This is a genomic window from Pseudomonas capsici (genome assembly GCF_017165765.1).
Taxonomy (GTDB): domain Bacteria; phylum Pseudomonadota; class Gammaproteobacteria; order Pseudomonadales; family Pseudomonadaceae; genus Aquipseudomonas; species Aquipseudomonas capsici.
The window spans coordinates 114,341-172,011 of the sequence record NZ_JAFGZD010000005.1 but is presented as its reverse complement, the minus strand read 5'-3'; the positions used below and the strand labels follow the sequence as shown (position 1 = coordinate 172,011).

Genomic DNA, 57,671 nt, shown 5'->3' with positions numbered 1-57,671 from the left:
TGGAGGCATCCAGCACCGGCCAGCGCTCGTTCAGGGTCGAACCGGACTCACTCTTCACACTGGCGTCGAGCGATGCGCAGGCCTTGGCCAGCGGCACGGCATCGACAAGGCAGGCTGCGCCCTTCAAGCGATGCAAGGAGGCACTCAAGGTCTTCCAGTCATGAGCCCCGACCGCTGGCTGCATGACCTCACGCTCATGACGCAGGTTTTTCCATAACTCTCCCAGCAGACGCTGTATCTGCTCTTCATTGGCCTGGGTCATGCGCTGCAAGGTGCGGATATCGAATGTCTGCTCGCGGACCAGTTCCGCCAGTTCCATCGACAAACGCTCCAGAGACAGCGGCTTGACCAGCAGTCCATCCATGCCGATGCGCCTGCATCGCTCACTTTCATCCGTCATCGCATTGGCCGTACAGCCAATGACTGGACAGCGTGCACGCTTTTCCTGCCCCTCGATATTGCGGATGGCTTCGGCCAATGCATAACCGCTGATCCCCGGCATATTGCAGTCCGTGATGACTGCATCGAATTCACCTTCGCGCCACAGGCTCAGGGCCTGGGCACCGCCTTCGGCGGGCACGACCTGATGACCGAGAAACTCCAGTTGCTGGGTCAGCACCAGACGATTGGCAGACATATCGTCCACCACAAGCAAGCGCAGACTTCGCTTACCCGCGCTGCGGTCCTGCTGAGGGGGTTCGTTCTGCACGTTCGTCAGGCACTTCACTCTGGCAAGAGGCACATTGACGGTCACGCGGGTGCCCTGCCCCGGCTCGCTGTACAGGCTGATGTCGCCACTCATCAGTTCTACAAGTTGCCGGCAGATGCTCAGCCCCAGTCCCGTGCCGCCGTAGCGGGCCGCAATATCGTCGCTGGCCTGAATGAATGGCTGGAAGAGTTGTTGCTGACGATGAAAATCGATACCTGTCCCGCTGTCCTGGACACTGATGTGTATTCGCGACAACTCGTTGTGTTCTTCGAGCACCCCAACGGTAATCACCACCGAGCCCCGCTGCGTGAACTTCAAGGCATTGCCCAGTATGTTGTGCAACACCTGACGCAGGCGTAACGGATCGAGCCAGTAATCGCCATGGGCCTGCTCTGCAAAATCCAGCCTCAGCTCCAGACCTTTCCGAGCGGCCTGGGCCGAGAACAACTGGACAATGCCCTCAACAAACGGGTGAAACGCCGTCACGGACAGCGCAAGCTGCATCTTCCCCGCCTCGATCCTGGCCAGATCAAGACTGTCTCCAATCAGCGCGACAAGCTCCCTGGCCGACTGGCAAGCCACCTGCACCCCTTGAGACGGTGTCTCACCCCGGCGCATGACCTGTTCGCATTCCAGCTCCAGCAGACCGATGATGGCCCCCATGGGCGTGCGAATCTCATGACTCATGCTGGCCAGAAAAGCACTCTTGGCCTCGCTGGCCTGATCCGCATGGCGCAGAGCTTCCTCCAGCCGGACCTCCAGCCGTTTTCGTTCGGTGATATCGACCCAGCCGCCCAGCAGCCCCTGCAACTGGCCATCCGCACCAAAGAAAGGGACGGTCCATTGCCATACGTCGACCTGTTTGCCAGACAACTCCAGCGTCCTGTCGGCGAATATCGGCCGCCTGTTTTCCAGAAGTCTGAGATAGTCGGCATGCATCTGTTCGGATACCGAACGCGGAATCAGCTCGATATCGATCAGGCGGCGACCGTTCATCTGCTCGAAACTGATTCCGAGACTTTCTTCATAACTGCGATTGCAGGAGATCAGCCGCCCCTTGAGATCGCGTACATAAATGGGATTGGGAATTCCATCGAAAAGCGCATGCTTGAAGGCCAACTGATCGTTGAGCTGCCGTTCGGCCTTGAGCCTCTGACGAATCTGAACCTTGAGGCGGCTGTTCCAGGCCAGAGACACCAGACCGAGCAAGAGGGCAAGCATCCCCCACCAGAACACCCATGGTGGAATCCGGCTCCAGATCGACGGCTGGGGCAGAACCGAGCCCAGCCACTTCATGCGGATGGAGCGCATCTCGGCCACCGGGAACGCCTCCAGCGCCTTGTTCAGGATGCTGAGCAATTCGGGTTGCGACTTGATCACCGAGAACTGATCGGGAGACCACTTGCCATCGACACCGCGCGCCACTTTCAGGCCACCGGCCGGAAAGAGATAGGCACCCGCTTCATTCTGGATCGTGGCATCGGCCTGCCCGGTTTCCACCAACCTGCGTGCCTCGGCATAAGTGGGTACCTGTAGAAGCTGAATGCTCGGGAAATTACGCTGAATCTCCTCCTCCAGCGCATGCCTGGCCGGCAATGCCAGTACTCGCCCGGACAGACTGTTCAGGGACACTTGTGAGGAACTGTCGGAGCGCACCACGAAGACCCAGTTATTGCCACCGAACGAATAGGTGAAATTCAGAAACTGTCTGCGCTCGGCATTGTCGGCCAGCGTTGTATTCATGTGAGCTTGCTCGGCCTTGAGCATCTGAATGCTGTTGAGGGTGGAAGAAGCTTCCTTGTGCACGAACTGCAGACCGGTCATGCGCGAAATCCGCGCCAGCACATCGATATTGAGCCCGACCCAATTGCCGTTGTTGTCCTTGTAGATATAGGGCGGATGCTGGGTGGTCGCGATCGTCACGCTGGGGTGCTTGGCGACCCATAACCTTTCAGCGGCAGAAAGCGTGATACGTTGCCCGACCACATCGGCTCCCAGCCCCTGGGTCCAGCGCCCCAGCACCTCACGCCCCACTGCCGGATCGAGGCTGCCCAGCACCCGGTTTATCAGGCTCAACAAGCGCTTTTCGTCCTGGCGTACGGCAAACGCAAAGCCCATTGAAGGCAAGGCACTTTCAAACTTGATCTGCAGCCCCAGGTAAGGCCGCAATGCGTTATAGGAGCGCACGATCACTTCGTTGCCGATAAAGACGTCGACCTCTCCCTGACTCAAGGCCTCAAGAGCGCTGTAGAGGTTGGGCGCGATAATGATTTCGCTGTCGGGATAGGTTGCATGCAGAGTTTCGGAGTCGGCATACCCATCGAGCAATACAACCTTTTTGCCCTCCAGACTGCGCGACGGGCTTGGGTCGCTGCCTCGTGCGACCACCACAGAATGATCGGGCATGTAGACACTGGAAAATGCCAACCCCTTGACGCCACGCTCGAAACCGTTGGCGCTGGTGAGAATATCAATGGTGCCGCTGCGCAGTGCCGCAATGGCCTGATCACGCTCGACAAAACCGACCACCTGGATCGGCACGTTCAGCCTGTCGCCAATCAGGCTCAGGTAGTCGGCGCTGATCCCCTGATAACGATTACGGTCGCTGGTGATATCCACTGGTTCGTAGTCGGCAATGGCAATACCGACCCGCAATACCTTGCGCTGATCCAGCCACTGGCGATCTGCTGCCTCAAGATCCAGATCCTCCAACTGCACAAAGGGAGCGCTCAACGAGAAAGGCAGACTCTGTGCTGCAGCTGCCATCTGCCCAAAAAACAGCATCAGCAGGAATAAAATCGTGCGTCCTGTATGTTCAATGATCAGGTCACCGGTCACCCTGACCAGCACCTGCAAACTTGCCTGTTTCACAACAACTGACTCATCCGTAGAAACTCGAAAACCTCCAGAGTTTGGCACGGGAAAACGAGAAGGCCCGCCAAGTGGCGGGCCCTAAGTTGTTACACAACTATTCGGTTATAACGGCTTGCCACGGTTACCGTGCTGGCTGACAAAGGCCTGCATGGCTTTGAGGTCATTTGGCAGAACAGTGCAGCGCTCGTCGCGCTCGAACAAATCAGACAAATGTGCAGGTAGCTCAAGCGCTTTTCCTACACCCGCTTTCTCCACTGCCTCAGGGAATTTGACCGGATGGGCAGTGCCCAGAATCACCATCGGTGTGTCGAGGCTGCGACGGCACTCGCGAGCGGCCTTGACGCCGATTGCGGTATGCGGATCCAGCACTTCACCCGTCGCGGCAAACACCTCGGCGATGGTTTCGCAGGTCTGCTCGTCGCTGACCGCCAGCGAGTCGAACAGCTTGCGTGTTTCAGTCCAGCGATCTTCCTCGACGCTGAAACCGCCGCCCTGCTTGAAGGTGTCCATCAGACCGGCAATGGCTGCGCCACTGCGACCATGCATGTCGAACAGCAGACGCTCGAAGTTCGACGACACCATGATGTCCATCGAAGGCGACAGCGTGGCGTGCAGGGTTTCCTTGACATACTGGTTGCCGCTCATGAAGCGGTGCAGGATGTCGTTGCGGTTGGTGGCCACGATCAACTGGTTGACCGGCAGCCCCATGTTGCGTGCCAGGTAACCGGCGAAGATGTCACCGAAGTTGCCGGTAGGCACCGAGAACGATACCGAGCGCGCCGGGCCACCCAGTTGCAGGGCCGCGTGGAAGTAGTAGACGATCTGGGCCATGATCCGCGCCCAGTTGATCGAGTTGACCGCGACCAGGCGGGTGCCCTTGAGGAAGCTTTGATCGGCGAAGCTGGCCTTGACCATCTCCTGGCAATCGTCGAAGTTACCTTCGATGGCGATGTTATGGATGTTGTCGCCGAAGATGGTGGTCATCTGACGGCGCTGAACATCCGAAACACGGTTGTTGGGGTGCAGGATGAAGATATCGACGTTATCGCAGCGACGGCAGCCTTCAATCGCCGCAGAACCGGTATCACCGGAAGTGGCACCGATGATGACCACACGCTCGCCACGCTTGGCCAGCACGTAATCCAGCAGACGACCGAGCAATTGCAGGGCGAAGTCCTTGAACGCCAGGGTCGGGCCATGGAACAGCTCGAGTACCCACTCGTTGCCGTTCAACTGACGCAGCGGGGCAACCGAACTGTGGGCGAATACGCCGTAGGTTTCTTCGAGAATCTTCTTGAAATCGGCATCCGGGATGCTGCCATCCACAAAAGGACGCATGACCCGGAAAGCCAGCTCGTGATACGGCAGGCCAGCCCAGGAAGCGATTTCTTCCTGGGTGAAGCGTGGCAGGTTTTCCGGCACGTACAGACCACCATCGCTGGCGAGACCTGCAAGCAGCACATCTTCAAAATTCAACGCTGGCGCCTGGCCGCGGGTACTGATGTAGCGCATTTTTTCAAACCTTTGGTTTGAGCTGCGAGCTTCAAGCGACAAGCTACAAGCAAGAGCACACGGGCTTCTGACTTGCAGCTTGCAGCTTGTTGCTTGCCGCTATCAATTAATTCAGATGTTCGACACGAATCCGCACAACAGGACCGACTACATCCTGCAAGGCTTCAAGCGCCGTGATCGCATCGTTCATACGCTGTTCGAGTACGCGGTGCGTCAGCAGAATCATCGGGACCAGGCCGTCCTGTTCTTCGACTTCCTTCTGCATGATCGATTCAATGTTGATGCCACGTTCGGACAGAATGCTTGCAACCTGGGCCAGCACGCCAGGATGATCCTTGGCCTGGATGCGCAGGTAGTAGGCACTTTCGCACGCCTCGATCGGCAGGATCGGGTGAGCGGACAGCGAATCCGGCTGGAAGGCCAGGTGCGGTACGCGGTTCTCCGGGTCGGAAGTCATGGCACGCACGACGTCCACCAGATCCGCCACCACGGAAGAAGCGGTTGGCTCCATGCCGGCACCGGCACCGTAGAACAGGGTCGAACCCGAGGCATCACCATTGACCATGACCGCGTTCATCACGCCATTGACGTTGGCGATCAGGCGATCGGCCGGGATCAGCGTCGGGTGTACGCGCAACTCGATACCCTGCGCCGTGCTGCGAGCAACGCCCAGGTGCTTGATGCGATAGCCCAGAGCTTCGGCGTAGTTCACGTCGGCGGTGGTCAGCTTGGTAATACCTTCGGTGTAGGCCTTGTCGAACTGCAACGGAATACCGAATGCAATGGAAGCCAGAATCGTCAGCTTGTGGGCAGCGTCGATACCTTCCACATCGAAGGTCGGATCGGCTTCGGCGTAACCCAGGGCCTGGGCTTCAGCCAGGACGTCCGGGAAAGTACGGCCTTTCTCGCGCATTTCGGTCAGGATGAAGTTACCGGTGCCGTTGATGATCCCGGCAACCCAGTTGATACGGTTTGCCGACAGGCCTTCACGGATGGCCTTGATGACCGGGATACCGCCTGCAACAGCGGCCTCGAAAGCCACGATCACGCCCTTCTCGCGGGCCTTGGCAAAGATTTCATTGCCGTGTACCGCGATCAGCGCCTTGTTGGCGGTCACCACGTGCTTGCCGTTTTCGATGGCCTTGAGCACCAGATCACGGGCGACGGTGTAGCCGCCGATCAGTTCAACGACGATATCGATTTCAGGATTTTCAGCCACAGCGAAGACGTCGCTGGTGGTGGGTGTACCGGTAATCTGGCAGTTGGGGTTTGGTGTACGAACCGCAATTTGCGCAACTTCGATTCCACGCCCGGCACGGCGGGCAATCTCCTCGGCGTTACGCTGAAGTACGTTGAAGGTACCGCCACCGACAGTACCCAGCCCACAGATGCCTACTTTGACCGGTTTCACTGATGAACTCCCCGAAAAACGGCCGCCCCGAAGTCGGCCGTGGAAAACAGCCGCATGTCACCATGCGACTCCAATTTTTTAGCGGGATGACGGCAAGGCGTCACCCCATGCCCATAAGGCGCCCTGACGATGCAGGGTTATTTGGCACCCAGCGCCAGCTTGGCGACCTGAGCTGCTGGCTGATAGCCCGGAATCAATTGACCGTCTGCCAGAACAATGGCCGGCGTACCGTTCACGCCAATCGACTGGCCCATTGCAAACTGTTTGCTCACCGGGTTCTCGCACTTGGGTGCCTTGATGTCCTTGCCATCGACCATGCGGTCCATGGCGTCCTTGCGATCCTTGGAGCACCAGACCGCCTGCAGTTGCTGGTCGCCCGGCGAACCCAGCCCCTGACGCGGGAAAGCCAGGTAACGCACTTCGATACCCATCTTGTTCAACTGCCCCACTTCTTCATGCAGCTTGTGGCAATAAGGACAGGTGGTATCGGTGAAAACGGTGATGTGCGACTTGGTTTCCCCGATGGCCGGATAAACCACCATCTCGGCGGCTGGAACGCCATTGATGGTCTTCGAGATCGCCTGACGCTCGGTCTTCTCGGTCAGGTTGACCGGCTTGCCGTCCTGGATCTGGAACAGGTAACCCTGAACCACAAACTGGCCATCGGCGCTGGCATAAAGAACACGACCGCCCTTGAGCTTGACCTCGTAGAGACCATTGAGCGGGCTGGCTGAGATGCTTTCTACAGGCAGTTCCAGTTGAAGCGAATCCAGCGTCTTGCGAATGGCCTGATCGGGTACTGCATCGGCCACGGCAAAGGCACTGAAAGAGCCGGCCAGAGCAACAATGGCGGCAGCAAAAACATGAGGCAAGCGCATGAAAACTCCTATAACGGCGGACAGACCGGCGGCGCTGAAAACCACTGACGCCGACTTCAGTCTGTGAAACCGCCAAAGCCTATCACATAAGGCCTGTAACACCGACCCGGACAAACATAACTTAAATCAGGATCAGCCCCGTGGATGGTGCCGGGCATGCATCTCCTGCAAACGAGCCCGGGCAACATGGGTATAAATCTGTGTCGTGGACAGATCACTGTGGCCCAGCAGCATCTGAACGACCCTCAAGTCGGCACCATGATTGAGCAAATGAGTGGCAAAAGCATGACGCAAGGTATGCGGCGACAGTGACTTGCCGATACCGGCGACCGCTGCCTGATGCTTGATCCGATGCCAGAAGGTCTGCCGTGTCATTTGCTCGCCACGCAAGCTGGGAAACAGGACATCACTGGGACGTCCACCCAGCAGCTCGTCACGGGCACCGCGCATGTACCGCTCGACCCAGACAATAGCCTCTTCTCCCATGGGCACCAACCTTTCCTTACTGCCCTTGCCCATGATTCTCAGGACACCCTGACGCAGATTGACCTGATCCAGGGTCAGGCTGATGAGTTCGCTGACCCGCAGGCCACAGGCATAAAGCACCTCCAGCATCGCCCGGTCACGCTCACCGATCGGCTCGCTCAGATCGGGTGCTGCCAGCAAGGCTTCCACATCGGCTTCGGACAGGGATTTGGGCAGCGGCTTGCCCAGTTGCGGCATATCGATCAGCAAGGTCGGATCGACAGCGATCAGCCGCTCGCGCAGCAGATAGCGATAGAAGCCGCGGGCTCCGGACAGAAAACGGGCGGTCGAGCGAGGCTTGTACCCCTGATCCATTCGCCAGGACAAGTGATCGAGAATCACATCGCGCCCGGCACCGGTCAGCTCGACGTTGCGCTCCTGCAGCCAGCCATTGAACAGGGCCAGATCACTGCGATAAGAGTCACGGGTGTTATCGGACAAACCTTTTTCCAGCCAGAGCGCATCCAGAAAACGGTCGATCAATGGGTGGTCGATAGCAGGCATTTTCACTCGTAAACAGTGTGGCGACAGACAGGTTGCATGATTAAACGACAGACAACAAAAAAGCAGCCCGCAGGCTGCTTTTTTTATGCATCGAGAAACTGTATCAGGACAGTTTTTCCTTGATGCGAGCTGCTTTACCGGACAGGTCACGCAGGTAGTACAGTTTGGCCTTGCGAACGTCGCCGCGACGTTTCACAGCCAGACTGTCGATTTGCGGGCTGTAGGTCTGGAAAGTACGCTCAACGCCAACACCGTTGGAGATTTTACGAACAGTGAAAGCACTGTTCACGCCACGGTTACGCTTGGCAATTACAACGCCTTCAAACGCTTGCAGACGTGCGCGATCGCCTTCCTTTACTTTCACCTGAACGACGATGGTATCGCCTGGGGCAAAGGTAGGGATTTCTTTGGTCATCTGCTCTGCTTCGAGGGCAAGAATGATTTTGTTAGTCATGCTGGTGCTCCTAAGGTAATCCGTCTGGATCGACCATCGATACGTTAACTATCGTCCCGCTCGCGGATGTATTCCGCCAGCAGCTTCTTCTCTTCTCCAGAAAGCGAGCGGCTTTCCAGAAGATCGGCGCGTCGTTCCCAGGTCCGCCCAAGGGACTGCTGTAAACGCCAACGCCGGATATGCGCGTGATTGCCACTCAGCAACACGTCGGGAACACGCTGATCCGCATACACCTCAGGTCGGGTGTAATGCGGGCAATCCAGCAGACCGTCCGTGAAGGAATCTTCCTCCGCGGAGTCCACATGCCCTAAAGCTCCAGGCAGCAGTCGCGTAACCGCGTCGATCAGCACCATTGCCGGTAGCTCGCCACCGGACAGTACATAGTCACCAATCGACCACTCTTCATCGACATGAGCATCAATAAAACGCTCGTCAATGCCTTCATAACGACCGGCGATGAGGATAATCGCTTCCTCCTGCGCCAGTTCGCGCACCGCAGACTGATTCAGCTTGCGGCCTTGTGGCGACAGGTAAATCACCTTCGCCGCATCCCCTGCAGCCTGCCTGGCCTGAACCAGAGCATCTTCAAGAGGCTTGATCTTCATCACCATGCCCGGACCACCGCCAAATGGGCGATCATCCACAGTGTGATGACGATCAGTGGTGTAGTCCCGCGGATTCCAACAAGTGAGCTGCAAGAGCCCCTGTTTCACCGCACGGCTGGTAATGCCGTATTCGCTGATGGCGGAAAACATCTCCGGGAACAAACTGATGACTTCTATGCGCAGGCTAGCCATGACACTCAGAAGTCCGCATCCCAATCCACCTTCATCTCGCCGGCGTCGAGGTCGATTGCCAGCACGCATTGCTCCGTATAGGGCAACAGGCGCTCGCGATCATCCAGACTGCCCGCGCAGGGCTTGACCACCATTACATCGTTCGAGCCGGTTTCAAGCAGGTGATCGATCTTGCCAAGCAATTGCCCGAGCGTATCGATGACCTTGAGGCCTTCAAGCTGGTACCAGTAGTACTCGCCGTCGTCCAGATCAGGGAACAGGCTGCGCGGCACGCAGATTTCGCAACCGGACAGAAGACGTGCTTCGTCGCGATCATCGAGACCCTTGAGCTTTGCGACCAGGAACTTGCCTTGCAAGCGTCCGCTGACCAGCTCTACCTGTTTTTCCATCCGTCCTTCGCGCCGCAGCGTCCAGGTCGTGTAGTCCAGCAGGTTATCAATCGGATCCGTAAAGGAATAAACCTTCACTTCGCCGCGAACGCCATGAACCGAGAAAATCTTGCCTATGACGATCAGGTCGTCGGCAGATGCAGGCGTCGCGTTCATAGGTTTCAGGCCGCAGCCTTGGCCTTGTTGTGCTCTTTGATCAACTGAGCAACGCGCTCGGAAGTCTGAGCACCAACGCCCAGCCAGTAGTTCAGGCGTTCTTCGTTGACGGACAGACGAACTTCCTGACCACGAGCGATCGGGTTGAAGAAGCCGATTTGTTCCTTGTGGGAACCGTCACGAGCGTTACGGCTGTCGGTAACGGTCAGGTGGTAAAACGGGCGCTTTTTGGAGCCGCCAAGGGCAAGACGGATGGTTAGCATTGAACATCGTTCCTGTAGTCGGTGCTGCAAATCTAAGATGCACAGCGGGCATGGGTGCCCGAAAGGCCGCATATTCTAAGGAATATCCCGACTTTTGCAAATGACTTTTTCCGGCGCAGGCCGGTGTGTCATCCAGATCTGCAATGAAACTGTCGCAAGACAGCGGGTTGAGTCCCGCATGACGCGGGCTTGCTGGAGACCAGGCCTCCAGAATCGAATGCGCGCAAAGCCTCTTGCGCGCGACGCAATCACATTTTCGGCATGCCGCCGCCGGGGAACATTCCCCCCATGCCGCGCATCATTTTTGCCATACCGCCCTTGGCGGAGAATTTCTTCATCATCTTCTGCATCTGCTTGTGCTGCTTGATCAGACGCCCGATGTCCTGAACCTGGGTGCCCGAACCCATGGCGATACGGCGCTTGCGGGAACCGCTGATCAGATCCGGGTCGCGACGCTCGGCCGGGGTCATCGAGTTGATGATGGCTTCCATCTGCTTGAACTGCTTCTCGGCCACGCCCTGGGCATTGCCCATCTGCGAGAGGTTCATGCCACCGATGCTGGGCAGCTTGTCCATGAGGCCGCCGAGGCCGCCCATGTTCTTCATCTGTTGCAGCTGGTCGCGGAAGTCTTCGAGATCGAAGCCCTTGCCCTTCTTGAGCTTCTTGGCCAGCTTGTCGGCTTTCTCTTTATCCAGAGTCTGCTCGGCCTGCTCGATCAGGCTGAGCACGTCGCCCATGCCGAGAATTCGCGACGCGATACGATCAGGGTGGAACGGCTCCAGAGCCTCGCTCTTCTCGCCCATACCGATGAACTTGATCGGCTTGCCGGTAATCGCACGCACCGACAATGCAGCACCGCCGCGAGCATCGCCATCGACCTTGGTGAGCACCACGCCGGTCAGCGGCAGCGCATCGCCGAACGCCTTGGCGGTGTTGGCCGCATCCTGACCGGTCATGGCATCGACCACGAACAGGGTTTCAGCCGGTTTCACTTCGGCATGCAACGCCTGGATCTCGGTCATCATCTCGGCATCGACGTGCAGACGACCGGCGGTGTCGACGATCACGACATCGATGAACTTGAGCCTGGCTTCGCGGATGGCCGCCTGAGCGATGTCCACCGGCTTCTGGCTGATATCGGAAGCGAAAAATGTCACGCCGATATCGTTGGCCAGGGTTTCAAGCTGCTTGATGGCCGCTGGACGATAGACGTCCACCGACACGACCATCACGGTTTTCTTCTTGCGTTCCTTAAGGAAGCGAGCAAGTTTGCCAGCGGTGGTGGTTTTACCCGCACCCTGCAGACCGGCCATCAACACGACCGCCGGAGGCGTGACGTTGAGCACCAGGTCTTCGTTGGCAGCGCCCATCAGGCTTTCGAGTTCGGCCTGAACGATCTTCACGAACGCCTGACCCGGTGTCAGGCTGCGCGACACCTCGGTGCCGACGGCACGTTCCTTGACGCTATTGACGAAGTCCTTGACCACCGGCAGGGCGACATCGGCTTCGAGCAAAGCCATGCGCACTTCGCGCAAGGTATCTTTGATGTTGTCCTCGGTCAGCTTGGCCTTGCCAGTTACGTGGCGCAGCGTCTGCGAGAGGCGGTCGGTAAGGTTTTCAAACATGCGCGATCCTTTCAGGCTCTGGTCGAACCCCGGTTGATGCGGCCCGGCCCGCAATGAAATGGCGCTCGGCGAGCCTTCGGCTTGAGCAGGTCGCGGATTATAGCGAAGACTCTGCGGAACTGACACCACGCAGACTGCTTATGTAGTCTTTCGTGAAATGTCGGTTCTATGCCAAACTCAGCGTCTTTCGGGCTCGTCCTTCAGGATCTATGTTCCCTCTCACACCCAGTCTGCTTTCAAGCCTCGCCGCCGCCAGCCTTTATGCCGCTGCGACCGTCTATCAGGGCGTACGCCTGAATCAGACCGCCAAACCCGACAAGCGGCTGCTTGTACTGCTCGGCACCCTGGCCGTCATCGCCCATGCCATCGGCCTTTATTCTCAGCTGATGCGCCCGGCAGGCCTGGGTCTGGACTTTTTCAACTCCGCCAGCCTGATCGCCGTGTCGGTCATCGCCCTGACTCTGCTTGCCACCACGCGAATACCCGTGGAAAACCTGCTGGTGCTGCTGTTTCCACTGGGCATGATCACCGCCCTGCTGGCCCAGTTCGCCCCCAGCGGCACAGTGCAGCCGATCATCGAAGAGCCGGGCATCCTCAGCCACATCCTGCTTTCGATCCTGGCGTACGGCATGTTCACCATCGCGGTCTTCCAGGCGCTGCTGTTGTTGCTGCAGGATCACCAGCTCAAGAACAAGCACCCTTCCGGACTGATCAAGAACTTCCCGCCCCTGCAAACCATGGAAAGCCTGCTGTTCGGCTTCCTCTGGGCTGGCTGGACACTGCTGTCGCTGTCGCTGATTTCCGGCTGGGTATTCGTCGAGAATCTGTTTGCCCAGCATCTGGTACACAAGACCCTGCTCGCCTGTCTGGCCTGGGTGGTGTTCAGCGTTCTGCTGTGGGGCCGCAACCGTCTCGGCTGGCGCGGGCACAAAGCCATTCGCTGGACCCTGGGCGGCTTCTGCCTGCTGATGCTGGCCTACTTCGGCAGCAAGCTGGTACGTGAATTCATTCTGCATATCTGACGGGCGTCGATCATGGATAATCTGCCCCTCGGCCCGCTTCTGGGTGTGCTGACCCTGCTGATGCTCTGGTCGGGCCTGCTGACTGCAGTCGAAACCGCCCAGCATCTGCTCAAGACCTTACGCGCCGGCAAGCGCCCCAACGAAGCAGCGGCCTTTCCCGAACTGACCTTCGAGCTCAACAGCCTGATCCTGAGCAATACGCTGATCAAGACCCTGATCACCGTCATCGCCACGCTGGTCGCCATCAATAGCTGGCTATATAACGGTCCAACCGTTGCGTGGCTCATCACTGCTGCCGCCATGCTGGTATTTGCCGAATACATCCCGCGCCGCCTTGCAGCCCGCTACCCCGCCGCCACCGTCCTGCTCGGCAACGGGACACTGCGCATTCCGATGAAGGTCGTCTGGCCGCTGGCCTTTGTTTTCAGCGCGATCGCCAAACATTTGTTACGCATTTTCGGTGTCAACAAGGCACCGAGCCATGATCCTGACCTGGACGATACTCCCCAGAAACCCGGTCATGACGGCGTACAGGAACATCATCCACGGGCCAATGTGCTATCGGGCATCCATGCGCTGGACAGCATCACGGTCAATGACATTCTGATACCACGCAACGAAGTGGACGGCGTCAACCTCGACGACCCCATCGAGCAGATCATCGAACGCCTGATCATTTCCCGGCACACACGCCTGCCGGTCTATCACAACGATATCAATCAGGTGCAGGGCGTCCTCAATACCCGTCAGATCAGTCACCTGCTGCCCAAGGGCGAACTGACCAAGGAGCAATTGCTGGCCGTCTGCTACGAACCCTACTTTGTGCCCGAAAGCACGCCACTGCAGTTGCAACTGCTGAACTTCCACAAGCAGCAGCGTCGGCTGGGAGTGGTGGTGGACGAATATGGCGAAGTGCTCGGCATCGTCAGCCTGGAAGACATTCTCGAAGAGATCGTCGGTGAATTCGAGAACGAGCAGAGCCTCAACAACCCCCATGTGACCCGTCAGCCAGACGGACGCCTTGAAGTGGAAGGTACGGCCTCGATTCGCGACCTGAACAAGAGCCTGGGCTGGCACCTGCCTTCCGATGGCCCCAAGACCCTCAACGGTCTGGTGACAGAGGCCCTGGAAACCATTCCCGAAGGCCCGGTCTGCCTGAAAATCGGCCCCTACCGGCTGGAAATCCTGGAAACCGAGGATAATCGCGTGAAGCGGGTGCTGATGTGGCAAAACGCTCCGAGCCTGGTTTTCAAGTAGACATCCCGCCAGATGTTGCTACTTGTTTCGCAAGCAAAGCCCTTCCTATAATCCTCTGGCTTACCCAGCCAGCCGTAGCGCGTGCTACCCGCACCCAGCGCCAACGGCCAGTCATTCAGCCTGAACGACTCGCACCTTTTATGGCACGCTCCCATCCACGAGCGCTGTCACTGCCCTCCAGCCCAACCGGGCCAATCTGATCAGCGCTGCGCCCACAATCACAAGAATGAACATTTGCCGCCGCGTGCCCAACGTCGCAGGCAAGATGACTGTCAGGGATATCCGCATGACCAGCACTACAACTCTGAGCGAAAGCGACAACACCCAAACACCACCCAGCAACTCACCCACCCGCGTTGCAACCGCCAGCTTCATTGGCACCGCCATCGAGTTCTACGACTTTTATGTCTACGCCACGGCCGCAGCACTGGTGATCGGTCCGGTCTTCTTTCCGCAGACCTCCGGCACCGCACAGATGCTGTCGTCATTTCTGACCTTCGGTATCGCCTTCCTTGCTCGCCCGCTGGGATCGGCACTGTTCGGCCATTTCGGCGACCGTATCGGACGCAAATCGACGCTGGTCGCCTCATTGCTGCTGATGGGGGTCTGCACCACCTTGATCGGCGTGCTGCCCGGTTATGCGACCATCGGAGCCTGGGCACCGATCATTCTCTGCCTGTTGCGCTTCGGTCAAGGCCTGGGGCTCGGCGGCGAATGGGGTGGCGCCGCGCTGCTGGCGACCGAGAACGCCCCCAAGGACAAGCGAGCCTGGTTCGGCATGTTCCCGCAACTGGGGCCATCCATTGGGTTTCTGGCAGCCAACGGCCTGTTTCTGGCACTGGCACTGATCCTCAACGACGAGCAATTCCGCTCATGGGGCTGGAGGATTCCCTTCCTGCTCAGTGCCGCTCTGGTCATGGTCGGCCTGTATGTACGCCTGAAACTGGAAGAAACACCGGTCTTCGCCAAAGCCATCGAGCGCCATGAACGGGTCAGGATGCCGATCGTGGAAACCTTCAGCCAGCACTGGAAACCGATGTTGCTGGGTGCCGCCTCGATGGTGGTGTGCTACGCGCTGTTCTATATCTCGACGGTCTTTTCCCTGAGCTATGGGGTGTCGACACTGGGCTATAGCCGGGAAACCTTTCTGGGCCTGCTGTGCTTCGCGGTGCTGTTCATGGCGGCGGCCACGCCCCTGGCGGCCTGGGCAAGCGATCGCTTCGGACGCAAGCCGGTATTGGTTGTCGGCGGTGTGCTGGCGATTCTCTCTGGCTTTCTCATGGAACCGCTGCTCACCCATGGCACGACCTGGGGCGTTGCGCTGTTCCTGTGTATCGAGCTGTTCCTGATGGGCGTGACCTTCGCCCCCATGGGCGCACTGCTGCCGGAGCTGTTCCCGACCCAGGTGCGTTACACCGGCGCATCGGCAGCCTATAACCTCGGCGGAATAGTCGGAGCCTCCGTCGCACCGTTCTTTGCACAGAAACTGGTGGCCATGGGCGGTTTGAGCTGGGTGGGCGGTTATGTATCGGCAGCAGCACTGATCAGCCTGCTGGCTGTGCTGTGTCTGAAAGAAACGCGGGACAAGGAGTTGTAGGCGGAGCGGCCTCTTCGCGAATAAATTGGCCCCAATTGCAGGAGCCAATTCATTCGCGAATGGCTGGATCAGTTACAGAATGACGTTGACCGCCGCCGAAGCACGGGTCGCCTTGGCGCGAGCGGCTTCGATGGATTCGTCGCGGGCCAAGGCTACGCCCATGCGACGCTGGCCGTTGACTTCAGGTTTGCCGAACAGACGCAAGGCCGTATCCGGCTCGGCCAGTGCAGCACCCAGGTTGGCGAAAGCGGTCTGCGTAGACTGGCCTTCGACCAGAATCACCGACGAAGCCGATGGCCCGAACTGGCGGATCAGCGGCACTGGCAGGCCCAGAATGGCGCGGGCATGCAGTGCGAACTGGGACAGGTCCTGGGAAATCAGGGTCACCAGGCCGGTGTCATGCGGGCGCGGCGAAACTTCGCTGAACCACACCTGATCGCCTTTGATAAACAACTCGACACCAAAGATACCGCGACCACCCAGAGCCTCGGTCACCGCCTTGGCAACGCGCTCGGATTCGGCCAGTGCAACCGGGCTCATGGCCTGTGGCTGCCAGGATTCCTGATAGTCGCCCTTCTCCTGGCGATGGCCAACCGGCGCACAGAATGTGGTGCCGCCCACATGGCGCACGGTCAGCAGAGTGATTTCGTAGTCGAAATCGATAAAGCCTTCCACGATCACGCGACCCTTGCCGGCACGACCGCCTTCCTGCGCGTAATCCCAGGCTTTCTGGATATCATCGGCGCTCTTGAGCAGGCTCTGGCCCTTGCCCGAAGAACTCATGACCGGCTTGACCACGCAAGGGAAACCCAGATCCAGGACCGCTTTGCTGTAGTCCTCGAAGGTATCGGCAAAATGATACGGCGAAGTCGGCAGCTTGAGCTCTTCGGCAGCCAGGCGACGAATGCCTTCACGATTCATGGTCAGTTGCGCAGCACGGGCTGTCGGGATGACGGTGAAACCTTCGGACTCAAGCTCGACCAGCGTGGAAGTGGCAATGGCTTCGATTTCCGGAACGATGAAGTGCGGCTTCTCGGCCTCGACCACCGCACGCAACGCAGCACCGTCCAGCATATTGATGACGTGACTGCGATGAGCCACCTGCATGGCAGGCGCATCGGCATAACGGTCAACAGCGATCACTTCGACGCCCAGGCGTTGCAGCTCGATCACTACTTCCTTGCCCAGCTCGCCACTGCCGCAGAACAATACGCGAGTCGCGGTAGGCGACAGTGGAGTTCCGATTTGAGTCATCTCAGGTCCTCGTGAAGCAGATATCGATGGCAGCCCGCCGTATGCGAGCGACCGCTTTGAAGAAAGGCGCGCAATTTACCACGAAGCCCTGCAAATAGGGGCTCAACCCGGACAAGCGTTCTTGCGGATGCGCCAGGCCATGATCAGCCAGACGGCAGTGACGCCCGCGAACTTGGAGCCCAGGGCGGTCAGGATGACCGGTGCCGTCAGGGCATCGATCATGCCGAAAAAGATAAAGGTATCCAGTGGAATACTCAGGGCCGAACTGATCCACAGGCGATCATGCAACGGGCGCCTGGTGATGCTGAATACCAGCCAGTCGATGCACTCGGAAATCGCGAACGCCGTGGCGCTGGCCAGTGCGATGGCTGGCTCGCTGGTGACATAAGACAGCAGCAGCGCCACCAGCATGGCGAGAATCGCGCCATGACCGAAACGGGTCTGCACCATATCGCGCAGGACAAACACCAGCCCGCCCCACGCCGACCAGATGATGTCCAGGTGCGGGGCGGTGGAAAAGGCGAAATTGATCAGCACGACACTGCCGATGTACGCGATCAGGAAAAGCATGGAAAAGATGTCTTGGGAAAAACGGGGACCAATGGTAGCAGACCTCCCCACCTCATCGCATGTACACCCTACCCCAACGTCCAGACCACCCCGCTCGTCTTGGCCCGCTCATCGCACAGCACCAGCACAGCCCGCCGCTCTTCATTGCTCATGCGGCTCCAGCCAGTGATTTCGCTCACGGTTCGCTGGCAGCCAGTACAGATATCGTCTTCATCAAGGGAGCAGATACTCACACAGGGCGAACGGACTGGTTTTTCCGGGGTGAATTCAGTGTTCATCAATCTTCCTGCACAGCCAGGTCGCGGGCGTAACGCTGGGCATTGTGGACATAATGCGCGGCGCTGGCTTCAAGCATTTTCTTCTGTACGTCGGTGAGTTCGCGCACCACCTTGCCCGGCGACCCCATCACCAGAGAGCCATCGGGGATGACCTTGCCTTCACCGATCAGCGAGTTGGCGCCGATGATGCAGTATTTGCCGATCTTTGCCCCATTGAGAATCACGGAATTGATGCCGATCAGGCTGTAATCGTCGACGCTGCAACCGTGCAGCATGACGTTATGGCCAATGGTGACGCCTTTGCCGATATTCAGTGGCGACCCCATATCGGTGTGCATGACCGTACCATCCTGCACATTGCTGTTCTCGCCGATATGGATCAATTCGTTATCGCCCCGCAGCACGGCGTTGAACCAGACACTCGCTCCGGCCTCCAGTCTGACCTTGCCGATCAGGACCGCATTGGGTGCGACCCAGCTTTGTGGATCGGTCTGGACACGGGAGTCTCCCAGGCGATATTTCATGGTTTTTCCTCAGGCTGATGACCGCGCTCACAGGCGCAGTTCGTTATGAATGACGGCTCAGGTGGTGGACCGCTCTGGCGGGTGGTGCAGGCTGATTCCGGTGTCATACAGCACATTGACCAGTTCGACGATCATGATTGCTGTCAGCCCCCAGATCTTGTATCCGCCATAACGATAGCTCGGTACGTACCAACTGCGGCCTTCATAATCGATCCGGTGCGTGTGCTCGCGAGTGTCCTGGCGGAAGAACTCCAGAGGCACACTGAATACCGCAGCGATTTCGGCATCGTTGGGTCGGTATTCGACAAAGTCGGGAATCACGCCGACATAAGGCGTGACCTTGATGCCATGTTTGGAGATCAGCGGGCTCAGAGGGCCGACCACTTCGACAAGACCGGGCGGCAGGCCGATTTCCTCTTCAGCCTCGCGCAGGGCCGTGAATATCAGATCGGGATCTTCCGGATCGCGCCGTCCGCCCGGGAACGCCACTTCTCCGCTGTGAGTGGAAAGCCCGCTGGCGCGCAAGGTCAGGATCAACTCGGGCTCGTCACTGCGCGTGACCGGCACCAGTACCGCCGCCTCGGGAAAAACTCGATTCGACTCAAGAATCTCTGGCGTATGACTGCTTACACGGAGAAGTAGCTCATCCAGCATGGGAAATCTCGATCTGTTGCACTCCTGGCATCATGCACCAAAGCGACGAACTGCCCAACCCCTTGCAGGACGCTCATACAATCGCGAAACTTGCAGATCCGCCCTGCAGCAAGCCAGGATAGCGTCTGCTTTAACGGATCGAACGAAACCATGAAATTCTGCAGCCAGTGCGGTAACCCGGTCATCCTGCGCATTCCCGAAGGCGATAGTCGCCTGCGCCATGTATGCGAGCATTGCCACACCATTCATTACCAGAACCCGAATATCGTGGCCGGTTGCCTGGTTACGCAGGGCGAGAAGGTCTTGCTGTGCCGCCGCGCCATCGAACCGCGCCTGGGTTTCTGGACCTTGCCGGCCGGCTTCATGGAAAACGGCGAAACCATCGAGCAGGCAGCACGCCGTGAAACCATCGAGGAAGCCTGCGCCACGCTGACCGACCTGCATCTGTATGCGCTGATCGATGTGCCGCACATCAATCAGGTGCATGTGTTCTATCGCGCCGAACTCGCCACTCCAGAATTCGCCGCCGGGGTCGAAAGCCTTGAAGTGCAATTATTCGACGAAGCCGACATTCCATGGCAGGACCTGGCTTTCATGACAGTCGGGCGTACCCTAGAATACTTCTTCGCGGACAGACGCCAGCAGGTTTACCCGGTACACACCAGCGCCCTGCCAGCTTCGCGCCCGATACAGGACACATAAACAATCCGGCACTCAGATGCCTTCAGGGATACCGCAATGCGTTGGCTGTTCGCTTTCTTCTGCATGTCGTTCGTTCCGCTGTCGCAGGCGGCCTTTACCCAGACCATCGTGCCCAAGGGCAGCGAACAGAAAATCATCGATCACAAGGTCATCAATACCCAGAGTCTGGCCGACAAGAAAATCGACAAGGTACTGGTACTCAAATCCGCACGTCAGTTGCAACTGATCAGCGGCGGCGAAGCACTCAAGACCTATCGTATTTCTCTGGGCAGAAACCCCAAGGGCACCAAGCTGCAGGAAGGCGACCAGCGCACACCGGAAGGCTTCTACTGGATCGACTGGCGCAAGCCCAGCAACAACTACAACCTGTCGATGCACATTTCCTATCCGAACATTTCGGATGCGGCACGCGCACGCCGTGAAGGCGTCAAACCCGGCAGCATGATCATGCTGCATGGCACGCCGGTGGATGAAGAATATCCGGAGTGGTACTTCCATACCCTGGACTGGACCAATGGCTGCATCGCGCTGAAGAACAACGATATGCGCGAGGTCTGGGATCTGGTGAAGGACGGCACGATGATCGAGATCCGGCCGTAAACGCGTCGTGGGCAAGCCCCCTTCCACTTGATTCTGGACTGCCTCAAGAATTGGATTAACGTCCGACTTCCTGAAACACTCAATCTCGTGGGAGAGGGCTTGCCCGCGACAGCATTTTAAAATGCTTCCAGCCGCCAGACTTCATAAGCTGGCGTTTCGTATGGATGGCTCTGCTTGAGAGCCATTACTGCCTGATGAATGAACTCATCGGCCACGACCATCTCGACTTTCCACTCCTCGACCGTCTCGACCACGCCACCCTGCCCGATAAATGGCTGACTGCCATCCAGCGGGCGGAACTGGCCCTGGCCGAGCACTTGCCATGAACAGTGATCGTAAGCGCCGATTCGCCCTGCACCAGCGGCGAATACGGCGTTCTTGACCTGCTCCACATGGCTTGCGGGCACGAAGAAGGCAAGCTTGTACATCGGGACTCAGTTAACCCAGACGCGAGCGTTGCGGAACATGCGCATCCAGGCGCCATCTTCGTTCCACTCTTCCGGACGCCAGGAGTTCTGCACGGCACGGAATACACGCTCAGGGTGCGGCATCATGATGGTGACGCGACCGTCGCGAGTGGTCATGCCGCCAATACCGCGCGGCGAGCCGTTCGGGTTGGCCGGATAGGTTTCGGTCACCTTGCCATGGTTGTCCACATAACGCAGCGCAACGGTGCCGGAGATATCGGCTTCGAGCAGGGCGTCATCGTGGGCGAACTCGGCATGACCTTCACCGTGAGCGATGGCGATCGGCATACGCGAACCGGCCATGCCTTGCAGGAAGATCGATGGCGACTCCTGGATCTGAACCATGGCCACACGCGCCTCGAACTGCTCGGAACGGTTACGCACGAAGTGCGGCCAGAACTCGCTGCCCGGAATCAGCTCGTGCAGGTTGGACAACATCTGGCAACCGTTGCACACACCGAGGGTGAAGCTGTCGGTACGCTCGAAGAAGCCCTGGAACGCATCGCGGGCACGGCTGTTGAACAGAGCCGACTTGGCCCAGCCTTCACCGGCACCCAGCACGTCGCCGTAGGAGAAGCCACCGCACGCAACCATGCCCTTGAAGTCGTTCAGGTCGACACGACCGGCCAGGATGTCGCTCATGTGCACGTCGATGACATTGAAACCGGCGCGATCGAACGCAGCCGCCATCTCGACCTGACCGTTGACGCCCTGCTCGCGCAGAACCGCAACCTGAGGACGGACACCTTTCTTGATGTAAGGCGCAGCGATGTCGTCGTTGACGTCGAAGCCCAGCTTGACGGTCAGGCCAGGATTGTCTTCTTCCAGCAGTGCATCGAACTCCTGATCGGCGCATTCGGCGTTATCACGCAGACGCTGGATCTGGTAGCTGGTTTCAGCCCACTGACGCTGCAGCAGACGGCGCTGGCCGCTGAATATCGACTCGCCCGCGAAGCTGATGACCACTTCATCGTTGTTCACCGGCTTGCCGATGACCGAAACGCAGTCTTCAAGGCCCGCAGCGCTGAACTGGGCCAGCACCAGCGGAGTTGCATCCTGACGAACCTGGATGACGGCACCCAGCTCTTCGTTGAACAGGATCGACGCCAGTTCGGCGGAGTTTTCAGCCAGACTGTCGAGATACAGATTCAGACCGCAATGACCGGCGAACGCCATTTCCAGCACGCTGACCAGCAGACCACCGTCGGAACGGTCGTGGTAAGCCAGCAGGTGGCCGTCGGCATTCAGACCCTGGATAACGGCAAAGAAGGCCTTGAGGTCTTCAGCGTCATCGACGTCCGGCGCCGAGCGACCGAGCTTGCCGTGAACCTGGGCAAGAATCGAAGCGCCCATGCGGTTCTGGCCACGGCCCAGATCGATCAGGATCAGGTCGGTTTCGCCCTTGTCCATGCGCAGCTCTGGAGTGAGGGTCTTGCGGATATCGGTGACAGGTGCGAAGCCGGTCACGATGAGCGACAGCGGCGAAGTCACGCTCTTCTCGGTGCCCTCATCGCTCCAGCGGGTCTTCATGGACATCGAGTCCTTGCCCACCGGAATGGTCAGGCCCAGCTCAGGGCACAGTTCCATGCCCACGGCCTTGACGGTGTCGTACAAACGCGCGTCTTCACCCGGGTGACCGGCAGCCGACATCCAGTTGGCCGACAGTTTGATGTCGGACAGCTTTTCAATACGCGAAGCAGCGATGTTGGTGAGGGTTTCACCAATGGCCATACGACCGGAAGCCGGAGCGTCCAGCAGTGCCAGTGGCGTACGCTCGCCCATGGCCATGGCTTCGCCGGTGTTGACGTCGAAACTGGTGGCCGTCACGGCGCAGTCGGCCACTGGCACCTGCCATGGACCGACCATCTGGTCGCGAGCCACGAGACCGGTGATGCTGCGGTCGCCGATGGTGATCAGGAAGCTCTTGCTGGCTACCGCCGGATGGCGCAGAACACGCTCGACGCTCTCTTCGATGCTCAGCGTGCTCGGATCGAAATCGTCGCCCAGCTCGGCTTCGCGCTCAACCGAACGGTGCATGCGCGGCGCCTTGCCCAGCAGCACTTCCAGTGGCATGTCCACCGGATTGTTGCCGAAGTGGCTGTCGGTAACGGTCAGTTGAGGCTCGGCAGTGGCTTCGCCCACCACCGCGAACGGGCAGCGCTCACGCTCGCAGATGGCCTTGAAACGCTCGAAATCTTCGGCGGAAACGGCCAGGACGTAACGTTCCTGAGACTCGTTGCTCCAGATTTCCAGAGGAGCCATGCCCGGCTCGTCGTTAGGCACATTACGCAGCTCGAAACGGCCGCCACGACCGCCATCGTTGACCAGCTCCGGAAAGGCGTTGGACAGACCGCCTGCACCCACGTCGTGGATGAAGCTGATCGGGTTCTTGTCACCCAACTGCCAGCAACGGTCGATGACTTCCTGGCAACGACGCTCCATTTCAGGGTTTTCACGCTGAACGGAAGCGAAATCCAGATCGGCGGAGCTGGTGCCGGTGGCCATGGAGGAAGCCGCGCCGCCACCCAGGCCGATCAGCATGGCAGGACCACCCAGCACGATCAGCTTGGCGCCGACCGTGATTTCGCCCTTCTGGACGTGATCTTCGCGGATGTTGCCCATACCGCCAGCCAGCATGATCGGCTTGTGGTAACCGCGGACTTCATCACCGTGAGGCGTGGCGATCGACTGCTCGAAGGTACGGAAGTAACCGGTCAGGGCCGGACGACCGAATTCGTTGTTGAACGCCGCGCCACCCAGCGGGCCTTCGATCATGATGTCCAGCGCAGTCACGATGCGCTCGGGCTTGCCGTAAGGCACTTCCCATGGCTGCACGAAACCGGGGATCTGCAGGTTGGAGACGGTGAAACCGGTCAGGCCGGCCTTTGGCTTGGCACCACGACCGGTTGCACCTTCGTCGCGAATCTCGCCGCCGGAACCGGTCGATGCACCCGGGAACGGGGCAATCGCGGTCGGGTGGTTGTGAGTCTCGACCTTCATCAGGATATGCACAGGCTCCTGCACCGCACCGTACTGGCGGGTTTCGGGATCCGGGAAGAAACGGCCGGCCACGTTACCGACGATCACCGAGGCGTTGTCCTTGTAAGCAGACAGAACGCCTTCGCTGTGCATCTGGTAGGTGTTCTTGATCATGCCGAACAGGCTTTTTTTCTGGCTTTCGCCGTCGATATCCCAACTGGCGTTGAAGATCTTGTGACGGCAATGCTCGGAGTTGGCCTGGGCAAACATCATCAGTTCGATGTCGTGAGGGTTGCGCCCCAGACCATTGAAGCTTTTGACCAGATAATCGATTTCGTCTTCAGCCAGGGCCAGCCCCAGGTCGACGTTGGCTTTTTCCAGTGCTGCGCGACCGCCACCGAGGATATCCACGGCAGTCAGTGGCTTGGGTTCGGCATGGCTGAACAGACCGGCAGCCTGCTCGTGGTTGTCCAGAACCAGTTGGGTCATGCGGTCATGCAGGCTGTCGGCAATGGCCTGAGCCTCGACATCGCTGAACTGGCCTTCTACATAGAAGGCAATACCGCGTTCCAGACGCTGGATTTTTGCCAGGCCACAGTTACGGGCAATATCGCTGGCCTTGCTCGACCACGGCGAAATGGTGCCAAAACGTGGCAGCACCAGGAACAGACGACCGTTCGGCTCTTGAACCGGCACGCTCGGGCCGTATTTCAGAAGGCGGTCGAGAACCTGCTGTTCTTCACTGGACAGAGCGCCAGTGACTTCAGCGAAGTGAGCGAATTCAGCGTACAAGCCACTGACAGCTGAAACCTTTTGTTTCAGTTGTTCTAGTAATTTGCTGTGGCGGAAGGCAGAAAGGGCAGGAGCACCGCGCAGGATCAACATCTTCGGGACAGCCTCGGGAAGGGGGTGTGCTTTGAGGCCACGCATTCTAGCCTAAACCGACCCTTTGAGCACCCAAAACGGCGACAAGGAATGCGCCCGAACGTCGTTTCTTTGCAGAAAACACCTGCTTTTTTGCTAAAAAGCCATCGCCTATCAGACGCGAGCCTCGCTGTCGAGATATGGCGGCAACGGTGCTTTGCGTATACTGCACCGATGTTCTCCCTAGCAGATTTCCGCCCTCGTTGCGCCAAATGGCTCGTCGCAACCGGACTCTTCCTGATGCTCAGCGCCTGTGTGGATAAACCCAGCACACTGGAGCGAGTCAAGGAGGATGGCGTTCTGCGCGTTGTAACCCGTAACAGCCCCGCCACTTATTTCCAGGATCGCAACGGTGAAACCGGCTTCGAATACGAGCTGGTCAAGCGTTTTGCCGAGGATCTGGGGGTCGAACTCAAGATCGAAACGGCCGATAACCTCGACGATCTGTTCGAGCAGATCAACAAACCGGGCGGGCCTGTACTGGCAGCTGCGGGCCTGATCGATACTCAGGAGCGCAAGCAGCAGGCACGTTTCTCCCATTCGTACCTTGAAGTCACCCCACAGGTGGTCTACCGCAACGGCCAGTCACGACCGACCGACGTCGGCGATCTGGCGGGCAAACGCATCATGGTTCTCAAGGGCAGCAGCCACGCCGAACAACTGGCAGCCCTCAAGGCCCAGAACCCCGGCCTTGAATATGAAGAGTCGGACGCCGTAGAGGTGGTCGACCTGCTACGCATGGTCGATGAAGGCCAGATCGACCTGACCCTGGTGGATTCCAACGAACTGGCCATGAACCAGGTCTACTTCCCCAACGTTCGCGTGGCCTTCGATCTGGGCGAAGCCCGTGAACAGCGCTGGGCGGTGGCACCGGGTGAAGACAACAGCCTGCTGAACGAAATCAACGCCTATCTGGACAAGGTTGAAAAGAACGGCACCCTGCAACGACTCAAGGACCGTTACTACGGCCACGTCGATGTTCTGGGCTATGTAGGTGCCTACACCTTCGCCCAACACCTGCAGGAACGCCTGCCCAAATACGAAAAACACTTCCAGGCCTCGGCCAAGAAGGAACAGGTTGACTGGCGACTGCTGGCGGCTATCGGCTATCAGGAGTCGATGTGGCAGCCTACGGTCACCTCCAAGACTGGCGTTCGCGGGCTGATGATGCTGACCCAGAATACGGCACAGGCCATGGGCGTCACCAACCGGCTCGACGCCAAGCAAAGCATTCAGGGTGGAGCCAAGTACTTTGCCTACGTGAAGGATCAACTGGACGAAAAGATACAGGAACCGGATCGTACCTGGCTGGCGCTGGCGTCCTACAACGTCGGCAGCGGTCATCTGGAAGATGCGCGCAAACTGGCCGAAAACGAGGGGCTCGATCCCAACAAGTGGCTGGACGTGAAAAAGATGCTGCCTCGCCTCTCCCAGAAGAAGTGGTACAGCAAGACCCGCTATGGCTATGCCCGAGGCGGCGAGCCGGTGCATTTCGTCGCCAACATTCGTCGCTACTACGACATCCTGACCTGGGTCACGCAGCCACAACTGGAAGGCGATCAGGTGGCTGAAGGCAATCTGCATGTTCCTGGCGTAGACAAGACCAAGCCCACCTCAACGCCACAACCGGATGAGCCCAAAGAGAACCCGGCCCTCTGACAAGCCTGAAGCTAAGCTTTGCTGGCAGCCCGACGCATCCTGAAAAATTCGCTCAACATCGTCCCGCACTCCTCCCCCAGCACACCACCCTCGAACAGCACGCGATGGTTGAGAAACCCCTGAGTGAAAAACTGCCCCTGACTCTGCACAACTCCCGCCTTGGGCTCCAGCGCGCCGTAAACCACGCGGGCCACACGGGAATGCACGATCAGGCCCGCACACATGCTGCAGGGTTCCAGCGTCACGTACAGCGTACTGCCCGGCAGACGATAGTTGTTCACCGCCCGGGCCGCATCGCGAATGGCGACCATTTCGGCATGGGCACTCGGATCGCTGCCGCTGATCGGGCAGTTGTAACCGCGACCGATGATCTGGCCATCCTGCACCAGCACAGCTCCCACCGGCACTTCGCCCAATAGCGCGCCTTGAGCGGCCAGTGCCAGCGCTTCGCGCATGAAGTCCTGATCGCGACTGCGATCGATGATTTGCGGCTGCCGCATCAAGAAACCTCTATCGCTGCCATGAGCCCGGTTTCCATGTGATCGATCACATGGCAGTGAAACATCCATACGCCGGGATTATCCGCCACCAGCGCTACCCGTGCCCGTTCATTTCGGCCCAGCAGGAAGGTATCGGTGAAATACGGGATGATCTTGCGCCGATTGGAGCCGATCACCTTGAAACTCATGCCATGCAAATGAATCGGGTGTTGATATTGAGTCATATTCTTCAGCTCGAAGATGTAACTCTTGCCTAACTGCAGCTTGGCGATGGGCCGGTCAGCACAGGTCTTGTCGGTGATATCCCAAGCCTCGCCATTGATCTGCCAGAGGCTTGGCGGCTTGCCGTTGTCGGTGTTGACCGACATCGAGCCGACCCACTCGAAGTTGAAATTGATCTTTTCGGCATTCTCCAGATCAGGTTCGGGGATCGGATTGGGTGGCAAGGCCGCTGGCCATTGGCCCGGCGCATCGTTATTGGCCACCGAGCGGAAAGTGCCCAGACGTACCGGCCCGTTGCGCAGCGAGATTTCCTCACCCGCAGGCGGCGCCTTGATCGCCAGACAGATACGCATCCCCGGCCCGAGCCAGTAATCCTCGCCCATCGGACGCGGCTCTATCGGGTTGCCATCCAGGGCATAGATCATCGCCTCGGCATCGGGCAGGTTGAGACGGTACGTCCAGGTGTTGTCCAGATTGAGCAAACGTACCCGCGTGATCTGCCCGGCAGGCAAGTCGATCACGCCCAAGGGAACGCCATTGATGGTCTGCAACCGCCCGGCGGTCCCTTCACGTGCCGCCTCGCGGGTCACGCTGAAGTCAGTGAATGCGCCCTGCTCGTCCACATGCCAGCTTTTCAGGTTCACTGTGCGCTCATGCAGAAACCCCGTCGGCTCACGCTCTTCGACGATCAACGGCCCCACCAGACCGCGCCCCAGCTCTTCACTGCTGCTTACGTGAGGGTGATACCAGAAACTGCCCGCATCGGTGACCCGAAACTTGTAATCGAAATACTCGCCCGGCTTGACCGGCAACTGCGAAACGTAAGGCACGCCGTCCATTTCCAGCGGCAAACGGATGCCATGCCAGTGAATAGTGGTTTCCACCGGCAACTGGTTGATGAAGCGCAGCCGCAGCCAATCGCCTTGCCGTACCCGCAACTCGGTCCCCGGCGCCGAACCGCCAAACGCCCAGGCCGGGGTCTTGTAACCTGGCACCAGTTCGACATCCAGCGGCGCAGCAATCAATTCGAAATCATGCCCTTCGCCCGGCCCACTGCGCCCCAGCCAGTAACGCGAAGCACCACCGGCCCCCAACCCCACCACCGCAAGACCGGCCAGACCTCCGAGAATTTGTCGACGGGTAAAGGACATAGGGGAAAGCACCTCAAGAACGACTGCGGGATGCACCTGAGAGAAGGTGCGAGGGGGCGAATACGATACACGTGCGGATGAGAAACAGTAAGGTCGAGAGGTAATGGATCAAGAGATCCGATAGCCCCTGCGCTCGTCAAATTGCTCATATTTTTGTGAGACGGATGGATCGCTGAATTTTCCTTCAACCGTATTGGAGGCAGCGACTCCATCAAGGCCTTGAATGGATTGAATTGCCATCCCCCAATGAGTCGGCTCAAGAGCTGGCTGTATGAACGCTTTCAAATAGCTATCGAGAATACCTTTATCAGGCGTTTCGATTTCCGCACTCAACGCCGAAAGATATGACGACTTGCAGGTAGCTCCCCAATTAATCGAGAACCCTGCACGATGGCACAGCACAGTATGGACAGTGAGCATGGTGCGACCATTGCCATCGAGAAACGGATGCCCATATGCGAACAATCCCATGACCAGGCCGGGTGACTGCTTGAGAGTCCTGCCATCCTGAGCAAGCCTCAGCCCTTCCTCCACAGCCCTTTGGGCATCTCTTGGGTGGCAAAAAAGCGTGTCGGCTTTTGAAATCGCGATATCGGGAGCCACCATCATTCTGTCCTGACCGGCCCAAGGATAGAAGTCGCCAAACAGAATCCTGTGAACCTCAAGGAAATCCCTGTAGCCAATAACGCGGCGACTCGTGAGATAGCTCATGGCATCTGACAGATTTGCAGTAAAAAAATTGTGCTCAAGACGCTTCACGATATTGGGATCTTTCTCCCCTTCATAATTTCGCAGATAGCCCCTGTCTTCAAAATCCTTGAAAGGGTCAAACACGCTCTTTCTCCCTCAAATAGTTGGTCAGCAATTTCCGCATTTCACTGCCTGTGACTTTATTCTGCTTTTTCAAGGCAATGACCAATTGCTCAACGGGGTCTGTATGTACATCGTCACCCGCCAGTCTGGATACATGCTCGGCCCACTCGTCCGCATAGGTCTTCATGTAGGAAACCTTAAAGCTCTCGGCAAGTTTCAATACATAATGGCCAACACCGACCGTAGGGATGTTCAGGTCCCCCGTCTTCGAATCACGCAGACTGGCACCCGAGCACTCTTCAGGACGTTCCCGGCCATACACGTACACCACAGACCTTTTGCCGATAGACAGCTTGCGATGTATACGCCGCCCCCCGGAAACACAGACTTCTACAGGGTTATCGGCACCACTCTCTGATACGGCTCGAGATTGGCTTGCAGGGGAAATCCAGACTTTGTGACCCAATCTACCAAGCGCCTCCAATGCCAGACTTTCAAAGTCTTGAACCGGAGTGATGGCATCTGTGACCGGGTCTCTGCAAGACTTGGCATAAATGCCTTGTCCCATCCGGATAAGCTCTCCCTGCTTCTGTAGCCGGGAAAGCACGAGAGAAACCTGAGAACGACTGCCCAGAGCAGATACATCTGTTCGCAGGACGACGCTGCCTGGAGAACGACTGATGACCCCGCGCACTTTCTCTTCAAGGTTCATGCACATACCTCCCGAAACCGAATGGCAATTTTATCACCATCAGAAACAAGCGTCCCCTCTCCCACAAGCTCGACCAACGGCATCAGGTGAACTCACCCCATGCTGCTACCCCCATCATCTCTGGCTGCCTGAAAACTTACTCTGACAGCCAATACAAACGATTCTCGTTTGTGATATTTTCCCGCGCTCGCTTGCATGCCATCCAGGGTAGCTTCATGTCCGGTTCAGATCTCAAGGCGCTCTATCTCGCCCATCGTGAAGAAATTCAGGATTACCTGGATCGTCGCTTGCGTTGCAAAGAGACCGCTGCGGATCTGACTCAAGACACCTTCATTCGCCTCTCCGAGCAGATGGGTCGCACGCGCATAGAAAATTTCCGCGCCTATCTGTTTTCCAGCGCCCGCAATCTGTTCATCGATCACACCCGTCGCCAGGAACATCGCAAAGGCGAGCCCCTGGAACAGCAGGAGATGATCAGCCAGGGGCAAAGAACCCCAACGCTCGAACAGGCGGCCATTGCCAACCAGCAACTGGCAACCTTGAACCAGGTGATTCAGAACATGCCAGAACCTTGCCGCGAGGTGTTTCTGATGGTACGGGTCGAAGGCATGACCTATGCCGAGATTGGCGAACGCCTCGGCATCTCCCCGAAGACCGCCTACAGCCGCATGGTCAAGGCTCTGGATTTATTGAGGCTCGGCATGTCCCGGTGAATGTACAATCGCCCGCCAGTACTCATTCAAGTCGAATCGATTACCCAATGAATCCCGAACCGCCCCTCCACGACTCGTCTGCACATCAGGGTGATGACATCCGTCATCAGGCCAGCGCCTGGTTTGCCCTGGTCCAGGGAGGATCGCCCACCGAGGCTGAGCGCAAGGATCTGGCCAGGTGGATCGCGGCTGACCCTCGGCACGCCCAGGCCTATGCCGAACTGCAAAGTCTGTGGGACGCCTCGGCACTTCTGCTGCAACCTGCTCCACCCGCCGCCCGGCCTCAACTATCGCGACGCCGCTTTGTCGGGCTCGGGATCGCCGCGAGCGCCGTGGCAGTCACGGCGGGCGCAACGTCTTTCTGGCTCAAGGGATCGGGATCACCGTTTGCCGACGTGCGCACTGCCGTGGGCGAGCGGCGCAAGGTGAGCCTGCCGGACGGATCGACGGTCGATCTTGCCGGCAACACCGCCTTGAACCTGGATTTCTCAGCGACCCGCCGCTCAGTGACGCTGCTTCAAGGCGAAGCATTCTTCAGCGTATTGCCCGCTACTGCCGGCGAGTTCCGGGTCAGCACTGAAGAAGGCATGGTGATCGCCAATGACAGCGAGTTCTGCCTGACATGCGATCAGACAACAGCGCGTGTGGCTGTCAGTCGCAAAACCGTGCGCGTCGTCACCGCCACTCAACAGACGGACCTTGAAGAAGGCCTGTCCCTGCGCTTCAACGCCAACCAGACCGGCACCATTGAGCATGCGGAGCTTGAGCAGATTCTCGCCTGGCGCAATGGCCGCCTGGCCTTTTTCGATACGCCGCTGCTGACGGTGGTCGATGAACTGCAGCGCTGGCGAGAAGGGAAAATCTTCATCATGGACAAGCAACTCGCAGCACGGCGAGTCAGCCTGATCCTCAACCTCAACAGGCCCGAGCAGATGCTGGATGTCCTGTCCAAGGCCCTGTCCGTGCGCACGGCTCGCTATACCGATCTGGTCACGCTGATCTACCCCACCTGAAACTTCCGCATAAATAATTCAAGACACCGTCAGGAATCGCAATTGCTCATCCGTCTTAACGGAACTGATTGCTACTCGCATATCCGAGCACACTTCACAGGAAGCGACCTGAATGGCCAAAAAACCCACCCCGAGCCTGAAAAACGATACCCGCTGGCAGCGTAATGCCCTGGGCGCAGCGCTCGCGTGCACCTTACTCGTCGGAACCGTTCAGGCTCATGGAGCACAGGGTCAGGCCGCTGCAAGCACTGTAGAAAAACTGTCGCTCAATATCCCGGCGCAACAACTGCGTCAGGCCCTGCTGAGCTTCAGCCGACAGTCCGGGCAAAACGTGCTGCTCGATGGGAATCTGGATGCCAGCCTGCGCAGCAGTGCAGTCATCGGTAATTACTCAGCCGAAGAAGCATTGGGGAAATTACTGCAAGGCAGTGGTTACAGTTTTTCTCGCACTGACGCAGTCACGGTTTACCTTGTCCCGGCAGACCTCAAGAGTGCGGGCAACGAAGTCATTCTTGGCCCGACCCGGATTCAGTATGACGCCCCGCAAGACGGCGGCCTGAGCCAGGGATATCGGGGCAGACCCGTTTCCAGCACCACGCGCCTGGGCCTGAGCGACAAGGACACGCCACAGGCGATCAGCGTGGTAACCCGCGAGCAAATGGACGACTTCAAACTCAACAGTGTCAAAGAGGCATTGCGCAATGCGCCATCAGTCACCGTCGAACAGTTTGAAACCGATCGCACGGCCTTTACCTCCCGTGGTTTCAAGATCGAAAACTTCGAATACGACGGCATGAGCCTGCCCTTCTCGGGCGGTGTGCTGGTGGGCGATCAGGACATGACCGAGTTCGAGCAGGTTGACGTGCTGCATGGTGCCAACGGGCTCATGAGCGGTACCGGTGATCCGTCGGCCACCGTCAACCTCGTGCGCAAACGACCTACCGATACGTTTCAGGCCAGAGTCGACAGCAGCATCGGCTCATGGGACAACCGCCGACTGGGCGTGGATCTGTCCGGCCCGCTGACCGACAGCGGCAAGGTTCGTGGACGTTTCATCACCTCCCACGACAAAGGCAACTCCTACCTCGATCAGTACAGCCATGAGGTCAATGTGGCAGCAGGTTTGCTGGCCTTTGACCTGTCCGATGCCGACACCCTGACCGTGGGCTTTACCCAACAGAACAGCTACTCCAATGGCAGCACCTGGGGCGCCTTGCCTATCGCCGATTACGCGGGCAACCGTATTCACTACAGCAGCCGCAGCTCCAGCGTCGGTCAACCCTGGACTTACTGGGACGTTCACACCCAACGAGCATTCGTAGAACTGACTCATGCCTTCGACAACGGCTGGGAAAGCACCCTGACCCTGGCCGGGATGAGCCAGGATTCCGATACCAAAATGCTGTACGCCATCCCGGCAACCGCCACCGATGCCTACGCCTATATCAACCGCACCACCAGCACGGAGCATCAGGTGACGGGTGAGGCGCGACTGTCCGGACCGTTCAAATTCCTGGGGCGGGAACACGAACTGACTCTGGGCGCCAACTACGGACGCACCCATCATGACGAGCGCGGACACTACAGAGACGCATCGGGCAACCAGCTTGTCAGCCTCTCCGATGCACTGGCCGGCAACGTGGTGCAACCCGCTCTGAATTACACCGACGACCTCAATACCCAACGCTTCACCGACCGCCAGAAAAGCCTGTTCGCCGGTGCGCGCTTCAGCCTTGCAGACGACCTGCACTGGATCGCCGGAGCACGCATGCTCAGCGCCGACGGCGAAGGTGCGGGTTACGGGTCACCACACAACACACGGGTACACGGCAAGGTCACGCCCTACACCGGCCTGGTTTATGACCTGACGCCACAGTGGAGCCTTTACACCAGTTGGACAGAAATCTTCAAACCGCAGTACGTGCGCAGCACCAGCGGTGGAGTGATCCTGCCCCTGGAAGGCAAAAGCATGGAGGCCGGTGTGAAAGGTCGCCTGCTCGACGAACGACTGACCGTGACCGCGGCAGTATTCAAGACAGACCAGCAGAACGTCGCCGAACTCACCGGGGAGATCGTCGGTGGTCAATACGTGTATCGCGGAACCAACGTCAAAAGCCGCGGCGTCGAACTGGGCGCTTCAGGCGAAGCCTTCCCGGGCCTTGAGCTGGCTGGCGGCTATACCTTCGTGCGGATCGAAGACGATGACGGAAACGAGGCTCGCAAGTACATCCCCACCCATACCTTGCGCGGCAGCCTGACCTACCGCCTGCCTGGCCTGCCCAAGGCCAGGGTCGGCACCCGACTTCAATGGCAAAGCGCAACCGAGCTGGACACCAACAGCAATGTCAGCCAGGAGGCCTACGCCCTGGTGGATCTGATGGCCAGCTACGACATCGACGAGCACTGGAGCACATCGCTGAACATGAACAACGTGACCGACCGCAAATACCTGCTGTCGCTGTATCAATCGGCAGGTTCCACCAACTATGGTGCGCCACGCAATCTGACGGCTTCGGTGACCTGGAAGTATTGATTCAGAGGCGGGTTGGACAGATGCGAGAAAGCCCCTGAGTTCAGGGGCTTTCTTTGGTCAACTGGTTACCGGAGCGACATGGGTATCACAGCGGAGCTGAAAACACCCTGCTGCCGTTCACCCAAGTTTCCACCACCTTTATGTCACGCATGCCAGCGGCGTTAAACACCGGCCACTGCAACGGGTTTTTCGCCAGAATCACGAGGTCGGCCTGCTTGCCCTTGAGCAACGAGCCGATCTGATGGTCGAGATGGCATTGCCAGGCCGCGTCGATCGTCACAGCCCGCAACGCCTGATGCACATTGAGGCGCTCATCCGGGTTCAGGACGTTATCGTCTTCATTCGCAGGAGACTTGCCTTTCAAGGCCTCCATCACGCGCCCGATCGACTGTTCCATGTAACGCAGCGGGCCGAACGGCGTGACGAAATGATCACTGTGCAGGCTGATTCGCAGGCCCGCTTTCAACGCCGAGGCGCAGCGGTCCAGCAGCAAGGCACGCTCGCCGCCGAGAATCGTGTCCCTGAACGCATTGCCCCAGTAGCCGACGTGACCGATCAGAAAGCTCGGCGAGATTGCCATGCGCTTCATCAGGCCGATTGCATCGTCGTGAAGCAACGAAGCATGTTCGATACGGTGACGCTGCTCAGCCCAGGCCGGTTCAGTGGGGAAAGGCCGCTTGGGTGCAGGTGGAGGCGGCACCTTGCTGAGTGCCATCTGGTAGGCAGCCAGCACGTTGGCAATGCCCTCGTCGCCATTGGCGTGCGTCAGGATCGGCCAACCCGCCGAGTTCGCCAACGCCATCACATCCGCCAGTTTCCTCACCGGATCGTAATTGAACAGACCGTAGGCACCGACGCCTGGCACCGAATGCTCTTCGCAACAGTGATAAGGCTGGCTCTGCAACCCGGTCAGCCCCTGGTTCGAGCCATCAGCGATCAGCTTGATCGCACGCAATGTGAACAGGCTGTTTGCATCGCTCGACAACTCAGGCTTGTAGCAATCGATCCAGGTCATGAAGTCGTTGCTGTTGCCGTACAGCGCGCCCCCCACCCGGACCGTCATCGCCGAGGTCGTCGCCAGTCCTTTCATCAGGGGCACCTCAACCGTCCCTGCAATCAGCCCGACGCTCGCATCGAACACCGTCGTGATGCCGCGCTCGTTCGCCTGCCGAAACACGATCTTCAAACCATCAAGGATCTGTTGAGGGGTTGTTGGTGGCATCGCGCCTACAATCGCCTGGGATTGCTGCTCGGTCAGGACTCCATTCTGGTAATCCCTGGTGAACCCCGCCGCCTCCAGAGCAGGCCCGTTGGCATAGCTGATATGGCCGGACGCATTGAGCAGGAAAATTTTGACTTTAGTGCTGATATCGTTGAGGAGAGTGACATCGATATCTTTCCAGGCCGTCATCAACGAAGGATCGACACCATAACCGGTCACCCACTCCTGCGCTGGTGTCGCCTCGCTCGCCGCCTTGACCGCTTTGCGGAGCCGGTCCTTGACCACCTCAATGTCGTAATCCGTATTCAGATCCTGCCCATCAAATGGCGACAAATCCGTCCAGGTGGTCATGAGCGCGCTCGACACCAGATGCGCATGCGGGTCGATCAGGCCGGGTAGCAGTGTCTCGTCGCTCGCAAGCGGCCGCTCAAGTGGACTGTACGGGGCCATTTCGGTACATACGAAAGCATAACTGCCAATTGCAATCACCTTGCCTTGGGCAATGCCGATGGCTTCCACTGACCGCTCGGGATTTTCAGGGTCCGGATAAATGTGCCCACCATGAAAGATCACGGCCTGCGGCAACCCTCTCGGGCCTTCCTGCCTGGCGACTTCAGCGAGCAAATCCTGCCACTGGCTGTGATCATGCTGATAAACAGGCAGCATGTGAGGACTGCAACAGGCACAACCGAACTGGAAGCGTTCCGACATGGTGATTCCTTTCAGGGGGATTATTGTGTGGGCATGGGCAGATGAGATTATCGTGCCAGTACAGGAGTTTTCCAGATAATTCAGGGATGAAACAAAAAGCCCACATTTACGTGGGCTTGGGCATGCCGACATTCCAGATTCAGAATCTCGGCCACGTCGATTATCGAATTATTGCGCAACAACTCCCGTAACACGGGAGTTGCATCACAAGACGCTTAAACCAACTCGGCCAAAGAGGCGGGGTTGAATCCGCCCAACTGTGCAAGCTCTCCCCTTTCTACCTTCGATGCCCAATCCGGATCACTCAGCAGCACTCGACCTACAGCGATCAGGTCAAACTCGTCGCGCTCCATGCGCTCGACGAGCCGGTCCAGACTCGCAAGCGCAGGAGCTGAACCCTTGCCAGCAAAGGCATTGGTTACATCGTTGTGCAAGCCAACCGAGCCCACGCTGATGCTCGCGGCACCGGTCACCTTCTTGGCCCAGCCCGCGCAGTTCAATCCGTTTTCGCCATCGATCTCGGGGAACTCAGGCTCCCAGAATCGGCGTTGCGAACAGTGCAGAACGTCGACACCGGCCTCGACCAGCGGAAGCAGCCAGTCCTCCATCAGCGCCGGCGTCTCGGCGACACGCACGCCAAAGTCCTGCTGCTTCCACTGGCTGACACGCATAATGATCGGGAATTCTGGGCCGACCGCATCACGAACGGCAGCAACGATCTCGCTGGCAAAGCGCGAGCGCTCTTTGATAGTAGGGCCGCCGTAACGGTCGGAGCGCTGATTGGTGCCCGCCCAGAAGAACTGATCGATCAGGTAACCATGGGCACCATGAATCTCGACGGTGTCGAAACCCAGGCGTTTGGCATTAGCAGCGGCCTTGGCATACGCAGCAACCGTGTCGGCAATATCCTCTTCGCTCATCGCGATACCGCGCGGGTCACTTGGCGTATTGAGACCCGATGGGCTTTCAACGGGCGCATCCGGCTCCCAGCCTCTGTCGCCACGTACTGCACCGGTGTGCCAGAGTTGCGGCCCCATACGACCACCCGCGGCTTGAACCGAATCGATCACGTTCCTCCACCCGGCCAGCGCCGCGTCTCCATGGAAAAACGGAATACTGGCCTCGTTACGTGACGCCGGGCGATCAATGACAGTCCCTTCCGACAGAACCAGCCCAACGCCACCCTCCACCCGGCGGCGATAATAGGCAGCACTCGCCTCACCCGGTATGCCTTCCGGAGCGAAGAGACGTGTCATCGGTGCCATGACTATCCTGTTTTTCAATTCCAGAGAGCGGATGGAAAAAGGACGGAATAAAGTGCTCGTATCAAGGTTTGACATCGAAGTTGAATCCATTGATTTCGGAAGGCACATAAGTATATTTTGTAAACCAGATGTCAATTAGGCACCTTGAGTCGCCCAGGTATAACCGAGGAAACCTGATGCTCGAAATACAGCCACAATGTTTTTCGTCGGACTGCCCCAGTCGCGCACTGTTTGATCAGATCGCAGACAAGTGGTCCATGATGGTTCTGGCCGTTCTGGATGAAGAGCCGCACCGCTTCAACGCCATCAAGCGTCGGCTGGAGGGGGTTACCCAAAAGGCACTCACACAATGCCTGAGACGACTGGAGCGTAATGGCCTGGTCTCTCGAAAAGTCATCTCGCTATCGCCCGTGGCAGTGCAATACGAAATCACCCCGCTAGGCCAAAGCCTGGAACAGCCATTTCGTGAGCTGTACGAATGGACACTGATGAAATTGCCAGAGGTCGAAGCGGCCAGGTTGCAGTTTGATGGTGCGGCTGGGAAGGGGGTTTAGAGGTTGGATTTTTTGTTGTTGGGGGAGCGCAATGCTGCTCTATTCAAGTGAACAGCACTACTCTTTACCTGCCAAATCGCCAGGACAAGGTTGTCTCAGCCTGAGGGCAGCCAGCAGCGATCTGCCTCGCCAGAGACTCCAGCACCGCCTGCGCACCACGCCCCTGGCGCAGCTGTCCGACATGCCTGCGCGCCAGCCCGAAATGATGGCAAGCCTGGATCAAGTCATCGCGCTGCAACTGGGCCAACACCTGCGCCAGAGCTGTTTTCCCTTGCAGCAGACTACCGACGCGATTGCGCATTTCCTAATGACCTACAAACACTTCAAGCCACGGATTACCCACGGCCCAGGCCTAGACCTCTGCAGTTTATCGAGGTGTTCATGCTCCCTTGAATCCAGGCAATCCCTGCGAAAATCGCCAGTTCTTCACTATTTGCGTTATGCCCTCTGGGGAATTATCCGCACCTGGCTCTGGGTAGTAGATAAGATCCGATCCTGCTGGATGTTCGCTGATTTTCTCGAAGTGCAACAGCAGCAAGTCAGCACGATCATCGTTTTCGGCTTCTTCGTCTTCTTTGGCTAGCTCTTCCAGCAGTGCGACGAACTCGGCCTCGGTGTACTCCGAAAAACTGTTTTTCAATAGTGTGTCTGTCATGGCTGACCTATTCATTCCGGTGAATATCTATGTGATTTCGCGGTGTGTTCACTCGCAGATTATCAATGTCGTAGACGCCGCCACCCTCGGATACCTTTTCAAGGTGGTGAAGCTCATATGACATTCTGCCGCCGACTCTGTCGGTTTTGCGCACACGGGGTGCCTTACCTTTACGCATACGTACAACGTTTTGCGTGATGAACTGATCGGCCACGGCTGATTCCGAAACAGCTTTCCAAAAGGCGGCTCTGAACAAGTCGAAGCTTTTGAATTCGCGCCCCCGCAGAGAATCTGCCACCTCCTTTGGAATGGGAACTCCCATTCCCGAACTGGCCTCAATGAGCCATATGCCAAACACATCTTCGCCCTGTCCTGTGACGGTTCCCGGGGTTTTGCGAACATTCATCACAATATAAAGCGGCTGCACACCTGAATCAGCCGGGAATACGAGAATGAAGTCTTTGTATTGGTCGGGGTAGATCGGGCTGACGATAATGCTGTCGGCCTGTTCGGTCGGCGGATAAATCCAGATCTGTGGCGCTTGAGGTGCCCCCTCTAGTGGTGGGATGCCAGAAGCGCTCGCAGGATCAACCGCTGGTGTCCAAATGAGAGTTATGCCGTCGCCGAAGTCGGCTACGTGCTGAGATCCCTGCTGGACGAATTGCACGACGGGAATCATTTCCCAGTCACTACGCTTCTGAGTGTTGTACCCGTACCCTTTCAAGGTTCCGTCGTCACGTTCCTCAACATGGAGACGGACGCGGGTACGCGCCTTCTTCAGTAACTGGAGCTGGTCCTCGGTGTATAGAGAGCTATCACCAAGGCTCGACGGCCACAAAAATGCGACTATGCCCGCCAAAGTGCCGGCAGCCACTCCAGCCGTAATAGCGCTGCCACCAGTTGCCCCCGTTGCAGCAGAAACAGTTGTGACACTTGCGCCGCCAGCAACTCCAACTGTACAAAGCCCACCGCAGGTGGCAGCCGCAGCGCCGGAACCACCCAATAATAGAGTGCCCAGGGAGGCGGGTAAGGAGTTCCCGCTGAGTTGTTTCAGTTGGATATTTCCCGCTGCATCCGTCTCACGACCGCCGAGGAGGGAGAATTGTCCGTAGTTGGCCAGAGTCTCTACCGGAATAAATCCGGAAGGGTTTTTATGATCGATCACACCATCTGCAAGATCACAGCTTTTGGCGAATACACAGCCTTTTCTGACAGGATCTGTTTCGCTCTTCACCGGAAGATCTTTGTATTCCGCCCAATGCTGAGCGTGAATATCGACAGGATCGATGCCGCTGTTGCGATACCCCTTCGGTGAGTTGGGGACATATCCGCTCATTCCTTGATTCCTGAATCCTTTTCACCTTGAAAACCAACACGATACCAATTAAAAAAACGCAAAACTCGCTGGCAGAACACGGTTTGGAACCGACAATCTGTTAGCTATCGACTGTGTTTTTCGAGTGGAGAGGATAACTTTTCTATAGAAGGTGTCGAGTAGCGGCGCATCGCCATATCTACTCCGTTCACAAGAATTGGAAGTGATCACATCGGTTTGACTAGCATTTTGCCGCGATACGCAACGTAATGCGCCCGCGTGGTCACTTGCAGCTTGCTGATCTCGCTCTATATACGGAAATGAATCTGAAAAAAGGAATGGTTTGTGAAAAATTCTCTGGATAACCGAAGGAACCCAATACAGCACAGATGAGTGTTTGACAATGTAAATAATCCCCACATAACCAAAAGCCCGCAATTAAGTAGGCTCAGGGCAAGCATCGCCTCCGGAAAAGCGCCAATCGCCACAGATGACAGCCCATTGGCCGTTAATTATCGACGCTATTCGACGACGCTTGCCTCGCTTACAACTATTACGACCGGCCGACGGAACGAAATCAAAATGCCACTAGTCGTAAAGATTGTAGAAACCAGAGGATCGGCCGACACGATCCCATGAAAGCAGTCTTTAGCCCTGCTCGGCCCAGTCTGGAAAGGATAATCCGTTCGGTTATTTAACTGGTTGTATTTTCAGAGCATCGCCTGATGAAGAAAACACTGCTCGGCGTGCGAGCGTTGATGTCTGTCCCCAAGGACAATCCTGGTCTGGTCAAGGCGCAATACCTCGCGCTGTCTCGTCAGTTGCCCATGATGTATTTCATCCTGCTGATCAACACCCTGATGCTGGCGGGCACCCACTTTGCGGTCGCGCCGCGCTGGCTGGTGGTGTATTGCCCGCTGATCATGACGTTGTTCGGTGTGATTCGTGCGGCGGAATGGATGCGCACGCGCGGGCGGACACTCAGCCCGGCGCAGATGCTGACGGCGCTGAAGCGCACCAATATGCTCGCACCGTTTGTTGCCGTGGCGTTCACCGCCTGGTCGCTGGCGCTGTTTCCCTATGGCGACAGCTATGCCCAGGCGCATGTCGCCTTTTATATGGCGATCACTGTCATCGGCTGCATTTTTTGCATGATGCACCTGCTGCCAGCAGCCCTGGCCACCACCGCAGTGGTCAACACGGCGTTCGTGGTGTTCTTCGCGTCCACCAATATTCTTACCTTTGTTGCCACTGCGATTGACGTCCTGCTGGTGTCCATCGCCATGCTGATCATTCTCAAGGCGCAGTACGCCGACTTCACCCGGATGGTGAACATGCAGGCGCATACGGCAAAACTCAGCGAGGAAAACCTTCACTTGGCCAATCAGGACAGCCTGACCGGACTGGCCAATCGGCGGCAGTTTTTTTCCCGCCTCGATACGCTCTTGTCCCGCGCCCACGAGCAGGAGATTCGCCTGGCCGTCGGGCTGATCGACCTGGATGGCTTCAAGCCGGTCAACGATCTGTATGGCCATAGCATCGGTGACAAGCTGCTCTGTCAGGTTGGCCAGCGCCTGACCGGGCTGCTCGACGAAGATGTGCACCTGGCCCGGCTGGGAGGCGACGAGTTTGGCCTGATCATCACTCAGGCCATGAGCGACGACCAGTTGCGGGAGTTTGGCGAGAAAATCTGCGCCAGCATGCGCGAGCCGTTTCTGCTGGTGGACATCCCTATTCAGATCAGTGCGTCACTGGGCATCGCGACCTTCCCGGATCAGGCATCCGACGCCACGCAAGTGTATGAATACGCCGACTATGCCCTGTATCAGAGCAAGCGCCACCGTCCCGGCACGGTCTGCCTGTTCAGCGCAGCCCATCGCCAGCAGCTCAATCGTGAAGGTCTGACCGAACAGGCCCTGCGCAGAGCCGATCTGGATTGTGAGTTTCACGTGGTGTTCCAGCCCATCGTGGATATTCACAGTGAGCAAACCGTCGCCTTCGAGGCACTGGCACGCTGGGAAAGCCCGGAGTTGGGTAACGTGCCGCCCAGTGATTTCATCCCGATTGCCGAGCGCGTCGGCATGGTCAATCGCCTCACGGTGCCGTTGCTGAGCAAGGCGCTGGACGAGGCCGCGAACTGGCCTGCGGGTATCCGCCTGTCATTCAACCTGTCCGCCCACGACTGTGGTTCGGAGGACGCCGCCCAGCAGATCGTCGAGCTGATCAAGAGCAGCCGTTTCGACCCGGCCTGTCTCGATCTGGAAATCACCGAAACCGCTGTCATCCAGGACCTGCCGCAGACCCAGCGAGCGATCAGCCGGTTTCGCGAACTGGGCTGCGGTATTTCCCTCGACGACTTCGGCACCGGCTATTCCAGCCTGAGCCAGATCCACGCGCTGTCGCTGACCAAACTGAAGGTGGACCGCACCTTCGTCACCAACATCCACCTTGACCCGGCCAGCTTCAAGATCGTCAAGTCGCTGATTGCCCTGTGCCAGGACATGCAGCTGGAATGCATCGTCGAAGGCGTGGAAACCGCCGAAGAACTCGGCGCACTGAAAAACCTCGGCTGCGCCTGGGCCCAGGGCTACCTGTTCTCCAAACCCATGCGCGCCAGCGACATCAGCACCTGGCTTGAAGGCGAGCAACTGGCGCGGGTGCAGGCGGTTTAATCAGATGATGGGGCAAGGCGCACTCAAACCAGCATCGATTGCTGAGCGAAGATACCCGCCATCGCACCCTGTGATGACGCCTGGGTGACCGAGGGCAGGAATGTCGTGGCGAGGTCGCCGGCGGCATAGATGCCGGGCATGCTGGTCTGACGGCGCTCGTCGACCTTGAGGACGATGCCGCCGGGCGTATCCACCGTGGCGAGGCCCAGCGATTCATGCAGGCTTGCGGACGGCCTGTTGCGCGGATGAGCGAACAAGATGTCGACCGCGACATTAAGCCCAGTGTCGAGCTTGACGGAGGCATTACGCGCTCCGTGCTGGCCGATTTCGATGATCCGGCCATCGACGACAGCCATATGGCGGCGCGCCAGATCGGCACGGATATCGGATGGAATTTCGTGACCATCGGCGAAGACTGTCAGCGTGTCGGTCCAATCCTGGTACAGCCTGACATAATTGTGTGACTGCGGGCCGGACCAGACGAGGCCCCAATGCTGGCCGGCGACTTCAAAGCCGTCGCAATATGGGCAGGGCACGATGGATGAGCCCCAGCTTTCGGCAAAGCCCGGAACATCAGGCATCTGGTCAGAGACGCCATAGCTCAGGATCAGGCGGCGCGCCGCGAGGCTTTCGCCATCGTTCGTGAGGACGGAGAAATTGTCGAGGGTACCGGAGATGCTGTCGGCTCGGGCATTGACCAGACTGATCGAAGGATAGCGAGCGAGCTGCTGCCGCGCCTCGGACAGGATTTCCTGCGGCGGCTTGTGATCGTGGCCGAGCAGACCATGAGAGTGGCCGGCGAAGCGATTGCGCTGCAGGCCGGTGTCGAGAACGATGACCTTGCGACGGGCACGACCGAGCTGCAGGGCGGCAGCGAGGCCGGCAAAGCTGCCGCCGATGATGATGACGTCATTCATGGTGATGGGCTCCGCACTATGGATGAAGGAAGATTGGCTTGCAGACTTAAGATACTCCGAAGTACCATAATTCACGAATTAAGATACTGTCAAGTACTGGAATTTTTATGACCGAAGACAGCCAGAGCCGTCGCGGCCGACCTGCCAACGAGACGCTTGGCCAAACGATCATCGACGCCGCATACGAACTCTTTGTGGAATTGGGTTTTCAAGCAACGACCATGGACAAGGTCGCCCAGCGGGCGAAGATATCCAAGCTCAGCATCTATCGGCACTTCGAGAACAAGGAGGCGCTGTTCAGCGCGGCCATCTCAGCCCGCTGCCATCAGTTTGCACCACAGGCTCTTTTTGAAGGCTTCGACGGTTCGGCCGAAGATCAACTCATGACGGTGGGATCATCCCTACTTCGCACCCTGTTAAACCCGGACGTCCGTAGTGTCGAAGCCATGATCATGGCCGACAAGACCAATCAAAAGTCGTTAAGCAAGCGCCAATACGAAGCCGGCCCCGTTCATGTCATTACCCAGATCGAGGCCCTGTTGCGTCAGTTGCATGAGAAAGCAGTTTTGAACGTGCCCGACCCTCTCCAGTCCGCCCGCCTGTTTGCCGCGCTTATCAAAGGGTCCGACCTCCTGGCCATCGCCCGCTTCGATGAGGAGAGAGCGGAGAACGACAACGAAATCGAATCCTATTGTCGGTCTGCCGTCGAGATGTTCATCGCTGCGCATGGTGGTAACGACCACGCGAGCGGATAAGGATTTGATCTGGGGCGCTTATGGACAATGGGGGAATGTGATGAGGCTGAAGCACAATCAGATACCCCAAAAAACCAAAAGCCCGCAATTACGCGGGCTTCAGGGCATTTTTTGCTAGATCGTGCCGGGCTGTGCCGGACGCGGGATCATTCCCACTCTATTATCAATAGGCACATATAAACCCTTGGAGCCGAACTTTTTAAAGCAACTGCTATTTCGAGACCATGAGAAATACCATACGGGAAACTCCTCTTGAGGCTGATATCGCTAGGAAACACCTACCCAGGGCAACGCCGATAAAAGCTGCCGCATCAACACCGGAATCCGGAGAACATCAGCCCATAATCGAATCGGGCGACCGATTGGGATATCGTCGCATCCAAGCTGTGGGAGGCCAGGAAGCGGACGGGTTGAGCGGATACGGCTTGGGCCTTAACGGCGCAGCGCAAATGCTGCAGCGTCCTCTGCGCCGTGAACCTCAGCGTCAAGCAGGCGCTCGTAGATCGTCATCGCACGAGTTTTGATCTCTATTGGTGAGCGCTGAAGTGCAATCACAAGCCCTATAAATTCGCCGTCGTACAAGCCTCCAACGGTCCTATCTGGCGATGTACTTGCAAGCTCAGTTGCAGCCTCTGCGATTTCAAGCACCAGCATTTCAAAGCCTGGATAAAGCAACAGGTGCTGAAGCGAGCGTACAAACAGCAGCCCCATCGATTCTCTGAGCAGATCAATATTTACTGCAACAGAAGCCAGCAGGGCTCGCGTCATCTCATCGGGAGGTAATCGCTCGCCACGATCTACAGCTGTAGATAGAGCATGAGCTTCGAACCCACTGACAATGCTGGCGACATAAATGAGGTAGGCATGCGAGCGTCTTCGAATATCGAGATCAAGTTCACCCCACCCCGCTGCAGCCGCAAATAACACGCCAGACCTGGCAGAAATATCATTCCCGGCCATCACCGCTTCGACTATCTCGCCCATCCCACAAGAAGCAGCGCTATCGACAATCACGCTAGCAGCAGAGAACTCACCACCAATCTGCCTAAGCTTATGATCGCTATGACTGAGCCAGAAGTTGACAATCTCCTGCTGTAGGCTCGTATGCATGCGAACGCGCAGGCGCCACAACGACTGGACTACAGCTGCATCTTCAAACGCCGCTGGAAACCTCCGCCAAATCGCCTCAATCAGTTCGCCCACTCTTGCCGCGTCCGCCCACCAAAGTTCATGCGACCTGAACATTAGGATCGCACTCCAAACCTCGGGATCTTCAGGATGAGTAACGTGTAGTTCCAACTCCGCGAGCCAACCGTCACAATCCACGCCGTCACGATGGAGATATCCCGCTGCGATCGCTGACAGCAGCGTGAAATTGCGCTGAGGGAGAAAATGCATCCCGCCGCCCCGGCCGAATAGCATGGCCTCAGGGCGTTGATCTGGTTTCTCATTCCGCTCACGATTGGATTTGTTTAACTCGGCATGACGTACTGTTTCTGCGGCCAGCACATTGGGGTCGCGCTGCAGCCAGCCCTTGAGCAACTCGATGTCACAACTCTCAAGACCTTTCAGGCGTTTAGCAAGTACCTCCATGGCGCTGGCAACATCGTGGCGAAAGCTAGTCGACGAAAAGCCACGGGATTGGGCATCCCAAATCAAAGTTTTTTGTGTCTGAGCGTCAACTGCCTCAACCGCCGACAACTCCCTAATCGCGGCGCCCGTAACCTGCTCGTGCAGACCCGGTTGTAAACGCGGAATGATACGAAGAACACGATCTGGAAACGACTTCGCAAACGCGGCAAAAGCCCGAGACAACTCAGTAACACCGCCCTTCAGCCAGTGTTTCGGGTGCTCATGACGGCCAGTATGGTCGTTTACTGCAACGAACATTTTTATAATCGCATCGTCACTGGCTTTCGCCATCTGATCGTGGCTCATGGGTGATCCAACGAACTGCGCCATCCTACGACCGCCAGGCTTTGCTTGTAGCGTGGGCTGTTCGACCTGCCACTCCTCAACCTGCCTACGACGACGGGGCGTCAGTACTTGCACAGGTAGTTCGGCAAGTAAACGCAACCTCCGCTCATCAGACCAACGGAGCAATTGCCTCCGATGGGCAGGATCTCGCTCTTCCTGTAATTCTTCCCCCCAAGGCTCCCAAGCCTCGATGTAATCGCGCATCCGCTCAATATCAGCGAGAGAGAGGTAGGGAGTGATCTGGGCAATCAGTGTGCTTGACGACCAACCACAGATCATGTGGCCGACACTTCTTTCATCGTCGAACATGTCACTACCTAGATGAAGACGCCGCTGATCGGCCAGGAGAAACGCGAGCGCATACTCAGCAAATACAGCCGAGTTCGCCGCCAAGGTATCGGCCACTAGCGACTGGACCTCATCAATTTCTACAGCAACAACAGTAACAAGCAAGGTGCGCACACCTAGCGGGTCAGAAACTGCTGACTCTTCGAGCACACTTCGCAGAAGCTGCGTCAAATGCCCTTGGCCAGGGTCATGTTTCCAATCGTATGGAACAGATATCGATTGCGGATACCGATGCCCTGGCCGTCCATCACCAACCTCTCGCGATACCACCCCGACAAACCAAGGCAGGAGTCGTTCGGCACAATAGAGCGGTGCGACTGCCGCAATCTTTTCAACACCATAAACGCTAATGTCATTGTGCCGATCCGCAGGCTGCAACTCAGCCCAAAATGAAATGAGATCCAAAGCAACGTGAGTATTACCGTTCTCATGTAAAGTCTTGGCGTAATGGGATATCGCCCAATCTGCCAACGTCGTTCGATTAAAGATCGTACGGACATGGGCAATTGCACGGTCGGTCGCAATACCAGAACGCTCAAAGAGACTAAACACATCTCCGTCATGTGAAGTATCCGACCAATAGCGGTCGACCAGTTCCATAACTTGGTTCGAGTCCTCAGCAACTTCTCGAACGAGCAACATGGTCGCATTCCAGCGATGCTTTTCGTCCTGTAGAAGAAAAGGAAGGAGCGGCAGCACCCCTGACCTCCAGCACGGCCATCTTGTCGCTAGCTGCCTGAATGCCCGATTCGCAAGTGCATGATCGTTACGCGCCATCCAATCGACCCAAGCAATATCACTTGCGCTCGGATCATCAACACTCGCCAAATAATCGGCCACAAGATGGCGCAAATGTCTGCGTGTCTTGGGGTTTGGTAGCAACAAGCGAATAGCAACCTCATAGGAAGCCATATCAACCCTTCGCATGTGCTCAAGGCCGCGCAAGACTGTTCCCCGGGCAAATAACCCTTCCTGGCGACTCCAAGCGTAATCAGCCAGCACTTCGGCAGTTCGGAGCGTCTTAGCCTGGAAATCATCAAGCCACGACTGATGACTGAAGCCGATGCTGGTATCTTCGCGGATGACAATGCCAATTGATTCGGCCCAACGCAGCATTTCGCTGTTGTCCGGGTCATAATGAGCCGCTGGCCGCCAGAGGCTCTCATGCCGTGTCATGTCAGCTGCAAGCTGGCGCAGGAACGCCATACACGAAGCTCGTCCTGCACCTGCGGGTAGCTTCTTGTCGAGCCATCGATCAAGCAGGTTTGCTGCTGTCAAATCAGCAGGACTCAAACCAGACTTGGCAAGATCGACGTATATACCGAGAGCAAAAGGTGTACGCAGCGTCTCTTTGAGGCTATCAGGCACCACCGTAGCGTCGATACCGAGCTCACCGAGCAGCGCGGATATCCGCTCGAACGGAGGCAGGGAAAGTAGTAGCTCATCCGCGTCAAGCAACCTAAATCGAGCGTCGAACTTCGCCTCAAATGGTCGCGAAGAAACGATGACATGAATGGGGAGGTTATTGCCCTCTTGACCCTTTGCTTCCTGAAGCCTGGACGCAAGGCGAAGCAACACCTGCATGCGCTGTGAACTCTGGTCCATCACTTCACTAACAGCGTCAAGCTGATCGATGATCAGTACAACCGGGACTTCAACCGCTAACGAGAGAAGCTCCTGCTCGATATCACTTGTCATACCAAGATCGCGAGCGAGGTCGGTGAAATCCACAATATCTGGGCTAAGCATGTCGGCCTTTATCGCGAGCACAATCTGGCCGCGAGCTTTGAGGGCACCATACAGCTCAGCGAGAAGTGCTGACTTCCCGGTCCCCGCGCCTCCGACGACCAGCGTGGAGCCTGCAGGGTGCCGACTGATCCGCTGGATCAGATCATCGAACTCTGGTCGCTTAATATGCTGCCCCCAAATCATTTGAGGCCAGGCAGCCAGAACGCGTGACCCGCACGTAATATCTTCCTCAACATCAGCTCTGGTAAATGTCTTTGTGCTCTTTGAAACCAAGCCGACTGCAGCGAACCGCTTCTCGATCATGGCCTCGGCATCCTCCACAGCCACGACAAGTTGAGCTTTGAAAAACCTCTGACGAACAGCAGGAATGCACTCTAGTAACGCGTCTAGGTCGACTGGCCTAAGAAGTTCATATTTCAGGCTCTTGAGCGCCTTACTGATGCCAGGCATAACAACCTCAATCTTCAGTGCCGAGAATGCCTCATACTTTTTAATGACACAGGTAACCAGACCTAGAAGTTCTGCTTCATTGGAAGTTAGCCACGTCTGTGGCGTATCAAAAAAATCGGTTACTGTATTTGCGGGATCCGAAGCAAGGACAAGAATAAAACGAAAATCGGTCGGGTCCGGCATAAGCGCCGGCTCAAGCACGACATTCAGAAGAAACTTGATTACTTCACGGAGCGTATCTGGCCGCGTGAAACCAGCTTTAACCTTTTTGCACTGAATAAGCCCAACCGGCCGCTCATCCTTCGTGAGCCAAACATCACGCCCTTGGTCAGCTCCCGTGACCATCAAACGAGCATTGCTGTACCACGGAAAATCAGACGCACACTCGTTATAGATGCTGTACAGAAGGAGTTCAAAATCAGCGTCCGTTAACGCAAGATAATTTGCTCTATCTGGCCCAACACGGCCTTCGTCTACTGTTCCGACGTGAGCGTACGCAACGTTAATCTCATCATCTGTGAGGAGTTTCATTCTGATCTTCCATGTTTGACAATATCCAGCTACTGACAGAGAGCTGCTACCAAATAATGCGGAACTTTCAATAGCGAGATTAAGCTATTCGTTCAGGCATGAAAAAACCGGCAAAAGCCGGTTCTTTCATGCCTCACTGTGGGATCATTCCCACTCAATCGTAGCCGGCGGCTTGCTCGAAACATCATAGGTCACCCGCGAAATCCCATCGATCTCGTTGATGATCCGCCCGCTGACGGTTTCCAACAGTTCGTAAGGCAGGTGTGCCCAACGTGCGGTCATGAAGTCGATGGTTTCCACGGCGCGCAGGGCGACGACCCAGGCGTAGCGGCGGCCATCGCCGACGACGCCGACGGATTTGACTGGCTGGAAGACGACGAATGCCTGGCTGACCTTGTGGTACCAGTCGGCCTTGCGCAGTTCTTCGATGAAGATATGGTCGGCGCGACGCAGCAGGTCGGCGTATTCCTTCTTCACTTCACCGAGGATACGCACGCCCAGGCCCGGGCCCGGGAATGGATGGCGGTAGACCATGTCGTATGGCAGGCCGAGTTCCAGACCGAGACGGCGGACTTCGTCCTTGAACAGCTCGCGCAGGGGTTCAACCAGCTTGAGGTTCATTTCTTCCGGCAGGCCGCCCACGTTGTGGTGAGACTTGATGACGTGAGCCTTGCCGCTTTTCGCGCCAGCCGACTCGATCACGTCCGGGTAGATAGTGCCCTGGGCCAGGTACTTGATGTTTTCCAGCTTGCAGGACTCGGCATCGAACACGTCGATGAAGGTACGACCGATGATCTTGCGCTTCTTCTCAGGATCGCTTTCGCCAGCCAGGTTGTTCAGGAACTGCTCTTCGGCGTTGGCGCGGATCACCTTGACGCCCATGTTCTCGGCGAACATGGCCATGACCTGCTCGCCTTCGTGCAGACGCAGCAAGCCGTTGTCGACGAATACGCAAGTCAGCTGATCGCCAATGGCCTTGTGCAACAGAGCGGCAACCACTGAAGAGTCGACACCACCGGACAGGCCCAGCAGAACGTTGTCGGTGCCGACCTGGGCGCGGATGCTGGCAATGGCGTCTTCAGCAATGTGCGACGGGGTCCACAGCGCTTCACAACCGCAGATATCCAGAATGAAGCGCGACAGGATGCGACCGCCCTGCTTGGTGTGGGTCACTTCAGGGTGGAACTGCACGCCGTAGTAGCCACGGGTGTCGTCAGCCATGCCGGCGATCGGGCAGCTCGGGGTGCTGGCCAGGACGTGGAAGCCGTCAGGAATTTCGGTGACCTTGTCGCCATGGCTCATCCAGACATCGAGGCCCAGGACGCCATCGGCATCCACGTGATCTTCGATACCGTCGAGTATGCGGCTCTTGCCGACGACATCGACACGGGCGTAACCGAACTCGCGCAGGTCGGAACCTTCGACGCGACCACCCAACTGGTCGGCCATGGTCTGCATGCCATAGCAGATACCGAAGATCGGCACATTGAGGTCGAAGACGGCTTGCGAAGCACGCGGGCTGTTGGCTTCGTGCACGGACTCGGGGCCGCCGGCGAGGATGATCCCGCGCGGGGCGAATTCGCGAATCGCTTCATCGTCCATGTCGAACGGATGCAGTTCGCAGTACACACCGATTTCACGCACGCGGCGGGCAATCAGTTGAGTGTACTGGGACCCGAAATCGAGGATCAGGATACGGTGGGCATGAATGTCGAGGGCCATGGAAGGAGCTCTGATGAGCAGTTGCGAGCTTTAAGCTGCAAGCTGCAAGTTGTCGGAGTCGCGGTAGTTGCGTCACCGCAACTACCGCTTGTAGCTTGAGGCTTGTCGCTGCCGGTCTTAGCCGACGCGATAGTTCGGTGCTTCCTTGGTGATCTGCACGTCATGGACGTGGGATTCAGCCATACCGGCGCCGGTGATGCGGACGAACTCAGGCTTGGTGCGCATTTCTTCGATATCGGCGCTACCGGTGTAGCCCATGGAAGAACGCAGGCCACCCATCAATTGATGGATGATCGCTGCCAGCGAACCCTTGTAGGCCACACGGCCTTCGATGCCTTCCGGTACCAGCTTCTCGGCACCCGCCGACGAATCCTGGAAGTAGCGGTCCGAAGAACCCTGAGCCTGGGACATGGCACCCAGCGAGCCCATGCCGCGATAAGCCTTGTAGGAACGGCCCTGGAACAGTTCGATTTCGCCCGGTGCTTCTTCAGTACCGGCAAACATCGACCCCATCATCACGCAGCTTGCGCCCGCGACGATGGCCTTGGACAGGTCACCCGAGAAACGGATGCCGCCGTCGGCGATCAGAGGAACACCAGTGCCTTCAAGGGCAGCGGCAACGTTGGCGATAGCGCTGATCTGCGGCACGCCAACGCCTGCAACGATACGAGTGGTGCAGATCGAGCCAGGACCGATACCGACCTTGACCGCGTCAGCGCCGGCAGCAGCCAGAGCCTTGGCCGCTTCGCCGGTAGCGATGTTGCCGCCGATGACCTGCACTTCAGGGAAGTTTTCCTTGACCCAGCGAACGCGATCGATAACGCCCTTGGAGTGGCCGTGGGCGGTATCGACAACCACCACGTCAACACCGGCAGCCACCAGCGCCGAGACGCGATCGCCAGTGTCCTTGCCAGTACCGACCGCAGCGCCGACACGCAGACGACCCTGGTCGTCCTTGCTCGCCAGCGGGTAGGCCTTGGCCTTTTCGATGTCCTTGACGGTCATCATGCCCTTGAGCATGAACTTGGCATCGACGATCAGAACCTTTTCAAGACGGTGCTTGTGCAGCAGCTCGCGCACTTCGTTCTTGTCGGCGCCTTCGCGTACGGTGACCAGACGCTCTTTGGGCGTCATCACTTCGCGAACCGGGATATCCAGGCGATTTTCAAAGCGCACGTCGCGGGAAGTCACGATGCCGACCAGATCGCCATCATGCAGGACAGGTACGCCGGAGATGTTGTGCAGGCGGGTCAGTTCGAACAGATCACGTACCGTGGCATCGGCCTCGATGGTGATCGGGTCCTTGACGACACCGGCCTCGAACTTCTTGACCTTGCGAACTTCAGCAGCCTGTTGTTCGATGGTCATGTTCTTGTGGATGATACCGATACCGCCTTCCTGAGCCATGGCAATGGCCAGACGGGCTTCAGTGACAGTATCCATTGCAGCGGAAACCAAAGGGATATTCAGTTCAATGCCACGGGTCAAACGGGTTTTCAGACTGACTTCGTTGGGAAGTACCTCGGAATAACCGGGCACAAGGAGAATGTCGTCGAATGTTAGGGCTTCTTGACTGATACGCAGCATCGCGGGGGCTCCCGGGCGGGAAAATTGGAAGCGCGCCATTATACCTACACACCCGCGCAGGCTCAATGCAAACCTCAGCCTAATATCAAACGAACTTATAGTCGGACTTTGACGAAGGAAACCGGGCGATCCAGGCGCTCGGCGAAGTCGTCGAGGAAGCCCTGCGTGAAGGATGCATCGAGCCAGTTATTGAAAATGAAACCCAGGTTGGAAAAACCGCAGGCGTCCAGAAACAGGAAGCCGTTGATATCGTCTTCATGCCGACATTCCGGGCAGATGAAATTGTCGGTATGACCGGGCATCCAGTCTTCCAGGCTATCGAACAGCGCTTCACCGATTTCCTGGCGGCATTCAGGGCAACCGGCTTCTTCGGCAAAGTTGTTCAGCGGCGTGAAAATGCAGCGTCTGGTAATCACTTCAAGCCCATTGACCGCCTGCCCGAACGGCAAGGCGTCGGGGTTCTGCACCACCCTTTTCGCACCCGGCGCAATGGCATAGGCCATCTTGTTGTAGGTCCGACCGCAGGTGCTCAGCTCCGGCTCGACCACATTGAGCTTGACCAGCCAGCGCAGGATCAGGCGCGCCCTTGCCTCATGTCCGGGAAAACTGGAGATTTGCGGGACGATGATGCTCTGGGTGTTCATGGCAATGTATCGCTGAAAGCTGATCGAGGGCGGCAGTTTAACAGCTCAACCCGGACACCCGCCCCTTTCAACCGGCCATGTAGCGAGCGATCAGCACCAGACCGCTGACCAGCACCAGCCAGGTCACCAGTCGCACAAAGGTTTCACGAGACAGTTTCGTCACCAGTGACCTGCCGATCCATGAACCCAGCAACATCGCAGGCAACAGGCAGACCGCCAGAAGCAGCAACGGAATTTCGGCATAGACCCCGGCCAGCAGGAACAGCCCAAGGCGCACGATGGTGCTGCAACTGATCAGGGCGCTTTGCGTGGCTCGCGCCTGCTCCTTGGAAGTCAGACGACTATTGAGATATATCGCGTAGAGAAAGCCGCCACTGCCAAACAAGGCACCGAACAGGCCACCGATCGTACCCATGGGAATCGCCCAGCCCGCCGCCAGTTGAGTGGGCCGCACTTTGACCGCCAAGCTGTAAAGCGCGTAGGCCGTGACGAACAGCCCCATTAACAGAAGCAACACATCGGACTTGAGATTGAGCAGAAACAGCACACCCAGAGTGCACCCCACCGCCATGCAGGGCAGCAGACGAAGCAACTCCGCGCGGACCACCGACTGCCGGGAAGGCAGCAGGTTGCCGAACGCCGCCAGGAAGTCCAGCATCACCAGCAGAGGAATGATCCGCGACAGCGGCATGAAATGAATCAGGACAGGCCCGGCAACCAGTGCCGTACCGAAACCGGCAACGCCAAACACGACATAAGCCGCCACCACTGCGAGCTCGATCCACAGCAGATCCAGTGGTGCAAACCCCAACTGGTTGAACCATTCGCCCGCCACACGACTCTCCCTGAAATCACCACGCGCTGCTTATATAGCTGCGCCACCCGGAAACCGCCAGTGGTGGTGGCCGGGCAAATCCCTTTATGATGCCGCCATGATTAAAGATCCCTTTGCAAGACTCGGCCTGGACCGGGAAGTCCTCACTGTCAGCCAGCTCAACGGCCGTGCAAGGGTGTTGCTGGAAGATGTGTTCAGCAGCATCTGGGTCGAGGGCGAGATATCCAACCTGTCGCGCCCGGCTTCCGGCCATGTGTATTTCACGCTCAAGGACTCCGGTGCCCAAGTGCGCTGCGCCCTGTTCCGCCAAAGCGCGGCGCGTGTCCGGCAGGCGCTCAAGGATGGCTTGCAAGTCAAGGTTCGCGGCAAGGTCTCGTTGTTCGAGGGGCGCGGCGACTATCAACTGATTCTCGATACCGTCGAGCCGGCAGGCGATGGCGCATTGCGGCTGGCTTTCGATGCCCTGAAGGCCAAGCTCAGCGACGAAGGCCTGTTCAGTGCCGAGCGCAAGGTCGCGCTGCCGCTGCACCCGCAACGCATCGGCATTATCAGTTCCCCCACGGGCGCGGTGATACGCGACATCATCAGCGTGTTCCGCCGCCGCGCACCACAGGTGGAACTGACCCTGATTCCCACCGCCGTGCAGGGCCGCGAAGCGATTGCGCAGATTGTCCGGGCACTCCGACTGGCGGACGCCCGAGGCTTCGACGCCTTGATCCTCGCCCGTGGCGGCGGCTCGCTGGAAGACTTGTGGTGTTTCAACGAAGAAGCCGTGGCCCGGGCCATCGATGCCTGCGTGACGCCGATTGTCAGTGCGGTCGGCCATGAAACCGATGTGTCGATCAGCGATTTCGTGGCCGATGTGCGGGCACCTACGCCCTCTGCTGCTGCGGAGTTGCTGGCACCGGACTCCAGCGACCTGCATCGCCGGGTGGAAAACCTCAATCGCCGCCTGATCAGCCGCATGCGCGATAAGCTGATGCGCGAGCGCTTGCGCCTGGATGGCATTTCCCGCCGCCTGCGCCATCCCGGCGAACGCCTGCGTCAGCAAGCCCAGCGTCTGGACGATCTGGACATGCGTCTGCGCCGCGCCTTCGAACAAGGCCTGCACAAGCAGCAGGTACGCCTGGCCCATATGGAAAGCCGTCTCGCCGCCCAGCATCCGGGACGCACCCTGGCCTTCCTGCGCCAGCGGCTGAATGTTCTGGCCGAACGCCTGCCGCGTGCCATGCGCGAGCAGATCAAGACTCGCAAACTACAACTGCAAAGCCAGATTCAGACACTTCATGTGGTAAGTCCGCTGGCAACATTGGGCCGTGGCTACAGTATCCTGCTCGACGAACGCGGCCACGCCATCCGCCATGCCGCCCAGACCCAACCCGGCCAGCGCCTCACCGCCAGACTGGGCGAAGGCGAATTGCAAGTGCGCGTCGAGGACAACCACCTGACGCCCGTGACCCTCTCTCTTCTGGACTGACCTATCGATGCTACGTTTTATCGCACCGCTGTTCGCCCTCCTCCTGTGCCTTCCCGCCCATGCCGACAGCTACATCACCCGAGCCCTCAACAAACCGGTGCCCGGCGGCGTCGCGGTGGTCGACCTGGGCACCAGCAACCAGCCGCCCAAGGCCACCTTCCAGGGCAAACCGGTGCTGGTGGTCAAAGAGCAAGGCACTCGCTGGCTGGCGATTGTCGGCCTGCCGCTGACGATCAAACCCGGCACGCAACAACTGTCATCGGGCGGACGCAATCTGAGCTTTACGGTGGGCAGCAAGAAATACCCGGAACAGCACATCACTCTGCAGAACAAGCGGCAGGTCAACCCGAACCCCGAGGACACCAAGCGCATCAACAGCGAAACGCCGAAACTGCTGGGCGGTTATGCGGTATTCAGCCCGGGCACGCCGAGTAACCTGATCCTCGACAAACCGGTCAACGGCCCACTGTCGAGCAAGTTTGGCGTGCGCCGCTTCTTCAATGGTGAAGAGCGCAATCCCCATTCAGGGCTGGACTTCGCAGTACCGACAGGCACGCCGATCAAATCACCGGCGGCTGGCAAGGTCATCCTGACCGGCAATTTCTTCTTCAATGGCAACACCGTTTATGTCGATCACGGCCAGGGCTTTATCAGCATGTTCTGCCACCTGTCGAAGATCGACGTGAAGACCGGCGATCAGGTGCCACGGGGCGGCTTGCTGGGCAAGGTCGGCTCCACAGGCCGCGCCACCGGTCCGCACCTGCACTGGAACGTCAGCCTGAACGATGCACGGGTCGACCCGGCGATATTCATCGGAGCGTTTCAGCCGTAACATCTTTCGCGATTCATTGGCTCTGTCTGTATCAAGTGATGCAAGTCCGTCAGAGGACTGAGGGAGGCAGCTTGCTGGCGACTACCAGCGCTGCACCAGAGACACCACAACACTTGACGAGGACAGAGCGAATTCATTCGCGAAAGCCTTCCTACAGAATCCCTCCTGCTTCAACCCAAACAATAACCCAGCAATAAACGCCCTTAAACAGCCATAAAAGCTCGTCATAACTGAAAAATCGAGAACTTATCTCAATTTTTTCCAGGTACTTGCCAACTTTCACCCCAATCGTTACGGTTGGCTTCATGAAAGCCTCTCAAACCCTCATTCTGTTGCGCCAACATCGGTGTCTGTGCCTGGTCAGTTCACGACTGCCAGGCTAGATTGCGGTGCCTCGCCCCTGTCTTGCGCGTCAATGGCTGGCCGCCTCTTTTCGGCCGATTCAGTACAAAGGACTAAACACATGACCATGCTCAAAGATCCCTCGAAGAAGTACCGCGCGTTTCCGACCATCGATCTGCCTGACCGCACCTGGCCTTCCAAAGCCATTACCGAAGTGCCGATCTGGTGCAGTTCCGACTTGCGCGACGGTAACCAATCGCTGATCGAGCCAATGGATTCGGTCAAGAAGCTGCGTTTCTGGAACACACTGGTCAAGGTGGGCGTCAAGGAAATCGAAGCCTCGTTCCCGGCGGCTTCGCAAACCGACTTCGACTTCGTGCGCACCCTGATCGAAGATGGCCACATCCCGGACGACACCACCATTCAGGTGCTGACCCAGGCCCGTGAAGATCTGATCGCCCGTACTTTCGAGTCCCTGCGCGGCGCGAAAAAGGCCATCGTTCACCTGTACAACGCCACCAGCCCTTCCTTCCGCCGTATCGTCTTCAATCAGGACAAGGCCGGCGTGAAGGAAATCGCCGTGAACGCCGCCAAGCTGTTCGTCAAATACGCCGCCCAGCAGCCGGAAACCCAGTGGACTTTCGAATACTCGCCAGAGACTTTCAGCGCGACCGAACTGGAATTCGCCAAGGAAGTCTGCGATGCCGTGATCGAAGTCTGGAACCCGACACCCGAAAACAAGGTGATCCTCAACCTGCCAGCCACCGTTGAAGTCGCCACCCCGAACGTCTACGCCGACCAGATCGAGTGGTTCGGTCGCAACATCACCCGTCGCGACAGCGTCATCATCAGCCTGCACACCCACAACGA

The 57,671-nt window shown here is 57.9% G+C and carries 47 protein-coding genes (2 of these 47 running past the window's edge); 15 read left to right on the top strand and 32 right to left on the bottom strand.

The annotated features are described in order from the left end of the window. From JSY17_RS08990 to ffh, 10 genes are all read right to left on the bottom strand, one after another. On the bottom strand, positions 1 to 3,493 hold the 5' portion of the coding sequence (locus JSY17_RS08990) for a transporter substrate-binding domain-containing protein (protein WP_206400938.1). 50 nt of this gene lie to the left of the window's left edge; the window shows 3,493 of its 3,543 coding nt (coding positions 1-3,493); it begins with the start codon at positions 3,491 to 3,493; its stop codon lies off the left edge, out of view. Between the two features lie 192 nt (positions 3,494 to 3,685). Continuing rightward, positions 3,686 to 5,095 (bottom strand): threonine synthase, encoded by a 1,410-nt coding sequence (gene thrC / locus JSY17_RS08985; protein ID WP_117186441.1) that lies wholly within the window; start codon positions 5,093 to 5,095, stop codon positions 3,686 to 3,688. 106 nt (positions 5,096 to 5,201) lie between these two features. Further along, positions 5,202 to 6,506, bottom strand: a complete 1,305-nt coding sequence (locus JSY17_RS08980) for a homoserine dehydrogenase (RefSeq protein WP_122370081.1) — start codon at positions 6,504 to 6,506, stop codon at positions 5,202 to 5,204. A gap of 137 nt (positions 6,507 to 6,643) precedes the next feature. Further along, positions 6,644 to 7,384: a bifunctional protein-disulfide isomerase/oxidoreductase DsbC gene (dsbC, locus tag JSY17_RS08975; RefSeq protein ID WP_117164546.1), complete on the bottom strand. Its 741-nt coding sequence runs from the start codon at positions 7,382 to 7,384 to the stop codon at positions 6,644 to 6,646. 132 nt (positions 7,385 to 7,516) lie between these two features. Continuing rightward, entirely contained in the window at positions 7,517 to 8,413 is an 897-nt protein-coding gene (xerD, locus tag JSY17_RS08970) for a site-specific tyrosine recombinase XerD (RefSeq protein WP_117164545.1), read from the bottom strand. Positions 8,414 to 8,516: 103 nt separating this feature from the next. Next, on the bottom strand, positions 8,517 to 8,867 hold the full coding sequence (gene rplS, locus JSY17_RS08965) for a 50S ribosomal protein L19 (RefSeq protein WP_025258887.1): 351 nt from the start codon (positions 8,865 to 8,867) through the stop codon (positions 8,517 to 8,519). Positions 8,868 to 8,911: 44 nt separating this feature from the next. Next, a complete protein-coding gene (gene trmD, locus JSY17_RS08960; protein ID WP_117186439.1) occupies positions 8,912 to 9,664 on the bottom strand; it encodes a tRNA (guanosine(37)-N1)-methyltransferase TrmD in 753 nt (250 codons plus the stop codon). A 5-nt stretch (positions 9,665 to 9,669) separates the two neighbouring features. Then, entirely contained in the window at positions 9,670 to 10,209 is a 540-nt protein-coding gene (rimM, locus tag JSY17_RS08955; protein WP_122370083.1) for a ribosome maturation factor RimM, read from the bottom strand. A 5-nt stretch (positions 10,210 to 10,214) separates the two neighbouring features. Further along, positions 10,215 to 10,472 carry a 30S ribosomal protein S16 gene (rpsP, locus tag JSY17_RS08950; protein ID WP_025258884.1) on the bottom strand — a complete coding sequence of 86 codons (258 nt, stop codon included), beginning with the start codon at positions 10,470 to 10,472 and terminating at the stop codon, positions 10,215 to 10,217. A gap of 248 nt (positions 10,473 to 10,720) precedes the next feature. Beyond that, entirely contained in the window at positions 10,721 to 12,097 is a 1,377-nt protein-coding gene (gene ffh, locus JSY17_RS08945) for a signal recognition particle protein (RefSeq protein ID WP_117164542.1), read from the bottom strand. Between the two features lie 209 nt (positions 12,098 to 12,306). Between ffh and JSY17_RS08940 the strand changes: the two genes are divergently transcribed. The 3 genes from JSY17_RS08940 to JSY17_RS08930 all read left to right on the top strand — a co-directional run bounded on the left by JSY17_RS08940 (position 12,307) and on the right by JSY17_RS08930 (position 15,973). Then, a complete protein-coding gene (locus JSY17_RS08940; protein ID WP_117164541.1) occupies positions 12,307 to 13,119 on the top strand; it encodes a cytochrome C assembly family protein in 813 nt (270 codons plus the stop codon). A 12-nt stretch (positions 13,120 to 13,131) separates the two neighbouring features. Beyond that, positions 13,132 to 14,376 carry a transporter associated domain-containing protein gene (locus JSY17_RS08935; protein ID WP_206400791.1) on the top strand — a complete coding sequence of 415 codons (1,245 nt, stop codon included), beginning with the start codon at positions 13,132 to 13,134 and terminating at the stop codon, positions 14,374 to 14,376. A 286-nt stretch (positions 14,377 to 14,662) separates the two neighbouring features. Continuing rightward, complete coding sequence (locus JSY17_RS08930; RefSeq protein WP_117164737.1) at positions 14,663 to 15,973, top strand: MFS transporter; 1,311 nt, start codon at positions 14,663 to 14,665, stop codon at positions 15,971 to 15,973. A gap of 72 nt (positions 15,974 to 16,045) precedes the next feature. Here JSY17_RS08930 and purT read toward each other — a convergent pair whose 3' ends face one another. From purT to JSY17_RS08905, 5 genes are all read right to left on the bottom strand, one after another. After that, entirely contained in the window at positions 16,046 to 17,227 is a 1,182-nt protein-coding gene (gene purT, locus JSY17_RS08925; RefSeq protein WP_117182709.1) for a formate-dependent phosphoribosylglycinamide formyltransferase, read from the bottom strand. 102 nt (positions 17,228 to 17,329) lie between these two features. After that, the gene (locus JSY17_RS08920) at positions 17,330 to 17,797 is read right to left on the bottom strand and encodes a VUT family protein (protein WP_117164538.1); all 468 of its coding nucleotides are present in this window, start codon (positions 17,795 to 17,797) and stop codon (positions 17,330 to 17,332) included. A 68-nt stretch (positions 17,798 to 17,865) separates the two neighbouring features. Then, positions 17,866 to 18,075 (bottom strand): DUF1289 domain-containing protein, encoded by a 210-nt coding sequence (locus JSY17_RS08915; protein WP_206400784.1) that lies wholly within the window; start codon positions 18,073 to 18,075, stop codon positions 17,866 to 17,868. Beyond that, complete coding sequence (locus JSY17_RS08910) at positions 18,075 to 18,599, bottom strand: gamma carbonic anhydrase family protein (RefSeq protein WP_117182707.1); 525 nt, start codon at positions 18,597 to 18,599, stop codon at positions 18,075 to 18,077. Before JSY17_RS08910 ends, JSY17_RS08915 begins: the two co-directional genes overlap by 1 nt. A 57-nt stretch (positions 18,600 to 18,656) precedes the next feature. Beyond that, a complete protein-coding gene (locus JSY17_RS08905) occupies positions 18,657 to 19,253 on the bottom strand; it encodes a CoA pyrophosphatase (protein WP_117186437.1) in 597 nt (198 codons plus the stop codon). A gap of 150 nt (positions 19,254 to 19,403) precedes the next feature. On the opposite strand from JSY17_RS08905, the gene JSY17_RS08900 reads away from it, so the two are divergent. Further along, the gene (locus JSY17_RS08900; protein WP_117164534.1) at positions 19,404 to 19,955 is read left to right on the top strand and encodes an NUDIX hydrolase; all 552 of its coding nucleotides are present in this window, start codon (positions 19,404 to 19,406) and stop codon (positions 19,953 to 19,955) included. Between the two features lie 36 nt (positions 19,956 to 19,991). After that, positions 19,992 to 20,555, top strand: a complete 564-nt coding sequence (locus JSY17_RS08895; RefSeq protein WP_025258873.1) for a L,D-transpeptidase family protein — start codon at positions 19,992 to 19,994, stop codon at positions 20,553 to 20,555. Positions 20,556 to 20,671: 116 nt separating this feature from the next. On the opposite strand, the gene JSY17_RS08890 is transcribed toward JSY17_RS08895, so the two are convergent. Both JSY17_RS08890 and purL read right to left on the bottom strand, forming a co-directional pair. After that, complete coding sequence (locus JSY17_RS08890; protein WP_117164532.1) at positions 20,672 to 20,983, bottom strand: Nif3-like dinuclear metal center hexameric protein; 312 nt, start codon at positions 20,981 to 20,983, stop codon at positions 20,672 to 20,674. 6 nt (positions 20,984 to 20,989) lie between these two features. Then, positions 20,990 to 24,886, bottom strand: coding sequence for a phosphoribosylformylglycinamidine synthase (gene purL, locus JSY17_RS08885; protein ID WP_206400782.1), 3,897 nt, complete (start codon positions 24,884 to 24,886; stop codon positions 20,990 to 20,992). A gap of 213 nt (positions 24,887 to 25,099) precedes the next feature. Here purL and mltF point away from each other — a divergent pair, with 213 nt between their 5' ends. Then, the gene (mltF, locus tag JSY17_RS08880; protein WP_117164530.1) at positions 25,100 to 26,584 is read left to right on the top strand and encodes a membrane-bound lytic murein transglycosylase MltF; all 1,485 of its coding nucleotides are present in this window, start codon (positions 25,100 to 25,102) and stop codon (positions 26,582 to 26,584) included. An 11-nt stretch (positions 26,585 to 26,595) separates the two neighbouring features. Here mltF and tadA read toward each other — a convergent pair whose 3' ends face one another. From tadA to JSY17_RS08860, 4 genes are all read right to left on the bottom strand, one after another. Next, complete coding sequence (gene tadA / locus JSY17_RS08875) at positions 26,596 to 27,084, bottom strand: tRNA adenosine(34) deaminase TadA (RefSeq protein ID WP_201015060.1); 489 nt, start codon at positions 27,082 to 27,084, stop codon at positions 26,596 to 26,598. After that, positions 27,084 to 28,457, bottom strand: a complete 1,374-nt coding sequence (locus JSY17_RS08870) for a multicopper oxidase family protein (protein ID WP_206400780.1) — start codon at positions 28,455 to 28,457, stop codon at positions 27,084 to 27,086. The genes tadA and JSY17_RS08870 overlap by 1 nt, the downstream gene beginning before the upstream one ends. A 108-nt stretch (positions 28,458 to 28,565) precedes the next feature. Next, positions 28,566 to 29,291 (bottom strand): Fic/DOC family protein, encoded by a 726-nt coding sequence (locus tag JSY17_RS08865; protein ID WP_200999033.1) that lies wholly within the window; start codon positions 29,289 to 29,291, stop codon positions 28,566 to 28,568. Next, entirely contained in the window at positions 29,284 to 29,982 is a 699-nt protein-coding gene (locus tag JSY17_RS08860) for a DUF6088 family protein (protein ID WP_122371377.1), read from the bottom strand. The genes JSY17_RS08865 and JSY17_RS08860 overlap by 8 nt, the downstream gene beginning before the upstream one ends. A gap of 215 nt (positions 29,983 to 30,197) precedes the next feature. On the opposite strand from JSY17_RS08860, the gene JSY17_RS08855 reads away from it, so the two are divergent. The 3 genes from JSY17_RS08855 (at position 30,198) to JSY17_RS08845 (ending at position 34,241) form a co-directional block, all read left to right on the top strand. Beyond that, the gene (locus tag JSY17_RS08855; protein ID WP_122371378.1) at positions 30,198 to 30,695 is read left to right on the top strand and encodes an RNA polymerase sigma factor; all 498 of its coding nucleotides are present in this window, start codon (positions 30,198 to 30,200) and stop codon (positions 30,693 to 30,695) included. A 47-nt stretch (positions 30,696 to 30,742) separates the two neighbouring features. Next, positions 30,743 to 31,708: a FecR family protein gene (locus tag JSY17_RS08850; protein ID WP_206400777.1), complete on the top strand. Its 966-nt coding sequence runs from the start codon at positions 30,743 to 30,745 to the stop codon at positions 31,706 to 31,708. Between the two features lie 112 nt (positions 31,709 to 31,820). Next, positions 31,821 to 34,241, top strand: a complete 2,421-nt coding sequence (locus JSY17_RS08845) for a TonB-dependent siderophore receptor (protein ID WP_206400776.1) — start codon at positions 31,821 to 31,823, stop codon at positions 34,239 to 34,241. 85 nt (positions 34,242 to 34,326) lie between these two features. On the opposite strand, the gene JSY17_RS08840 is transcribed toward JSY17_RS08845, so the two are convergent. Then, positions 34,327 to 36,174, bottom strand: coding sequence for an amidohydrolase (locus JSY17_RS08840; protein ID WP_232849356.1), 1,848 nt, complete (start codon positions 36,172 to 36,174; stop codon positions 34,327 to 34,329). Positions 36,175 to 36,389: 215 nt separating this feature from the next. Next, the gene (locus JSY17_RS08835) at positions 36,390 to 37,514 is read right to left on the bottom strand and encodes an NADH:flavin oxidoreductase (RefSeq protein ID WP_206400775.1); all 1,125 of its coding nucleotides are present in this window, start codon (positions 37,512 to 37,514) and stop codon (positions 36,390 to 36,392) included. Positions 37,515 to 37,615: 101 nt separating this feature from the next. Here JSY17_RS08835 and JSY17_RS08830 point away from each other — a divergent pair, with 101 nt between their 5' ends. Beyond that, positions 37,616 to 37,993, top strand: a complete 378-nt coding sequence (locus tag JSY17_RS08830; protein WP_206400774.1) for a winged helix-turn-helix transcriptional regulator — start codon at positions 37,616 to 37,618, stop codon at positions 37,991 to 37,993. Between the two features lie 64 nt (positions 37,994 to 38,057). Here the strand turns inward: JSY17_RS08830 and JSY17_RS08825 are convergent, their stop codons facing one another. The 3 genes from JSY17_RS08825 to JSY17_RS08815 form a co-directional block, all read right to left on the bottom strand. After that, positions 38,058 to 38,294 carry a hypothetical protein gene (locus tag JSY17_RS08825; protein WP_206400773.1) on the bottom strand — a complete coding sequence of 79 codons (237 nt, stop codon included), beginning with the start codon at positions 38,292 to 38,294 and terminating at the stop codon, positions 38,058 to 38,060. A gap of 78 nt (positions 38,295 to 38,372) precedes the next feature. Continuing rightward, positions 38,373 to 38,648, bottom strand: coding sequence for a bacteriocin immunity protein (locus tag JSY17_RS08820; protein WP_117164519.1), 276 nt, complete (start codon positions 38,646 to 38,648; stop codon positions 38,373 to 38,375). 7 nt (positions 38,649 to 38,655) lie between these two features. Beyond that, positions 38,656 to 39,984: an S-type pyocin domain-containing protein gene (locus JSY17_RS08815; protein ID WP_206400772.1), complete on the bottom strand. Its 1,329-nt coding sequence runs from the start codon at positions 39,982 to 39,984 to the stop codon at positions 38,656 to 38,658. Positions 39,985 to 40,688: 704 nt separating this feature from the next. Here JSY17_RS08815 and JSY17_RS08810 point away from each other — a divergent pair. Next, on the top strand, positions 40,689 to 42,635 hold the full coding sequence (locus tag JSY17_RS08810; protein ID WP_117186429.1) for a putative bifunctional diguanylate cyclase/phosphodiesterase: 1,947 nt from the start codon (positions 40,689 to 40,691) through the stop codon (positions 42,633 to 42,635). A gap of 23 nt (positions 42,636 to 42,658) precedes the next feature. On the opposite strand, the gene JSY17_RS08805 is transcribed toward JSY17_RS08810, so the two are convergent. Beyond that, positions 42,659 to 43,552 (bottom strand): NAD(P)/FAD-dependent oxidoreductase, encoded by an 894-nt coding sequence (locus JSY17_RS08805; protein ID WP_117186428.1) that lies wholly within the window; start codon positions 43,550 to 43,552, stop codon positions 42,659 to 42,661. Between the two features lie 107 nt (positions 43,553 to 43,659). Between JSY17_RS08805 and JSY17_RS08800 the strand changes: the two genes are divergently transcribed. Then, on the top strand, positions 43,660 to 44,307 hold the full coding sequence (locus JSY17_RS08800; protein WP_206400770.1) for a TetR/AcrR family transcriptional regulator: 648 nt from the start codon (positions 43,660 to 43,662) through the stop codon (positions 44,305 to 44,307). Positions 44,308 to 44,739: 432 nt separating this feature from the next. On the opposite strand, the gene JSY17_RS08795 is transcribed toward JSY17_RS08800, so the two are convergent. The 5 genes from JSY17_RS08795 to JSY17_RS08775 all read right to left on the bottom strand — a co-directional run bounded on the left by JSY17_RS08795 (position 44,740) and on the right by JSY17_RS08775 (position 54,150). Then, positions 44,740 to 49,362, bottom strand: coding sequence for an NACHT domain-containing protein (locus tag JSY17_RS08795; RefSeq protein WP_206400768.1), 4,623 nt, complete (start codon positions 49,360 to 49,362; stop codon positions 44,740 to 44,742). A 144-nt stretch (positions 49,363 to 49,506) separates the two neighbouring features. Next, a complete protein-coding gene (gene guaA / locus JSY17_RS08790; RefSeq protein WP_206400766.1) occupies positions 49,507 to 51,084 on the bottom strand; it encodes a glutamine-hydrolyzing GMP synthase in 1,578 nt (525 codons plus the stop codon). A 117-nt stretch (positions 51,085 to 51,201) separates the two neighbouring features. After that, positions 51,202 to 52,671 carry an IMP dehydrogenase gene (gene guaB / locus JSY17_RS08785; RefSeq protein ID WP_117164502.1) on the bottom strand — a complete coding sequence of 490 codons (1,470 nt, stop codon included), beginning with the start codon at positions 52,669 to 52,671 and terminating at the stop codon, positions 51,202 to 51,204. 95 nt (positions 52,672 to 52,766) lie between these two features. Further along, positions 52,767 to 53,315 (bottom strand): sugar ABC transporter ATPase, encoded by a 549-nt coding sequence (locus tag JSY17_RS08780; protein ID WP_117186426.1) that lies wholly within the window; start codon positions 53,313 to 53,315, stop codon positions 52,767 to 52,769. Between the two features lie 67 nt (positions 53,316 to 53,382). Continuing rightward, the gene (locus JSY17_RS08775; protein ID WP_200999044.1) at positions 53,383 to 54,150 is read right to left on the bottom strand and encodes a sulfite exporter TauE/SafE family protein; all 768 of its coding nucleotides are present in this window, start codon (positions 54,148 to 54,150) and stop codon (positions 53,383 to 53,385) included. 97 nt (positions 54,151 to 54,247) lie between these two features. Here JSY17_RS08775 and xseA point away from each other — a divergent pair, with 97 nt between their 5' ends. The 3 genes from xseA to leuA form a co-directional block, all read left to right on the top strand. Beyond that, positions 54,248 to 55,627 carry an exodeoxyribonuclease VII large subunit gene (gene xseA, locus JSY17_RS08770; RefSeq protein WP_206400765.1) on the top strand — a complete coding sequence of 460 codons (1,380 nt, stop codon included), beginning with the start codon at positions 54,248 to 54,250 and terminating at the stop codon, positions 55,625 to 55,627. Positions 55,628 to 55,634: 7 nt separating this feature from the next. Continuing rightward, positions 55,635 to 56,459, top strand: a complete 825-nt coding sequence (locus tag JSY17_RS08765) for a M23 family metallopeptidase (protein ID WP_117164498.1) — start codon at positions 55,635 to 55,637, stop codon at positions 56,457 to 56,459. A gap of 463 nt (positions 56,460 to 56,922) precedes the next feature. Next, positions 56,923 to 57,671, top strand: partial view of a 2-isopropylmalate synthase gene (gene leuA, locus JSY17_RS08760; protein ID WP_117164497.1) — the beginning only. 922 nt of this gene lie beyond the right edge of the window; only the first 749 of its 1,671 coding nucleotides appear in the window; its start codon is at positions 56,923 to 56,925; the stop codon falls past the right edge of the window.

Bases quoted from the DNA above. Each gene is read 5' to 3' on its own strand.
- mltF (WP_117164530.1), top strand. From the start codon at position 25,100: ATGTTCTCCCTAGCAGATTTCCGCCCTCGTTGCGCCAAATGGCTCGTC.
- JSY17_RS08900 (WP_117164534.1), top strand. From the start codon at position 19,404: ATGAAATTCTGCAGCCAGTGCGGTAACCCGGTCATCCTGCGCATTCCC.
- JSY17_RS08820 (WP_117164519.1), bottom strand. From the start codon at position 38,648: ATGACAGACACACTATTGAAAAACAGTTTTTCGGAGTACACCGAGGCC.
- JSY17_RS08840 (WP_232849356.1), bottom strand. From the start codon at position 36,174: ATGTCGGAACGCTTCCAGTTCGGTTGTGCCTGTTGCAGTCCTCACATG.
- JSY17_RS08815 (WP_206400772.1), bottom strand. From the start codon at position 39,984: ATGAGCGGATATGTCCCCAACTCACCGAAGGGGTATCGCAACAGCGGC.
- rimM (WP_122370083.1), bottom strand. From the start codon at position 10,209: ATGAACGCGACGCCTGCATCTGCCGACGACCTGATCGTCATAGGCAAG.
- xseA (WP_206400765.1), top strand. From the start codon at position 54,248: ATGATTAAAGATCCCTTTGCAAGACTCGGCCTGGACCGGGAAGTCCTC.
- JSY17_RS08765 (WP_117164498.1), top strand. From the start codon at position 55,635: ATGCTACGTTTTATCGCACCGCTGTTCGCCCTCCTCCTGTGCCTTCCC.
- JSY17_RS08905 (WP_117186437.1), bottom strand. From the start codon at position 19,253: ATGCTGGATGAGCTACTTCTCCGTGTAAGCAGTCATACGCCAGAGATT.
- JSY17_RS08910 (WP_117182707.1), bottom strand. From the start codon at position 18,599: ATGAAATATCGCCTGGGAGACTCCCGTGTCCAGACCGATCCACAAAGC.
- ffh (WP_117164542.1), bottom strand. From the start codon at position 12,097: ATGTTTGAAAACCTTACCGACCGCCTCTCGCAGACGCTGCGCCACGTA.
- rplS (WP_025258887.1), bottom strand. From the start codon at position 8,867: ATGACTAACAAAATCATTCTTGCCCTCGAAGCAGAGCAGATGACCAAA.
- JSY17_RS08825 (WP_206400773.1), bottom strand. From the start codon at position 38,294: ATGCGCAATCGCGTCGGTAGTCTGCTGCAAGGGAAAACAGCTCTGGCG.
- guaB (WP_117164502.1), bottom strand. From the start codon at position 52,671: ATGCTGCGTATCAGTCAAGAAGCCCTAACATTCGACGACATTCTCCTT.
- JSY17_RS08830 (WP_206400774.1), top strand. From the start codon at position 37,616: ATGCTCGAAATACAGCCACAATGTTTTTCGTCGGACTGCCCCAGTCGC.
- JSY17_RS08895 (WP_025258873.1), top strand. From the start codon at position 19,992: ATGCGTTGGCTGTTCGCTTTCTTCTGCATGTCGTTCGTTCCGCTGTCG.
- xerD (WP_117164545.1), bottom strand. From the start codon at position 8,413: ATGCCTGCTATCGACCACCCATTGATCGACCGTTTTCTGGATGCGCTC.
- JSY17_RS08935 (WP_206400791.1), top strand. From the start codon at position 13,132: ATGGATAATCTGCCCCTCGGCCCGCTTCTGGGTGTGCTGACCCTGCTG.
- JSY17_RS08860 (WP_122371377.1), bottom strand. From the start codon at position 29,982: ATGAACCTTGAAGAGAAAGTGCGCGGGGTCATCAGTCGTTCTCCAGGC.
- JSY17_RS08835 (WP_206400775.1), bottom strand. From the start codon at position 37,514: ATGTCAAACCTTGATACGAGCACTTTATTCCGTCCTTTTTCCATCCGC.
- JSY17_RS08780 (WP_117186426.1), bottom strand. From the start codon at position 53,315: ATGAACACCCAGAGCATCATCGTCCCGCAAATCTCCAGTTTTCCCGGA.
- JSY17_RS08810 (WP_117186429.1), top strand. From the start codon at position 40,689: ATGAAGAAAACACTGCTCGGCGTGCGAGCGTTGATGTCTGTCCCCAAG.
- dsbC (WP_117164546.1), bottom strand. From the start codon at position 7,384: ATGCGCTTGCCTCATGTTTTTGCTGCCGCCATTGTTGCTCTGGCCGGC.
- thrC (WP_117186441.1), bottom strand. From the start codon at position 5,095: ATGCGCTACATCAGTACCCGCGGCCAGGCGCCAGCGTTGAATTTTGAA.
- JSY17_RS08870 (WP_206400780.1), bottom strand. From the start codon at position 28,457: ATGTCCTTTACCCGTCGACAAATTCTCGGAGGTCTGGCCGGTCTTGCG.
- JSY17_RS08845 (WP_206400776.1), top strand. From the start codon at position 31,821: ATGGCCAAAAAACCCACCCCGAGCCTGAAAAACGATACCCGCTGGCAG.
- JSY17_RS08940 (WP_117164541.1), top strand. From the start codon at position 12,307: ATGTTCCCTCTCACACCCAGTCTGCTTTCAAGCCTCGCCGCCGCCAGC.
- trmD (WP_117186439.1), bottom strand. From the start codon at position 9,664: ATGGCTAGCCTGCGCATAGAAGTCATCAGTTTGTTCCCGGAGATGTTT.
- JSY17_RS08855 (WP_122371378.1), top strand. From the start codon at position 30,198: ATGTCCGGTTCAGATCTCAAGGCGCTCTATCTCGCCCATCGTGAAGAA.
- JSY17_RS08915 (WP_206400784.1), bottom strand. From the start codon at position 18,075: ATGAACACTGAATTCACCCCGGAAAAACCAGTCCGTTCGCCCTGTGTG.
- purL (WP_206400782.1), bottom strand. From the start codon at position 24,886: ATGTTGATCCTGCGCGGTGCTCCTGCCCTTTCTGCCTTCCGCCACAGC.
- JSY17_RS08800 (WP_206400770.1), top strand. From the start codon at position 43,660: ATGACCGAAGACAGCCAGAGCCGTCGCGGCCGACCTGCCAACGAGACG.
- guaA (WP_206400766.1), bottom strand. From the start codon at position 51,084: ATGGCCCTCGACATTCATGCCCACCGTATCCTGATCCTCGATTTCGGG.
- JSY17_RS08890 (WP_117164532.1), bottom strand. From the start codon at position 20,983: ATGTACAAGCTTGCCTTCTTCGTGCCCGCAAGCCATGTGGAGCAGGTC.
- JSY17_RS08850 (WP_206400777.1), top strand. From the start codon at position 30,743: ATGAATCCCGAACCGCCCCTCCACGACTCGTCTGCACATCAGGGTGAT.
- JSY17_RS08795 (WP_206400768.1), bottom strand. From the start codon at position 49,362: ATGAAACTCCTCACAGATGATGAGATTAACGTTGCGTACGCTCACGTC.
- tadA (WP_201015060.1), bottom strand. From the start codon at position 27,084: ATGCGGCAGCCGCAAATCATCGATCGCAGTCGCGATCAGGACTTCATG.
- JSY17_RS08930 (WP_117164737.1), top strand. From the start codon at position 14,663: ATGACCAGCACTACAACTCTGAGCGAAAGCGACAACACCCAAACACCA.
- JSY17_RS08920 (WP_117164538.1), bottom strand. From the start codon at position 17,797: ATGCTTTTCCTGATCGCGTACATCGGCAGTGTCGTGCTGATCAATTTC.
- purT (WP_117182709.1), bottom strand. From the start codon at position 17,227: ATGACTCAAATCGGAACTCCACTGTCGCCTACCGCGACTCGCGTATTG.
- JSY17_RS08805 (WP_117186428.1), bottom strand. From the start codon at position 43,552: ATGAATGACGTCATCATCATCGGCGGCAGCTTTGCCGGCCTCGCTGCC.
- rpsP (WP_025258884.1), bottom strand. From the start codon at position 10,472: ATGCTAACCATCCGTCTTGCCCTTGGCGGCTCCAAAAAGCGCCCGTTT.